Annotated in this window: 54 protein-coding genes (1 of these 54 only partly in view); 15 read left to right on the forward strand and 39 right to left on the reverse strand. The window is 70.9% G+C overall.

What is annotated here, in order from left to right:
- The 17 genes from nuoL to mqnC form a co-directional block, all read right to left on the reverse strand.
- Positions 1-1,494, reverse strand: the 5' portion of a protein-coding gene (gene nuoL / locus KBX46_RS12235) for an NADH-quinone oxidoreductase subunit L (RefSeq protein ID WP_088951136.1). The gene continues 432 nt to the left of window position 1, outside the view; 1,494 of the gene's 1,926 nt are visible here — the first part of the coding sequence; its start codon is at positions 1,492-1,494; the stop codon falls past the left edge of the window.
- A gap of 12 nt (positions 1,495-1,506) precedes the next feature.
- On the reverse strand, positions 1,507-1,824 hold the full coding sequence (gene nuoK / locus KBX46_RS12240) for an NADH-quinone oxidoreductase subunit NuoK (protein WP_088951135.1): 318 nt from the start codon (positions 1,822-1,824) through the stop codon (positions 1,507-1,509).
- A gap of 58 nt (positions 1,825-1,882) precedes the next feature.
- Positions 1,883-2,653, reverse strand: a complete 771-nt coding sequence (locus KBX46_RS12245; RefSeq protein ID WP_099849918.1) for an NADH-quinone oxidoreductase subunit J — start codon at positions 2,651-2,653, stop codon at positions 1,883-1,885.
- On the reverse strand, positions 2,650-3,291 hold the full coding sequence (nuoI, locus tag KBX46_RS12250; RefSeq protein ID WP_088951133.1) for an NADH-quinone oxidoreductase subunit NuoI: 642 nt from the start codon (positions 3,289-3,291) through the stop codon (positions 2,650-2,652). The genes KBX46_RS12245 and nuoI overlap by 4 nt, the downstream gene beginning before the upstream one ends.
- Before the next feature lies 1 nt (position 3,292).
- The gene (nuoH, locus tag KBX46_RS12255; protein WP_210792569.1) at positions 3,293-4,645 is read right to left on the reverse strand and encodes an NADH-quinone oxidoreductase subunit NuoH; all 1,353 of its coding nucleotides are present in this window, start codon (positions 4,643-4,645) and stop codon (positions 3,293-3,295) included.
- On the reverse strand, positions 4,642-7,149 hold the full coding sequence (locus KBX46_RS12260; RefSeq protein ID WP_210792570.1) for an NADH-quinone oxidoreductase subunit G: 2,508 nt from the start codon (positions 7,147-7,149) through the stop codon (positions 4,642-4,644). The genes nuoH and KBX46_RS12260 overlap by 4 nt, the downstream gene beginning before the upstream one ends.
- On the reverse strand, positions 7,149-8,465 hold the full coding sequence (nuoF, locus tag KBX46_RS12265; RefSeq protein ID WP_210792571.1) for an NADH-quinone oxidoreductase subunit NuoF: 1,317 nt from the start codon (positions 8,463-8,465) through the stop codon (positions 7,149-7,151). The genes KBX46_RS12260 and nuoF overlap by 1 nt, the downstream gene beginning before the upstream one ends.
- On the reverse strand, positions 8,462-9,685 hold the full coding sequence (gene nuoE, locus KBX46_RS12270; protein ID WP_210792572.1) for an NADH-quinone oxidoreductase subunit NuoE: 1,224 nt from the start codon (positions 9,683-9,685) through the stop codon (positions 8,462-8,464). The genes nuoF and nuoE overlap by 4 nt, the downstream gene beginning before the upstream one ends.
- Positions 9,682-11,007, reverse strand: coding sequence for an NADH-quinone oxidoreductase subunit D (locus KBX46_RS12275; protein WP_141907602.1), 1,326 nt, complete (start codon positions 11,005-11,007; stop codon positions 9,682-9,684). Before KBX46_RS12275 ends, nuoE begins: the two co-directional genes overlap by 4 nt.
- Complete coding sequence (locus tag KBX46_RS12280) at positions 11,004-11,741, reverse strand: NADH-quinone oxidoreductase subunit C (RefSeq protein WP_099849906.1); 738 nt, start codon at positions 11,739-11,741, stop codon at positions 11,004-11,006. Before KBX46_RS12280 ends, KBX46_RS12275 begins: the two co-directional genes overlap by 4 nt.
- Complete coding sequence (locus KBX46_RS12285) at positions 11,738-12,415, reverse strand: NADH-quinone oxidoreductase subunit B family protein (RefSeq protein ID WP_030486262.1); 678 nt, start codon at positions 12,413-12,415, stop codon at positions 11,738-11,740. Before KBX46_RS12285 ends, KBX46_RS12280 begins: the two co-directional genes overlap by 4 nt.
- A gap of 14 nt (positions 12,416-12,429) precedes the next feature.
- Positions 12,430-12,795, reverse strand: a complete 366-nt coding sequence (locus tag KBX46_RS12290) for an NADH-quinone oxidoreductase subunit A (protein ID WP_007454588.1) — start codon at positions 12,793-12,795, stop codon at positions 12,430-12,432.
- A gap of 135 nt (positions 12,796-12,930) precedes the next feature.
- A complete protein-coding gene (locus KBX46_RS12295) occupies positions 12,931-14,208 on the reverse strand; it encodes a geranylgeranyl reductase family protein (protein WP_088951125.1) in 1,278 nt (425 codons plus the stop codon).
- A 139-nt stretch (positions 14,209-14,347) separates the two neighbouring features.
- A complete protein-coding gene (locus KBX46_RS12300; RefSeq protein WP_088951124.1) occupies positions 14,348-14,572 on the reverse strand; it encodes a hypothetical protein in 225 nt (74 codons plus the stop codon).
- A gap of 87 nt (positions 14,573-14,659) precedes the next feature.
- Positions 14,660-15,370: a demethylmenaquinone methyltransferase gene (locus tag KBX46_RS12305; protein ID WP_088951123.1), complete on the reverse strand. Its 711-nt coding sequence runs from the start codon at positions 15,368-15,370 to the stop codon at positions 14,660-14,662.
- 165 nt (positions 15,371-15,535) lie between these two features.
- Positions 15,536-16,816 (reverse strand): cell wall anchor protein, encoded by a 1,281-nt coding sequence (locus KBX46_RS12310; RefSeq protein ID WP_210792573.1) that lies wholly within the window; start codon positions 16,814-16,816, stop codon positions 15,536-15,538.
- A gap of 420 nt (positions 16,817-17,236) precedes the next feature.
- Positions 17,237-18,427, reverse strand: a complete 1,191-nt coding sequence (gene mqnC, locus KBX46_RS12315) for a cyclic dehypoxanthinyl futalosine synthase (protein WP_088951121.1) — start codon at positions 18,425-18,427, stop codon at positions 17,237-17,239.
- Between the two features lie 172 nt (positions 18,428-18,599).
- Between mqnC and KBX46_RS12320 the strand changes: the two genes are divergently transcribed.
- On the forward strand, positions 18,600-19,625 hold the full coding sequence (locus KBX46_RS12320; protein ID WP_256440028.1) for an IS30 family transposase: 1,026 nt from the start codon (positions 18,600-18,602) through the stop codon (positions 19,623-19,625).
- Positions 19,626-19,687: 62 nt separating this feature from the next.
- Here the strand turns inward: KBX46_RS12320 and paaE are convergent, their stop codons facing one another.
- From paaE to paaA, 5 genes are read right to left on the reverse strand one after another with little or no spacing between them, the layout of a single operon-like run.
- Positions 19,688-20,797 carry a 1,2-phenylacetyl-CoA epoxidase subunit PaaE gene (gene paaE / locus KBX46_RS12325; protein ID WP_210792575.1) on the reverse strand — a complete coding sequence of 370 codons (1,110 nt, stop codon included), beginning with the start codon at positions 20,795-20,797 and terminating at the stop codon, positions 19,688-19,690.
- The gene (gene paaD / locus KBX46_RS12330; RefSeq protein ID WP_088951117.1) at positions 20,794-21,270 is read right to left on the reverse strand and encodes a 1,2-phenylacetyl-CoA epoxidase subunit PaaD; all 477 of its coding nucleotides are present in this window, start codon (positions 21,268-21,270) and stop codon (positions 20,794-20,796) included. Before paaD ends, paaE begins: the two co-directional genes overlap by 4 nt.
- Entirely contained in the window at positions 21,264-21,989 is a 726-nt protein-coding gene (paaC, locus tag KBX46_RS12335) for a 1,2-phenylacetyl-CoA epoxidase subunit PaaC (RefSeq protein WP_088951116.1), read from the reverse strand. Before paaC ends, paaD begins: the two co-directional genes overlap by 7 nt.
- Positions 21,986-22,270 carry a 1,2-phenylacetyl-CoA epoxidase subunit PaaB gene (gene paaB, locus KBX46_RS12340; protein WP_088951115.1) on the reverse strand — a complete coding sequence of 95 codons (285 nt, stop codon included), beginning with the start codon at positions 22,268-22,270 and terminating at the stop codon, positions 21,986-21,988. Before paaB ends, paaC begins: the two co-directional genes overlap by 4 nt.
- Positions 22,267-23,346 (reverse strand): 1,2-phenylacetyl-CoA epoxidase subunit PaaA, encoded by a 1,080-nt coding sequence (paaA, locus tag KBX46_RS12345; protein ID WP_088951114.1) that lies wholly within the window; start codon positions 23,344-23,346, stop codon positions 22,267-22,269. Before paaA ends, paaB begins: the two co-directional genes overlap by 4 nt.
- A 370-nt stretch (positions 23,347-23,716) precedes the next feature.
- On the opposite strand from paaA, the gene KBX46_RS12350 reads away from it, so the two are divergent.
- Entirely contained in the window at positions 23,717-24,709 is a 993-nt protein-coding gene (locus KBX46_RS12350; protein WP_210792576.1) for a hypothetical protein, read from the forward strand.
- Complete coding sequence (locus KBX46_RS12355; protein ID WP_210792577.1) at positions 24,709-25,671, forward strand: hypothetical protein; 963 nt, start codon at positions 24,709-24,711, stop codon at positions 25,669-25,671. Before KBX46_RS12350 ends, KBX46_RS12355 begins: the two co-directional genes overlap by 1 nt.
- A 69-nt stretch (positions 25,672-25,740) precedes the next feature.
- Here the strand turns inward: KBX46_RS12355 and KBX46_RS12360 are convergent, their stop codons facing one another.
- From KBX46_RS12360 to KBX46_RS12370, 3 genes are all read right to left on the reverse strand, one after another.
- The gene (locus tag KBX46_RS12360) at positions 25,741-26,592 is read right to left on the reverse strand and encodes a menaquinone biosynthetic enzyme MqnA/MqnD family protein (protein ID WP_088951111.1); all 852 of its coding nucleotides are present in this window, start codon (positions 26,590-26,592) and stop codon (positions 25,741-25,743) included.
- Positions 26,544-27,935 carry an MFS transporter gene (locus KBX46_RS12365; protein WP_210792578.1) on the reverse strand — a complete coding sequence of 464 codons (1,392 nt, stop codon included), beginning with the start codon at positions 27,933-27,935 and terminating at the stop codon, positions 26,544-26,546. Before KBX46_RS12365 ends, KBX46_RS12360 begins: the two co-directional genes overlap by 49 nt.
- Before the next feature lie 113 nt (positions 27,936-28,048).
- Positions 28,049-28,633, reverse strand: a complete 585-nt coding sequence (locus KBX46_RS12370; protein WP_088951109.1) for a helix-turn-helix transcriptional regulator — start codon at positions 28,631-28,633, stop codon at positions 28,049-28,051.
- Between the two features lie 169 nt (positions 28,634-28,802).
- Between KBX46_RS12370 and KBX46_RS12375 the strand changes: the two genes are divergently transcribed.
- Positions 28,803-30,053, forward strand: coding sequence for an HNH endonuclease signature motif containing protein (locus KBX46_RS12375; protein WP_210792579.1), 1,251 nt, complete (start codon positions 28,803-28,805; stop codon positions 30,051-30,053).
- A 306-nt stretch (positions 30,054-30,359) separates the two neighbouring features.
- On the forward strand, positions 30,360-32,534 hold the full coding sequence (locus tag KBX46_RS12385; RefSeq protein WP_247667366.1) for an AAA family ATPase: 2,175 nt from the start codon (positions 30,360-30,362) through the stop codon (positions 32,532-32,534).
- Here the strand turns inward: KBX46_RS12385 and KBX46_RS12390 are convergent.
- The 4 genes from KBX46_RS12390 to KBX46_RS12405 are packed head-to-tail and all read right to left on the reverse strand — an operon-like array spanning position 32,523 to position 34,806.
- Positions 32,523-33,134, reverse strand: coding sequence for a hypothetical protein (locus KBX46_RS12390; protein WP_088951106.1), 612 nt, complete (start codon positions 33,132-33,134; stop codon positions 32,523-32,525). The genes KBX46_RS12385 and KBX46_RS12390 overlap by 12 nt on opposite strands.
- A complete protein-coding gene (locus KBX46_RS12395) occupies positions 33,131-33,478 on the reverse strand; it encodes a YbaB/EbfC family nucleoid-associated protein (RefSeq protein WP_099849887.1) in 348 nt (115 codons plus the stop codon). Before KBX46_RS12395 ends, KBX46_RS12390 begins: the two co-directional genes overlap by 4 nt.
- A 9-nt stretch (positions 33,479-33,487) precedes the next feature.
- On the reverse strand, positions 33,488-34,414 hold the full coding sequence (locus KBX46_RS12400; protein ID WP_210792580.1) for a WXG100 family type VII secretion target: 927 nt from the start codon (positions 34,412-34,414) through the stop codon (positions 33,488-33,490).
- Positions 34,411-34,806: a WXG100 family type VII secretion target gene (locus tag KBX46_RS12405; protein ID WP_143743148.1), complete on the reverse strand. Its 396-nt coding sequence runs from the start codon at positions 34,804-34,806 to the stop codon at positions 34,411-34,413. Before KBX46_RS12405 ends, KBX46_RS12400 begins: the two co-directional genes overlap by 4 nt.
- Before the next feature lie 131 nt (positions 34,807-34,937).
- Here KBX46_RS12405 and KBX46_RS12410 point away from each other — a divergent pair, with 131 nt between their 5' ends.
- From KBX46_RS12410 to KBX46_RS12430, 5 genes are all read left to right on the forward strand, one after another.
- Entirely contained in the window at positions 34,938-35,564 is a 627-nt protein-coding gene (locus KBX46_RS12410; RefSeq protein ID WP_210792581.1) for a transporter, read from the forward strand.
- 8 nt (positions 35,565-35,572) lie between these two features.
- Positions 35,573-35,884, forward strand: coding sequence for a transcriptional regulator (locus KBX46_RS12415; protein WP_088951102.1), 312 nt, complete (start codon positions 35,573-35,575; stop codon positions 35,882-35,884).
- Positions 35,881-36,822 carry an ABC transporter ATP-binding protein gene (locus KBX46_RS12420; protein ID WP_210792582.1) on the forward strand — a complete coding sequence of 314 codons (942 nt, stop codon included), beginning with the start codon at positions 35,881-35,883 and terminating at the stop codon, positions 36,820-36,822. Before KBX46_RS12415 ends, KBX46_RS12420 begins: the two co-directional genes overlap by 4 nt.
- A gap of 10 nt (positions 36,823-36,832) precedes the next feature.
- Positions 36,833-37,570, forward strand: coding sequence for an ABC transporter permease (locus KBX46_RS12425; protein WP_088951100.1), 738 nt, complete (start codon positions 36,833-36,835; stop codon positions 37,568-37,570).
- 94 nt (positions 37,571-37,664) lie between these two features.
- Positions 37,665-38,429, forward strand: coding sequence for a VOC family protein (locus KBX46_RS12430; protein WP_088951099.1), 765 nt, complete (start codon positions 37,665-37,667; stop codon positions 38,427-38,429).
- Here KBX46_RS12430 and KBX46_RS12435 read toward each other — a convergent pair.
- The 4 genes from KBX46_RS12435 to KBX46_RS12450 form a co-directional block, all read right to left on the reverse strand.
- Positions 38,379-39,215 carry an ABC transporter ATP-binding protein gene (locus KBX46_RS12435; protein ID WP_141907586.1) on the reverse strand — a complete coding sequence of 279 codons (837 nt, stop codon included), beginning with the start codon at positions 39,213-39,215 and terminating at the stop codon, positions 38,379-38,381. The two genes, KBX46_RS12430 and KBX46_RS12435, sit on opposite strands and share 51 nt — an antisense overlap.
- 104 nt (positions 39,216-39,319) lie before the next feature.
- The gene (locus KBX46_RS12440) at positions 39,320-40,381 is read right to left on the reverse strand and encodes an iron ABC transporter permease (protein ID WP_172862255.1); all 1,062 of its coding nucleotides are present in this window, start codon (positions 40,379-40,381) and stop codon (positions 39,320-39,322) included.
- Positions 40,382-40,457: 76 nt separating this feature from the next.
- On the reverse strand, positions 40,458-41,387 hold the full coding sequence (locus tag KBX46_RS12445; protein WP_210792583.1) for an ABC transporter substrate-binding protein: 930 nt from the start codon (positions 41,385-41,387) through the stop codon (positions 40,458-40,460).
- A gap of 362 nt (positions 41,388-41,749) precedes the next feature.
- Positions 41,750-43,630 (reverse strand): M14 family metallopeptidase, encoded by a 1,881-nt coding sequence (locus KBX46_RS12450; RefSeq protein ID WP_088951095.1) that lies wholly within the window; start codon positions 43,628-43,630, stop codon positions 41,750-41,752.
- 211 nt (positions 43,631-43,841) lie between these two features.
- Here KBX46_RS12450 and KBX46_RS12455 point away from each other — a divergent pair, with 211 nt between their 5' ends.
- Entirely contained in the window at positions 43,842-45,179 is a 1,338-nt protein-coding gene (locus KBX46_RS12455) for a C39 family peptidase (protein WP_210792584.1), read from the forward strand.
- Positions 45,180-45,274: 95 nt separating this feature from the next.
- Here KBX46_RS12455 and KBX46_RS12460 read toward each other — a convergent pair whose 3' ends face one another.
- The 3 genes from KBX46_RS12460 to mqnE form a co-directional block, all read right to left on the reverse strand.
- Positions 45,275-45,577 carry a DUF4229 domain-containing protein gene (locus KBX46_RS12460; protein WP_210792585.1) on the reverse strand — a complete coding sequence of 101 codons (303 nt, stop codon included), beginning with the start codon at positions 45,575-45,577 and terminating at the stop codon, positions 45,275-45,277.
- Between the two features lie 73 nt (positions 45,578-45,650).
- On the reverse strand, positions 45,651-46,088 hold the full coding sequence (locus KBX46_RS12465) for a hypothetical protein (protein WP_210792586.1): 438 nt from the start codon (positions 46,086-46,088) through the stop codon (positions 45,651-45,653).
- Positions 46,089-46,111: 23 nt separating this feature from the next.
- A complete protein-coding gene (mqnE, locus tag KBX46_RS12470) occupies positions 46,112-47,281 on the reverse strand; it encodes an aminofutalosine synthase MqnE (RefSeq protein WP_088951092.1) in 1,170 nt (389 codons plus the stop codon).
- Positions 47,282-47,518: 237 nt separating this feature from the next.
- Here mqnE and KBX46_RS12475 point away from each other — a divergent pair, with 237 nt between their 5' ends.
- The 4 genes from KBX46_RS12475 (at position 47,519) to KBX46_RS12490 (ending at position 53,746) form a co-directional block, all read left to right on the forward strand.
- Positions 47,519-49,075 (forward strand): C40 family peptidase, encoded by a 1,557-nt coding sequence (locus tag KBX46_RS12475; RefSeq protein ID WP_210792587.1) that lies wholly within the window; start codon positions 47,519-47,521, stop codon positions 49,073-49,075.
- A 114-nt stretch (positions 49,076-49,189) separates the two neighbouring features.
- A complete protein-coding gene (locus KBX46_RS33010; protein ID WP_210792588.1) occupies positions 49,190-50,779 on the forward strand; it encodes a hypothetical protein in 1,590 nt (529 codons plus the stop codon).
- 197 nt (positions 50,780-50,976) lie between these two features.
- Positions 50,977-53,019, forward strand: a complete 2,043-nt coding sequence (locus KBX46_RS12485) for a DEAD/DEAH box helicase (RefSeq protein WP_210792589.1) — start codon at positions 50,977-50,979, stop codon at positions 53,017-53,019.
- A gap of 106 nt (positions 53,020-53,125) precedes the next feature.
- Entirely contained in the window at positions 53,126-53,746 is a 621-nt protein-coding gene (locus KBX46_RS12490) for a putative glycolipid-binding domain-containing protein (protein ID WP_210792627.1), read from the forward strand.
- A gap of 15 nt (positions 53,747-53,761) precedes the next feature.
- On the opposite strand, the gene KBX46_RS12495 is transcribed toward KBX46_RS12490, so the two are convergent.
- The 3 genes from KBX46_RS12495 to KBX46_RS12505 are packed head-to-tail and all read right to left on the reverse strand — an operon-like array spanning position 53,762 to position 56,225.
- Positions 53,762-54,853 carry a PLP-dependent cysteine synthase family protein gene (locus KBX46_RS12495; RefSeq protein ID WP_210792590.1) on the reverse strand — a complete coding sequence of 364 codons (1,092 nt, stop codon included), beginning with the start codon at positions 54,851-54,853 and terminating at the stop codon, positions 53,762-53,764.
- Between the two features lie 32 nt (positions 54,854-54,885).
- Positions 54,886-55,716: an SDR family oxidoreductase gene (locus tag KBX46_RS12500; protein WP_210792591.1), complete on the reverse strand. Its 831-nt coding sequence runs from the start codon at positions 55,714-55,716 to the stop codon at positions 54,886-54,888.
- A 50-nt stretch (positions 55,717-55,766) separates the two neighbouring features.
- Positions 55,767-56,225 carry an Lrp/AsnC family transcriptional regulator gene (locus KBX46_RS12505; protein ID WP_088951087.1) on the reverse strand — a complete coding sequence of 153 codons (459 nt, stop codon included), beginning with the start codon at positions 56,223-56,225 and terminating at the stop codon, positions 55,767-55,769.
- Between the last annotated feature and the right edge of the window lie 163 nt (positions 56,226-56,388).

Here is a 56,388-nt window from a genome sequence, read left to right on the forward strand (position 1 = left end):
GGCCGTCAGCCAGTCCGGAACGGACGTGGAGAGCAGGAAGCCGGCACCGACCGAGCCGACCGCCAGCAGGATCAGCGGGATCGTCATCAGCTTCGGCGACTCGTGCGGGTGCTCGATGTCCTCGGTCCACCGCTGCGGCCCGTGGAACGTGAGCACGAACAGCCGGGTCATGTAGAACGCGGTCAGTCCGGCACCGAGCAGCGCCGCACCGCCGAAGAGCCAGGCGGTCCAGTCCTCCCGCTCGAAGGCGGCCACGATGATCGGCTCCTTGGAGAAGAAGCCGGAGAACGGGAACATGCCGATGATGGCCAGCCAACCCATCATGAAGGTCAGCCAGGTGATCTTCATGTGCTTCGAGAGGCCACCGAAGCGGCGGATGTCGACCTGGTCCTTCATGCCGTGCATCACCGAGCCGGCGCCCAGGAACATGTTGGCCTTGAAGAAGCCGTGCGCCAGCAGGTGCACGATGGCCAGCGCGTACGCGCCACCGCCCAGGCCGACGCCGAGGAACATGTAGCCGATCTGGCTCACCGTCGACCAGGCGAGCACCCGCTTGATGTCGTCCTTGGCCGCGCCGATGATGCAGCCGATCAGCAGCGTGAGCGCGCCAACGCTGACCACCACGAGCTGGAGGGTCGAGTTGGCGGAGAAGATCGGATTGGACCGGGCGATCAGGTAGACGCCCGCGGTGACCATGGTGGCCGCGTGGATGAGCGCCGACACCGGGGTCGGGCCCTCCATCGCGTCCGGCAACCACGCCTGCAGCGGGAACTGACCGGACTTGCCGGCCGCACCGAGAAGCAGCAACAGGCCGAGGACCAGCACGGTGGTGCCGGTCAGCGCGCCAACGCCGTTGAACACCTCGTCGTACTGGGTGGTGCCCAGGGTGGCGAACATGATGAAGATGCCGATGGCCAGGCCGGCGTCGCCGACGCGGTTCATCAGGAACGCCTTCTTGCCGGCGGTGGCCGCGCTCGGCCGCTCGGTCCAGAAGGAGATCAGCAGGTACGACGCCAGACCGACGCCCTCCCAGCCGAAGTAGAGCATCACGTAGTTGTTGCCGAGCACCAGCAGCAGCATCGCCGCGACGAACAGGTTGAAGTACGCGAAGAACCGCCGACGACCCGCGTCGTGCGCCATGTACTCGACCGCGTACAGGTGGATCAGGAAGCCCACCCCGGTGATCAGCAGCACGAAGACCGCGGCCAGCGGGTCGAACAGCAGGCCGAAGTCGACGCGCAGGTCACCGACCGCGATGAAGTCCCAGAGGCTCAGCTCGACCGACTTGTTCTCCAGGCCACGCAGCTGGAAGAAGAAGGACAGGCCGAGCACGAAGGCGGCGCCGATGGCGGCAACACCCAACCAGTGCCCCCAGCGGTCGGCCCGCCGGCCGAGCAGCAGCAGGATGGCCGCGCTGAGCAGCGGGATCGCCACCAGCAGCCAGACGCCCCCGAGCAGCCCCGTGGCCTGGGCGTATTCCACAGTCTCTTCCACCGGTGGACCCCTCTAGTACTTGAGCAGGTTGGCGTCGTCGACACTCGCCGAGCGTCGCGTCCGGAAGATGGACATGATGATCGCGAGCCCGACCACGACCTCGGCCGCCGCCACCACCATCACGAAGAACGCCATGATCTGGCCGTTGAGGTCACCGTTGATCCGGCTGAAGGTGACCAGCGTCAGGTTGGCGGCGTTGAGCATCAGCTCCACGCACATGAACAGCACGATCGCGTTGCGCCGGATCAGCACCCCGGCGGCGCCGATGGTGAAGAGCACCGCGGCGAGGACGAGGTAGTAGGTCGGCTCGACCGAGAAGAACGTTCCCATTACTTGGTTTGCCTTCCGTTCGCGACTGCGGGGCTCCGCTCCGCTGCACTCCTCGCGCTCACCGGTCCGTGCCCTTCAGAGACGTCTCCTCGGCGGTCAGCTCGCGCTGCGGAAGGATCGCCGGGGTGCTGCGGTCGGTCAGGCGGCCGTCGGGCAGCCGGGCCGGGGTGGCCACCGAGGACGAGGTCGCGAAGACGCCGGGGCCCGGCTTCGGCCCGGGGTAGTTGCCCGGGGCGAAGCGTGCCTTCATGGTCGACACCTGGTCGACCTTGTCCTGCTTACGCCGCTCCACGTGGGCCAGCACCATGGCACCGACCGCCGCGGTGATCAGCAGCGCCGAGGTCAGCTCGAACGCGAAGACGTACTTGGTGAACAGCAGCCGGGCGATGCCTTGCACGTTCCCCTCGGCGTTGACCTGCTCCAGGCCGACAGTGTTGGTCTGGTCCAGCGCCTGGTACAGGCCGGTGCCGACCAGGCCGGCGAAGCCCAGGCCGAGCACGATCGCGGCGACGCGCTGGCCGCGCAGCGTCTCGATCAGGGAGTCCGTGGAGTCCCGACCGACCAGCATCAGCACGAAGAGGAACAGCATCATGATCGCGCCGGTGTAGACGATGATCTGCACCATGCCGATGAACGGACCGGCCTGGAGGACGTAGAACACGCCCAGACAGAGCATGGTCAGCACCAGCCACAGCGCCGAGTGCACGGCGTTGCGCGCGGCCACCATCCCGATCCCGCCGAGAAGCGCGAGCGGGGCGAGGATCCAGAAGGTGACCGCCTCGCCGGTGGAGACCGAACCCGCCGCGGCGAGCACCGTAGACGTGGTCATGCTTCCTCTCCCTTGCCGGCAGCCGCGCGCTGGGCGGCCTGCTCGGCGCCCGGGAACGTCACGCCGGGGTGCTCCTCGACCTGGTAGCGGCCGGGACCCATCGGGGACGTCTCCGCACCGGCGGAGGTGCCCGGGTTGTCCAGCGCGCCGACGTAGTAGTCCTTCTCGCTGTCACCCAGCCGCATCGGGTGCGGAGGCTGCTCCATGCCCTCCAGCAACGGCGCGAGCAACTGCTCCTTGGTGAAGATGAGGTCCTGCCGGTTGTCCCGGGCCAGCTCGTACTCGTTGCTCATGGTGAGCGAACGGGTCGGGCAGGCCTCGATGCACAGCCCGCAGAAGATGCAGCGGGCGTAGTTGATCTGGTAGATGCTGGCGTACCGCTCACCCGGCGAGAAGCGCTGCTCGTCGGTGTTGTCGCCACCCTCGACGTAGATCGCGTCCGCCGGGCAGGCCCAGGCGCACAGCTCGCAGCCGATGCACTTCTCCAGGCCGTCCGGGTGCCGGTTGAGGATGTGCCGCCCGTGGTAGCGCGGCGCCGACACCGGCGGCTTGAACGGGTAGTCGGTCGTGACGACCTTCCTGAACATGTGCGAGAAGGTGACACCGAATCCCTTGAACGTTCCGGTGATCGCGCCCACGTCACACCTCCCTGGAGTCCGAGCCGGCAACGATGTTGGCCGGCTCCCGCTCGGCGACCACGCGCGTGATGCGCGGGCTCGGTGGTACCTGAAGATCCATCGGTGGCAGCGGGAAGCTCCCGTACGGCCGGTTGTCGACCTGTTCCTGAGTTGTCGGCTTCGGCTGCGGCCGGCGGCTGGGCCAGAACAGCGTGGCGATCAGCAGCAGGCCGGCGGGGATGCCGACCGCGATGACCTTGCCGCGGGTGTCCCAGTCCTCGATGGAACGCAGGCCCGACAGGACCAGGATCCAGACCAGGTTGATCGGCAGCAGCACCTTCCAACCGAGGCGCATGAACTGGTCGTAGCGCAGCCGGGGCAGCGTGCCGCGCAGCCAGACGAAGACGAAGACCAGCGCGATCACCTTGCCGAAGAACCAGAGCATCGGCCACCAACCGGAGTTGGCGCCCTCCCAGATGGTGATCGGCCAGGGTGCCCGCCAACCGCCCAGGAACAGCGTGGTGGTGACCGCGGACATGGTCACCATCGCCACGTACTCGCTGAGCATGAAGAGCGCGAACTTCAGCGAGCTGTATTCCGTCATGAAGCCAGCGACCAGCTCGGACTCGGCCTCGGGCAGGTCGAACGGCGCCCGGTTGGTCTCACCCACCGTGGCGATGAAGAAGATGATGAAGCTGGGCAGCAGCAGGATGGCGTACCAGCCCGGCGCCGGGATCTCGGTGCCCATGATGGTCAGCCGCGTGGCGTCACCCTGAGCGGCGACGATCCCGCTGGTGCTCATCGTGCCGGCGGTCATGAAGACCGCCACGATGCTCAGGCCCATGGCGACCTCGTAGGAGATCATCTGGGCGGTCGACCGCAGACCACCGAGCAGCGGGTACGTCGAGCCGGAGGCCCAACCACCCAGCACGATGCCGTAGACGCCCATCGACGAGCAGGCGAGCAGCAGCAGCACCGCCACCGGCACGTCGGTGACCTGCAACGGCGTGTGGTGGCCGAAGATGCTCACCATCGGGCCGAAGGGCACCACCGACAGCGCGGTGACCGCACAGATCACCGAGATCGTCGGGGCGAAGAAGTAGACGACCTTGTCGGCCGCCTTCGGCAGGATGTCCTCCTTGAAGGCCATCTTCAGGCCGTCGGCGAGGGTCTGCAGCAGGCCGAACGGGCCGACCTGGTTGGGGCCGGGCCGCACCTGCATGTAGCCGACCACGCGCCGCTCGAACCAGACACCGAGCAGGGTGGCCAGCAGACCGAAGGCGAACGCGAAGACGATCTTGCCGAGAACCAGCCACCACGGATCCCGGCCGAAGTCGGCAAGCGTTGGATCCTGGGCCAGGATTGACGAAGTCACTGGTTACCCCCGGAGTTGAGGAGCGGACCCGGGAGCCCGGTCTCGTCGGCCGCCACGCGCCCGGCCGGAATGGCCGTGCTCGGTGCGGGAACGGAGATCCGGACGACAGTGCCGGACGTCGCCCCGAGGCTGCGTCGCACGGTCGAGCCGGGTGAGTTGGTCGGCAACCAGACCACGCCGTCCGGCATTTCGGTGAGCTCCGCCGGCAGGGTCAGTGCCCCCCGGTCGGTGCCGACCGTGACCGCGTCGCCGTCGGCGACACCGAGTGCCTCGGCGGTGCCCTTACCCAGCCGGACCACCGGCGGGCGGGCGGTGCCCGCGAGGTTCTCGTCGCCTTCGGTCAGGCTGCCGAGGTCCACCAGTTGGTGCCAGGTGGCCAGCACGGCCTCCCCGGCAGCCGGGTGCGGCACCCGGCCCGGCGCCACCGACGGTGCGGACGGCCGGGACGTACGCGTCGCCGGCAGCGTGCCCAGCTCACGACGCACGCTCGGCACATCCGCCGTGCCGAGCCGCACGTCGAGCAGCGCGGCCAGCGCGTCGAGCACCCGACCGTCGGTCATCGCGGCGGTGTTCAGAACGGCCTCGAACGGGCGCAGCCGACCCTCCCAGTCCAGGAAGCTGCCGGCCTTCTCGACCACCGGGGCGACCGGCAGCACCACGTTCGCCCGCCGGGTCACCGCGCTGGCGCGCAGCTCCAGGCTGACCAGGAACGGCACCGCGTCCAGGGCGGCCTCGGCCAGTCGCGGGTCGGCCAGGTCGGCTGGGTCGACGCCGCCGACGACCAGCGCGCCGAGCTGCCCGTTGGCCGCCGCAGTGAGGATGCCGTCGGTGTCCCGCCCGGCCTGGCTCGGGATCACCCCGGCCGGGATGTCCCACGCCTCACCCAGCTCGGCGCGGGCGGCCGGCTCGGTCACCAGCCGTCCACCGGGGAGCAGGTTGGGCAGGCAGCCCGCGTCGACAGCGCCGCGGTCACCCGCGCGCCGCGGCACCCACACCAGCTTCGCGCCGGTACGCCGCGCCACGTCCGCCGCTGCGGAGAGCCCGCCCGGCACAGTGGCCAGTCGCTCGCCGACGATCAGGATCGCGCCCGGTGCGCTCAGCGCCTCGGCGACCGTGGCGTGCTCGGCGAGCACGCTGGCCTCCTCGCCCGGCACGACCCGGGCCAGCTTGGCACCGAGCTTCTCCAGGCCACGGGTGGCGAACGGCGCCAGCGCGTACACCGTCAGGGTCTTCTTCAGGTACGCCTTGCGCAGCCGCAGGAAGAGGATCGGGCACTCCTCCTCCGGCTCCAGGCCGACCAGCACCACCGCCGGCGCGTTCTCCACGTCGGTGTAGGTGACGTCGGTGACCCCGGCGACCGAGCTGGCCAGGAAGTCGGCCTCCTCGCGGGAGACCGGCCGGGCCCGGAAGTCGATGTCGTTGGTGGTAAGGGCGACCCGGGCGAACTTCGCGTACGCGTACGCGTCCTCGACGGTCAGCCGGCCGCCGGTGAGCACCGCCGTGCCCTGCCCGCTCTCCCGAGCAGTGTGCAGGCCCTCGGCGGCCACGGTGAGCGCCTCGCTCCAGGACGCCTCGCGCAGCTCACCGGTGTGCTCGTCGCGGACCAGCGGGGTGGTCAACCGGTCGGCGGCCCGGGTGTACTGGAAACCCCACCGGCCCTTGTCGCAGTTCCACTCCTCGTTGACCTGCGGCTCGTCGCCGGCCAGCCGGCGCAGCACCTTGCCGCGCCGCCAGTCGGTGCGCTGCCCGCAGCCGGCCGAGCAGTGCTCGCAGACGCTCGGGCTCGACACCAGGTCGAACGGGCGGGCCCGGAAGCGGTACTGCGCACCGGTCAGCGCGCCAACCGGGCAGATCTGCACGGTGTTGCCGGAGAAGTAGGAGTTGAACGGGACGTCACCGGCGTCGCCCTCTTCGCCGTACGCGTCGTCCCGGTAGATGTTGATCTCCTCGGCGGACGACCGGCCCATCAGGTCGATGAACTTGTCGCCGGCGATCTCCTCGGAGAACCGGGTGCACCGCTGACAGAGCACGCACCGCTCGCGGTCCAGCAGCACCTGGCTGCTGATCGACATCGGCTTCTCGTACTCCCGCTTGTGCTCGTGGAAGCGCGAGTCGGTGCGGCCGGTGGACATCGCCTGGTTCTGGAGCGGGCACTCACCGCCCTTGTCACACATCGGGCAGTCCAGCGGGTGGTTGAGCAGCAGCAGCTCCATCACCCCCTCCTGCGCCTTCTTGGCCACCGGGGAGGTGATCTGCGTACGCACGACCATGCCGTCGGCGACGGTCTGGGTGCAGGAGGCCACCGGCTTGCGCTGGCCCTCCACCTCGACCAGGCACTGCCGGCACGCGCCGGCCGGGGCCAGCAGCGGGTGGTCGCAGAACCGGGGGATCTCGGTGCCCATCTGCTCGGCGACCCGGATCAGCAACGTCCCCTTGGGGGCGGTGACCTCGACGCCGTCGATGGTGAGCGTGACGGTCTCGGTCTGCTTGGCTACGTCGGTCATCAGTGCGCCCCTACCAGGGTCTTCTCCGACAGCTTGGGTGCGGTCCGACCCTCGATGTAGTCGAGGTAGTCCTGCTTGAAGTACTTCAGTGACGAGGTCACCGAGCTGGTCGCGCCGTCACCCAGGCCGCAGAACGAGCGGCCGAGGATGTTGTCGCAGGTGTCCAGCAGGGTGTCCAGGTCTTCGTGGGTGCCAAGACCTGCGAGGATCCGCCGGTAGACCCGAACCATCCAGTAGTTGCCCTCGCGGCACGGGGTGCACTTGCCGCACGACTCGTGGTGGTAGAACTCCAGCCACCGGTACGTCGCGTAGACCGGGCAGTCCTGGTCGGAGAAGATCTGGGTGGCCGTGGTGCCCAGGATCGAGCCGGCCGCCGCCACCCCCTCGAAGTCCAGTGGCACGTCCAGGTGCTCGGCGGCGAGCAGCGGGGTGGACGAGCCGCCCGGGGTCCAGAACCGCAGGTTGTGCCCCGGCTGCATGCCACCGGCGAGCTCCAGCAGCTCGCGCAGCGTGACACCCATCGAGCACTCGTACTGGCCCGGGTTGACGATCCGACCGGACAGCGAATAGATCATCGGCCCGGAGGACTTCTCGGTGCCCATGCTCTTCCACCAGTCGGCCCCGCCGAGCACGATCGGCGGCACGCTGGCGATGGTGCCGACGTTGTTCACCACCGTCGGGCTCGCGTACAGGCCGTGGGTGGCCGGGAACGGCGGGCGCAGCCGGGGCTGCCCCCGGAAGCCTTCCAGCGAGTCCAGCAGCGCCGTCTCCTCGCCGCAGATGTACGCCCCGGCGCCGGAGTGCACCACCAGCTCCAGGTCGTAGCCGCTGCGCAGGATGTTCCGGCCGAGGTAGCCCTTGTCGTACGCCTCCTGGACCGCGTTGCGCAGCCGACGCGCGGCGTGCACCGCCTCGCCCCGGATGTAGATGTAGGCGCGGTTGGCCCGGATCGCGTACGACGCGATGATCACGCCCTCGACCAGCGCGTGCGGGTCGTGGGTCATCAGCGGCAGGTCCTTGCAGGTGCCCGGCTCGCCCTCGTCGGCGTTGACCACCAGGTAGTGCGGCTTGCCGTCGCCCTGCGGGATGAAGCCCCACTTGAGACCGGTGGGGAAGCCGGCGCCACCCCGGCCGCGCAGCCCCGAGTCCTTGATCAGCTGGATCAGGTCGTCCGGGTGGGCCTTGAGCGCCTTGCGCAGTGCGGCGTAGCCGTCCAGTTGCTCGTACGTGCCGATACGCCAGGCGTCCGGCGACAGCCAGCGCTTGGTCAGCACCGGCGTCAGCTTGGCCACGGTCTCCGGGCGGGGAGTGGTCACTTCTGGGCCCCCGTTTCGTTCGCGTCCGCCGGTCCGGCGCCGTCGGCGTCCGTGCCAGCCTTCGCTTCGGTGAGGTTGCGCTCCTGCGCCCCGGCCTCGTCGCCGGCGGGCTTGCCGTCACCGGCCGGCGCGTTGGCCGCCACACCGGCGGCCTCGGCCGACCGTGCGTCGCCAGCCTCAGGCGCGGTGCCGGTGCCGTCCGTCGGGACCTTGGTGCCAGGGGCATCCGGCACCGCCGTGCCCGCGTCCGGCTGCCGGGTCTCGGCGGTACGCACCTGCGGCGACTTGTCGTCCGGTGCCTTGACGTCCCGGGTGGTGCTGCCACTGGCGTCTGCCGGCTTCGCCGGCCCGGTGGCCTCCGCCGGCTTCGCCGGCCCAGTGGCGTCTGCCGGCTTCGCCGGCTCGCCGACCCCGGCCGCCCCCGTCGGGGCGGACGCCCCGTCGCCGCCCTTGATCGGTGCCGCGCTGGCCTCGACGGGCGCCGGCTTGGCGGCCTCCGCCTTCGCCTTCGCCTCAGCGGCGGCCTTGTCGGCCTCGGCCTTGCTGCGGATCGGGGTGTTCGGGTCGAAGCCCGGCACCGAGACGCCGTGCTCCTGCGCCAACCGCAGCCCGCGCAGGGTGGGCTCACCCGGCCCACCGTCGGCGACCGCGCCCTCGCGCTCGTCGGCGAAACCGGCGAGCTGCACCGCCATTTCCTTGAGGGTGCAGAGCCGGGCACCGCGGGTCGGCATCGGCCGCCCGCCCGCCCGCAGCTCGTCGACGACACCGACCGCTGTGGACGCGTCCACGCCGTCGAAGAAGTCGTAGTTGACAGTCATCACCGGGCCGTAGTCGCACGCCGCCAGGCACTCGGCGTGCTCCAGCGTGATCGTGCCGTCGGCGGTCGTCTCGTCGTGCCCGACGCCCAGGTGCTCGGACAGGGTGTCGTAGACCTCCTGGCCACCGAGCACGTTGCACATGGTGTTGGTGCAGACGCTGACCAGGAAGTCACCGGTCGGCTTGCGCTTGTACATCGTGTAGAAGGTCGCGACCGCGCCGACCTGGGCCTTGTTCAGCCCCAGGACCTCGGCGCAGAACGTGACCCCGGCCGGGGAGACGTACCCCTCCTCGGCCTGCACCAGGTGCAGCAGCGGCAGCAACGCCGAGCGGGACCGGTCCGCCGGGTAGCGGGCGATGATCTCGCGCGCCCGCTCCCGGGTCTCGTCAGTGAAAACACTCATCGGTCACAACCACCCATCACCGGGTCCAACGAGGCACCGCCGGCGATCACGTCGGCGATCAGACCGCCCTCGGCCATCGCCGGGAGGGCCTGGAGGTTGACGAAGCTGGGCTCGCGGTAGTGCACCCGGTACGGCCGGGTGCCACCGTCGGAGACCGCGTGCACGCCCAACTCGCCCCGGGGAGCCTCGATCGCGACGTACACCTGGCCCGGCGGAACCCGGAAGCCCTCGGTCACCAGCTTGAAGTGGTGGATCAGCGACTCCATCGACTGACCCATGATCTTCGCGACGTGCTCCAGCGAGTTGCCCATGCCGTCCACGCCGATGGCCAGCTGCGCCGGCCAGGCGATCTTGCGGTCGGCGACCATCACCGGACCCGGGCGGAGCCGGTCCAGGGCCTGCTCGACCAGCTTCATCGACTCCCGGATCTCGGCGAGCCGGACCTGGTAGCGGCCCCACACGTCACCGTCGGGGTGGGTCGGCACGTCGAACTCGTAGTTCTCGTAACCGCAGTACGGCATGGTCTTGCGCAGGTCCCAGGCGAGACCGGCGGAGCGCAGCACCGGCCCGGTGATGCCGAGGGCCACGCAGCCGGTCACGTCCAGCACCGCGACGTTCTTCGTCCGCTCGGTCCAGATCGGCTGGCCGGAGAGCAGGTCCTCGTACTCCTTGAGCTTCTTCGGCATCATCTTGAGGAACTCGCGGATCTTGACGATCGCCTCGTCCGGCACGTCCTGCGCCACACCGCCCGGCCGGACGTACGCGTGGTTCATCCGCAGACCGGTGATGGTCTCGAAGATGTCGAGGATGTACTCCCGCTCGCGGAAGCCGTACAGCATGATCGAGATCGCGCCCAGCTCCATGCCGGTGGTGGCCAGCCAGACCAGGTGCGACGAGATCCGGTTGAGCTCCATCATCAGCACGCGGATGGTGGTGGCCCGCTCGGTGATGTCGTCGGTGATGCCGAGCAGCTTCTCGACGGCGAGGGCGTACGCCGTCTCGTTGAAGATCGGGGCGAGGTAGTCCATCCGGGTCACGAACGTCGAGCCCTGAACCCAGTTGCGGTATTCGAGGTTCTTCTCGATGCCGGTGTGCAGGTAGCCGACGACGGAACGGGCCTCGCGGACCGTCTCACCCTCCAGCTCCAGGATCAGCCGCAGCACCCCGTGCGTGGACGGGTGCTGCGGACCCATGTTGACGACGATCCGCTCGTCGTTGATCGGGTCGGTGCCCGAGACGATGGTGTCCCAGTCCCCACCGGTGACGGTGAAGACCCGACCCTCGTCGGTCTCGCGCTCGCTGGCGTAGTTCGACGTCGTCACTGGTACGACCTCCGCTCGTTCGGCGGCTGGATCTCCGCGCCCTTGTACTCGACGGGCACACCGCCGAGCGGGTAGTCCTTGCGCTGCGGGTGACCCTCCCAGTCGTCCGGCATGAGGATCCTGGTCAGGTTGGGGTGGCCGTCGAAGACGATGCCGAACATGTCGTACGCCTCGCGCTCCTGCCAGTCCGCCGTCGGGTAGATGGCGGTCACGCTGGGCAGGTGCGGGGCCTCGACGGAGACCGCGGCCTCCAGCCGGACCCGCCGGCGGTAGGTCATCGAGGTGAGCAGGTAGACCACGTGCAGCCGCCGCTCGTCAGCGCCCAGGTAGTCCGCGCCGGACACCGACGAGCACAGCTCGAAGCGCAGCGCCAGGTCGTCGCGCATCACCTGGCAGACCTCGGCGATCCGTTCCGGGCGGATGTGCAGCGTCAGCTCACCCCGGTCGACCACGACCTTCTCGATCGCGTCGCCGAAGGCCGGGTAGGCCTCCTCCAACGCGTCGCGGACCTCGTCGAAGTAGCTCCCGTACGGACGGGACGCCTCCTCGATGGGCTGGCGCTGGCGGACCAGGCCGCCGTAGCCGGACACATCGCCGGTGCCCTGGTTGCCGAACATCCCACGCCCGGCCGGGCTGGCCGGCGGGAACTCGGCGGGGGCACCACTGGTGGCGCCTGCCGGCACCACCGGCAGCGGTACGCCGCCGTCGTTGGGCTTGTCCGTGGGTGACGTCATTTGGGGCCTGCCTGCGGGTGGAGGTGGTTCTGAGCGTTCATCCAGTTCTCGATCCGCAGCTGCTCCTCGCGGCCCTCGCGGACCGCCCGGGTCCACTCGGCACGCCGGGCCTTGTCGCTGCGGTACGAGGAGGGCATGGAGCCGTAGGGCACGACCGGAACGTCGCCGCGCTCCTGGCGGGCAGCCAGCATCTTGCGGCCGTTCGGGCCCAGCGGCTCATACATGATCTTCTCGCGGAGCTTGAGGATCGCGTCGATGAGCATCTCCGGCCGGGGCGGGCAGCCCGGCAGGTACATGTCGACCGGCACCACGTGGTCGACGCCCTGCACGATCGCGTAGTTGTTGAACATGCCGCCGCTGCTGGCGCAGACGCCCATCGAGAGCACCCAGCGGGGCTCGGCCATCTGGTCGTAGATCTGGCGCAGAACCGGGGCCATCTTCTGACTCACCCGGCCGGCCACGATCATCAGGTCGGCCTGCCGGGGCGACGCCCGGAAGACCTCCATGCCCCAGCGGCCCATGTCGTAGTGCGGACCACCGGCTGCCATCATCTCGATGGCGCAGCAGGCCAGGCCGAAGGTAGCGCCCCACACGGACGACTTCCGGGACCAGTTGACCAGCTTCTCCACCGAGGTGAGCAGGACGCCGGCGGGAAGCTTCTCCTCGATGCCCATCTGACGTTCCTTCCTCAGTCCCAGTCCAGGCCGCCGCGCCGCCACACGTAGGCGTACGCAACGAAGACCGCGACGATGAACAGGACCATCTCCACGAAGCCGAAGATCGGCAGAGCGTCGAACGAGACCGCCCAGGGGTAGAGGAAGATGATCTCGATGTCGAAGACGATGAAGAGCATCGCCGTCAGGTAGAACTTGATCGGGAACCGGCCGCCGCCGACCGGCTGCGGGCTGGGCTCGATGCCGCACTCGTAAGCCTCGAGTTTGGCCTTGTTGTAGCGACGGGGACCCGCGAAGCGGGCGGCGCCGACGGAAAACAGCGAGAACGCCGCGGCGAGGGCGAACAGCCCGATGATCGGTGCGTAAGGCGAGAGCGACATCGTTTTCTCCTGCTCGTCCTTCCCTGCCCTCGGTGCTTGACGAAAATCACACTATTCACGTCCCTCGCAGTGGCAGTCGGCGGGGGTCGATCTTTGTCGGCGTCGGGGCTGTGACCAGCACCGATGCCGTCCTACTTATACGGCTGGAGCTGCCTTCGTCATCGCGTTGATGACCCGGTCCATCGCATCCCCGCCACGCGGGTCGGTCAGGTTGGCCAACAGCTTGAGGACGAAACGCATCAGCGTCGGGTGCGGCATGCCGTGTTTGGTGGCGATCCGCATGATCTCCGGGCGGCCGATCAGTTTCACGAAGATGCCGCCCAACCGGTAGTAACCGCCGAGTCGGGCCTTCAGCTCGTTCGGGTACGCCATCAGCGCCCGCTCCCGCTCCGGGCCGGCTGGCCGGGCGAGGGCCTGGACGATGGCCTCCGCGGCCAGTTCGCCGGACTCCATCGCGTACGCGATGCCTTCGCCGTTGAACGGGTTGACCATGCCGCCCGAGTCACCGACCAGCAGCACGCCACGGGTGTAGTGCGGCACCCGGTTGAAGCCCATCGGCAGCGCGGCGCCGAGGATCGGGCCGTCGGCGTTGGTCTCGTCGGTCATCCCCCAGTCCTCGGGGGTGTTGGCGAGCCAGTCGGTGAGCAGCCGGCGGTAGTTGGTCTTGCCGAACGCCGAGGACGAGTTGAGCACGCCGAGACCGACGTTGACCCGACCGTCACCCAGGCCGAAGATCCAGCCGTACCCGGGCAGCAGGTTGTCGCCGCTGTCCTTGCTGCGCAACTCCAGCCAGGACTCCAGGTAGTTGTCGTCGTGCTTGGCCGGCGAGCGGTAGTAGCGGCGGACGGCCACGCCGATCGGCCGGTCCTCCCGCTTGGCCAGCCCGAGCGCGAGCGGGAAGCGGCCGGAGACCCCGTCCGCCGCGACGACCAGCGGGGCGTGGAAGGTGGTCGGCTCCTTGCCCGGCCCGACCTCCGCCTCGACGCCGGTGACCCGGCCGTCGCCGTCGAGCACCGGGCCCAGCACGTTGACGTTGGTCCGCAGCTTGGCACCGGCGGCCACCGCCTGCCGTGCGAGCAGGTCGTCGAAGTCCAGTCTCGTACGCACCAGGCCGTAGTTGGGGAAGCTCGCCAGCTCCGGCCAGTCCAGTTCCAGGCGCACCCCGCCACCGATGACGCGCAGGCCGCGGTTGTGCAGCCAGCCCGCCTCGGGCGAGGTGTCCACACCCATCCGGATGAGCTGGCGGACGGCGCGCGGGGTCAACCCGTCGCCGCAGACCTTCTCCCGCGGGAACTCGGTCTTCTCCAACAACAGCACCCGTACGCCGTGCCGGGCCAGGTGGTACGCAGTAGCTGATCCACCGGGACCGGCGCCCACGACAATGACGTCGGCGTCGTGTTCCACCGGGGTCATTCGCGCCTCCTCCCGCACGCTCGTGAAATGCTTCACAAGCCAGACGGGACGAGTGTATGACCGGCGTCATACCAGCGCAGGATCAGGGGTACCTAACTCGCCGATGTGACAGTCCCCGACCGTCCACAGCAGTCAGGTGTCAGGCCGAGCTGGAGGCGTCCAGTCCCGCATCGACCCGGATTGTCTCCGGCAGATGCTCACGGAGCGCGCCGCCCGCCGCCCGGTCCAGTGCCGCCAACACCTCGGCGACCACCAGCCGAACCTCCACCGGGTCGGCTCCGGCCAACGCGCGCAACTGCGCGATGAGTTCGGCCGCGTCGTCGTCGGTGGCGGCCACCGGGTCCGCCGGGTCTGCTCCGGTCATGCGATCGAGCGTACGGGGCAAAGTGGACTAAAGACCGATATTAACGAAACCTGAATAATGTCCGTGCCGTCCCGTGTCGATCGCGGACTACTCGCGGATGCCCCGATGCAGGGCAACCACACCACCGGTCAGGTTGCGCCACGCCACTCGTCCCCACCCGGCCGCGGCGATCCGCCCGGCAAGCGCGGCCTGCGCCGGCCAGGCCCGGACCGACTCGGCGAGATAGACGTACGCCTCGGGGTTGCTCGACACCGCTCGGGCGACCACCGGCAGTGACCGCATCAGGTACGACAGGTAGACCGTCCGGAAGGCCGGGTTGACCGGGGTGCTGAACTCGCAGACCACAAGTCGCCCGCCCGGCCGGGTGACCCGGGCCAGCTCACGCAGGGCCGCGTCGGTGTCGTTGACGTTGCGCAGCGCGAAGGAGATGGTCACCGCGTCGAAGCTGGCGTCGGCGAACGGCAACCGCAGCGCGTCGCCGGCCAGCAGCGGCACCTCGGGGCGGGCCCGCTTGCCGGCGTACAGCATGCCCAACGACAGGTCGGCGCCCACCGCGTACGCCCCGGACTGCGCCAGCTCCCGCGTCGAGACGCCGGTGCCCGCGCCCACGTCCAGCACCCGCTCACCCGGCCGCAGCCCCAGCGCCGCCCGGGTGGAGCGACGCCACGAGCGATCCTGACCCAGCGAGATCACCGTGTTGGTCAGGTCGTAACGCTCCGCCACGCCGTCGAACATCGCGGCGACCTCGTGCGGCTGCTTGTCCAGACTGGCTCGCTGGCCCTGCGGGGTACGGCTCACCCCTCCACTCTGCCAGCCGGCCGACGAGCGCCGCCAGCTGGGTGCGGTGCCGTCGCACGGGTACGCGAAAGGGCGGGGTGGTCGCCCACCCCGCCCTCGCGTCGTGCCAGGTCCGCCGCCGTTGCGCCTCGTGTCGAAGCGCCTCGGGTCAGCGGCGCGGTGTCATCAGTCGGTCGACTTCTCGTCGCCCGGAGCGACCAGGACGACCTTGCGCCGACGGGAGAGCACCAGCAGCGCCCCGCCCACGAGCAGGATGATCGCGCCGATGCCGCCGATCAGGCCGACCTGCACACCGGTCACCGGCAACCCACCACCGCCGGCGCCACCGCCACCGGCGGCCGGCGACGTGGTCGTGCCGGGCGTCGTCGTGCCGCTCGGGCTCGGCGTGCCGTCCGGCGTCGGCGTGGCGGTGGGCGTCGGGGTCGCGGTGGGCGTCGGCGTGGGGGTCGGGGACGGCTGGGTGGTCAGGTCGACGAAGACGTCGAAGATCGCCTGGTTGTCACCCTCGTCGACCTCGGTGAAGGCCTTCCGCTGGGCGCTGGTCGCCGGCTCCGGCTCCTCCTCGGGCTGGCCCGTCGCCGCGTCCAGACCATGCGCGACCAGCTCACCAACGCGCAGCACCGGCTCGGTGACGTTCGTGCCGACCGTCACCTTGATGTCCGCCGTGTAGTACTCACCGGGCTTGATCACCGCGCCGTCGTCCTGGCAGAGCGCCTGGGCGACGCCGCCGAAGGTCTGCGCGACGCAGGTGTCCGGCAGGGTGGCGAAGGTGACCCCGGCCGGGAGCGTGAGCACGTAGGACAGGCCGGTGGCCTTGCGGCTGCCGTCGTTGTAGACCGCCCAGTCCAGTGGCACCGTCTCGCCGCGCCGGACCGGCCTGAGGTCGGGGTCGTCGCCCTGGACGCCGTTCACCACCACGTTCGCGTTGACGTCCTGCACCCAGCTGGTCAGGTCGTAGCCGGGCTTCGCGACGGTGATGTCGTGCTCGACCGTGTTGTCCTCGCGGTTGGGGTCGGCGGTGGCCGATTTGATGGTGACCACCAGCGTGCCGGCCTCACCGCGGCCACCGGTGGAGAAGAGCGGGATGCCGAAGTCTTCGCTGGTGCCGGCGGCCACGTCGCCGAGCTGGCAGGTGAAGGTCCTGCCCTTCACCTGGCAACCGTCGGGCACCAAGACCCCGACCCGGCCCTTGCGCAGGTTGCTGGTGTCCACGGTGTAGCTGACGCCCTTGGCGGCGACCGTGCTCCGGGTGTTGTCGACCAGGAACTTGAACGGCTTGGCCTTGGCCGCCTTGACGCCCTTGGCCAGCTCGTAGCTGAGCGGCACCAGCGCCAGGTCGGCCTGGTCGGCGGCCTGCGCCGGGGCGGCCACGGTGGCCAGGCCACCTGCCGCGAGCAGAGCCACAACGCCGGCGCGCGCCAGGGCCGAGCGGTGGAACGCTGTCATCAGTCCCCCGGGGGTAGGGAAGAAGAATGGTTGCGGAACGGAGCGGACGCTATCGAAGGTCGATCTCTTACGCCAGCTGGGGAGGGCGTTTTCATCCATCCGGCCCGAGCTGGGCAGACGGTACGGGCGGGATGGTCACCCATCCCGCCCGTACCGCCGTGCGTTATATGAACGACCCTCAGCGGGCCGATGGAGGACAGCCCACGGCCATCAGACCATCCGCCACCAGCACGGTCGCGCCGTTCTCGGCGGCCGACTGTGGCAACGGATACGAGGCGCGACGCTAGCCGTCGACGATCATCTCCACCACCCCCGCGACGAACAGCCTGACGCTGCGGCGACGGGGACCACCCGTACCGCCGACCCGACCAGGCGAGAGCATGAGCCTCGGTCAGCCGAACGGCCGGACGCCGATCCGCGTCAGTTGACCTCGACCAGCGGCAGGGATTTGCCCGCCCCGCCACCGGGCAGCGCGATCGAGGAGAAGTGTGAGACCACCCGCTCGTCGGTCGGGTCGTCGGCCGGCGTGTGGTGCACGGCGAGCCGGTTGTAGAGGGTGTCCCGCTGCGCGGGGATCCGGTCCGCCGAGCGGATCATGCCGATCAGCTCGTGCAGGTTGGAGCGGTGCCGGGCACCGGCGGAGGAGATGACGTTCTCCTCCAGCATGATCGAGCCGAGGTCGTCCACGCCCATGTGCAGCGAGAGCTGCCCGACGTCCTTGCCCGTGGTCAGCCAGGACGCCTGGAGGTGCGGCACGGTCTCGAAGAAGAGCCGGGCCACCGCGACCAGCCGCAGGTATTCCAGCGTGGTCGCCTGGGTGCGGCCCTTGAGGTGGTTGTTCTCCGGCTGGTACGTCCACGGAATGAAGGACCGGAAACCGCCGGTGCGGTCCTGCACGTCACGGATCATGCGCAGGTGCTCGATCCGCTCGGCGTGCGTCTCACCGGTGCCCATCATCATGGTGGCGGTCGACTCGATGCCCTGCCGGTGGGCCAGCTCCATGACCTCCAGCCAGCGCTCGCCCGACTCCTTGAGCGGCGCGATGGCCTTTCGCGGCCGCTCCGGCAGCATCTCCGCGCCGGCGCCGGCGATCGAGTCCAGACCGGCCGTCTTGATCCGGGCGATCGCCTCGTCCAGGCTCACACCGGAGACCTTCGCCATGTGCAGGATCTCGCTGGGGCCGATCGAGTGGATGACCAGCTGCGGGTATGCCTGCTTGACCGAGGAGAACAACTCCTCGTAGTACTCCACGCCATAGTCCGGGTGGTGCCCGCCCTGGAGCATCACCTGGGTCGCGCCCAGCTCGACCGCTTCGCCGCACCGGCGCAGGATCTCCTCGGTCGGGTGGGTCCACCCTTCCTTGTGCTTGGGAGCGCGGTAGAACGCGCAGAACTTGCACGCCGTCACGCAGACGTTCGTGTAGTTGATGTTGCGGTCGATCAGGTACGTGACGACGTTGTCCGGGTAGCGCCGCCGGCGCACCGCGTCCGCCGCCTCGCCCAACGCGTGGAAGGGCGCCTCGGTGTAGAGCAGCAGCGCCTCCTCGGGCGTGATCCGCCCGCCGTCCGCGCCACGCTGCAGGATGTCGTCGATCTCCCGGCTCACCGTCACACCCCGAGCCTACGTCGCCCGCCCAGCGCCCGGCATTCCGCTCCGCCTCCCGTGACGTGCACCCCAGCGTCTGAGAGCTGTCCGGAGGGCCAAGATCTTGGACAGTTTCCGTCAGCGCGGCGGGCTCAACTGGTGGTTGCAACACCCTTCCGTGATGTTCGTTGGGGTGGTTATGGCGTCGAGGTTGAGTCCGTTTGAGCGGGAGCAGATCGGGTTGGGTCGGGCTGCGAGTGAGTCGTTGCGGTCGATCGCGCGAAGGTTGGGGCGGTCGGTGTCGACGATCTCGCGGGAGGTGGGTCGGTTCGAGCGTTATGGGCAGCGGTATCAGCCGTTGATGGCGCAGTGGGCGTCGTTTCTGCGGCATAACCGCTGCGGGCGGGTGGCGCGGTTGGCTGTTGATGGGCCGTTGCGTCAGGTGGTGCTGGATATGCTGCGTCGGCGTCGTTCGCCGCAGCAGATCAGTGCCCGGCTGCGGGCGCAGTTCCCGGACATGCCGGAGATGTGGGTGTCGCACGAGACGATTTACCAGGCGATCTATCTGCAGGCGCGGGGCAACCTGCGCGCGGAGTTGACGCGGCAGGTGGCGTTGCGTTCGGGTCGGGCCGCTCGCCGCCGTCGGGCCGCGCCGGCCGGGGCGGTGCGCTCGGCTAGGCCCTGGGTGAACCTGCGTATCGCTGACCGGCCAGCTGAGGTCGCTGACCGGGCGGTGCCCGGGCACTGGGAAGGTGACCTGCTCGAAGGCGTCCGTCGGGGCGGGCGTGGTGGTTCCGCGATCGCCACGTTGGTGGAACGCGCTACCCGGTTCGTGATCCTGGTCGGGCTGCCTGAGGGCAAGGTCTCCGAGCACGTCGTGTCCCAACTGGCCGCCGCGATGACCTGGCTCCCGCAACGGTTACGGGCCTCGCTGACCTGGGACCAGGGCGTCGAGATGGCCCGGCACCGTGACTTCACCATCGCCACCGACTGCCCGGTCTACTTCTGCGACCCACACAGCCCCTGGCAACGCGGCAGCAACGAGAACACCAACGGACTGCTGCGCCAGTACTTCCCCAAAGGCAAATTCGACTTCACCACCATCGACCAGGCCGGCCTCGACCACGTCGCCGACGAACTCAACGACCGCCCCCGCATGACCCTGGGCTGGGCCACCCCAGGTGAGAAGATGACCCAGCTACTCGGTGTTGCAACCACCAGTTGAGCCCGCCCGCCGAACGGAAACTGTCCAAGATCTACGCAAGGCGACCCCGTCGTTCGGCGTCGTCATGCGTCGTAGTCGACAGTGAGCTTGTCGGTCGTCGGGCTGGACTGGCAGGTCAGGACGTAACCGGCGGCCAGCTCGTCGGGCTCCAGGGCGTAGTTGCGGGCCATCGTGACGGCACCGTCCACGACCTTCGCCTTGCAGGTCGAGCAGACACCACCCTTGCAGGCGTACGGCAGCTCGCCGCGAACCTTCAGCGCGGCGTCCAGCACCCGCTCCTCGCGACCCATCGTGAAGCTCGACGAGCGGCCGTCCAGCACGATGGTCACCTCGGCCCCGGCGCCCACCTGGTCGGTGGGCCGGCGGACCGGCTCCGGAGGCGCGTCGACGTGGAACAGTTCGGTACGCACCGCCGACTCGGGAAGCCCGCGCGCGGTCAGCACGTCCCGGACGTCGACCACCATGCCGTACGGGCCGCAGAGGAACCATTCCTCGACCAGGTCGCCCGGCACGATGCTGCCCAGCAACTGGCCCAGCCTCTCGGCGTCGATGCGCCCGGAGAGCAGTGGTGACTCGCCCTGCTCCCGGGACAGCACGTGCACCAGGTGCAGCCGGGTGGGATAGCGGTCCTTCAGGTCGGCCAGCTCCTCGGCGAACATCACAGTGTTCGCCGTGCGGTTGCCGTACACCAGGGTGAACGTGCTGGCCGGCTCGACGGCCAGGGCGGTCGCGACCAGCCCGAGCACCGGTGTGATGCCGGAGCCGGCGACGACCGCGCCGTAGTGGCGAACCCGGTCCGGCGCGAAGGCCGTCGTGAAGGTGCCCAGCGGCGGCAGCACCTCGACCGTGTCGCCGCCGCGCAGCGCCCCGCAGGCGAACGCCGAGAACGCGCCGCCGGGGATCTCCCGCACCCCGATCCGCAACCGGCCGCGCCGGGTCAGGTCGTCGGGAGTGGAGCAGATCGAATACGACCGGCGCACGTCCGAGCCGTCCTCAGCCACCCGCCGCACCGTGAGGTGCTGGCCCGCCCGGAACGCGAACGTGTCCCGCAACTCCTCCGGTACGGCGAACGTGACCGCCACGGAGTCGTCGGTGAGCCGGTCGACGGCCGCGACCGACAACGGGTGGAAGGCCGGCCGGCGACGGACCGGGCGGGTGATGGTGACAGTCACAGCGCCTTCAGGTGGTCGAAGGGTTCGGAGCAGGAACGGCAACGCCACAGCGCCTTGCACGCGGTGGAGCCGAACCGGCTGACCTGCTCGGTCTCCGGCGAACCGCACTGCGGGCAGCGGACCGCGAGGGTCAACGACACCACGCCGGCGGCCGGCACCGGGGCCGGCGGGGCGATCCCGGCGGCGGCCAGCTTGGCCCGCCCACCATCGGAGATCCAGTCGGTGCTCCACGGTGGGCTGAAGACCGTGCGCACCTCGGCGTCGGCGTGGCCCGCGACCGCGAGCGCGCGGCGGATGTCGGCCCGGATCACGTCCATCGCCGGGCAGCCGGTGTAGGTCGGGGTGATGGTGACGGTGACCCGACCACTGGCCGGATCCTCCTCGACCGCCCGCAGGATGCCCAGCTCGTCGATGGTGATCACCCGGATCTCCGGGTCCACCACCGACGCGGCCGCCTCCCTGGGGTTCACCACTGCGCTCCGGGGTGGGCGCGGTGCAGCACCTGCATCTCGGCGAGCAGGTAGGCCAGGTGCTCGGTGTGCACGCCGGTTCGTCCACCGGCCGGCGCCCAGCCGCTTCCCGGCAGGGTGAGCGTCGCCTCCGCCAGCACCGCGCCGACGGTCTCGTCGAACGCCGGCCGCAGGGTGGCCGGGTCGACCGGCGCCGCCGGGTCCGCGGCGAACAGCTCATGGGTGTACGGCCACACCTGGTCGACGGCGGCCTGCATGCGACGGTGCGACTCCTCGGTGCCGTCGCCGAGCCGCTTCACCCACAGCGCGCCGTGGTCGAGGTGGTACGCCGACTCCTTGCGCGCCTTCGCGCCGATCGCGGCCAACCGCTCGTCCGCGCAGCCGGCCAGTGCCGTGTACAGCGGCAACTGGTACGCCGCCAGGAAGAACAGCTTCGCCATCGTCACCGCGAAGTCGCCGTTGGGCAGCTCGACCAGGAGCGCATTACGGAACTCGCGGTCGTCGCGCAGGTACGCCAACGCGTCCTCGTCCCGGCCCGCGCTCTCCAGCTCGCCCGCGTACGACAGCAGCAGGCGGGCCGCGCCGAGCTGGTCGAGGGCGATGTTGGCCAGCGCCACGTCCTCTTCCATCTCCGGGGCGCGGGTGGTCCACTCGGCCAGACGCTGCGCGGCGATCAACGCGTCGTCGCCGAGGCCGAGGGCGAAGTCAAAGGGTCCGTTCACAGGTGGGCCACCCCGTCCGGCACCTCGTAGAACGTGGGGTGGCGGTAGACCTTGTCGGCGGCCGGGTCGAAGAAGGCGTCCTTCTCGTCCGGGCTGGACGCGGTGATCGCGCCGGCCGGCACCACCCAGATCGACACGCCCTCCTGGCGACGGGTGTAGAGGTCCCGGGCGTTGCGCAGGGCCAGCTCGGCGTCGGGGGCGTGCAGGCTGCCGACGTGGGTGTGCGACAGCCCGCGCCGCGCCCGCACGAAGACCTCCCACAGAGGCGAGTGATCCGTCATGCCGCTACCTTCTCCCGCTGTTCTGCCCGCTTCGCGGCGTACGCCGTGGCGGCCTCCCGTACCCATGCGCCGTCGGCGTGTGCGGCCCGGCGGTGGGCGATCCGTTCCCGGTTGCACGGCCCGTCGCCGGAGATGACCCGCATCAGCTCGTCGTAGTCCGGCTGGGTGTAGTCGTGAGCCTGCCGTTCCTCGTTCCAGCGCAGATCCGGATCGGGGATGCGCAGCCCGAGGATCTCGGCCTGCTGGACGCACATGTCGACGAAACGCTGCCGCAGGTCGTCGTTCGAGAAGCGCTTGATCTTCCAGGCCATCGACTGACCGGAGTGCGTGGAGTCGCCGTCCGGCGGGCCGAACATGGCCAGCGACGGGTACCACCAGCGGTCCACCGCGTCCTGAGCCATCGCCTGCTGCCCCGGGGTGCCGTGCGCCAGGGTGTGCAGGATCTCGTAGCCCTGCCGCTGGTGGAACGACTCCTCCTTGCAGACCCGGATCATCGCGCGGGCGTACGGGCCGTAGGAGCAGCGGCACAGCGGCACCTGGTTGACGATCGCCGCGCCGTCCACCAGCCAACCGATCGCGCCCACGTCGGCCCAGCTCAGGGTGGGGTAGTTGAAGATCGAGCTGTATTTCTGTCGCCCGTCGAGCAGCAGCCGGACCAGCTCGTCGCGGCTGATGCCGAGGGTCTCGGCGGCGGCGTAGAGGTAGAGGCCGTGGCCCGCCTCGTCCTGCACCTTGGCCAGCAGGATCGCCTTGCGCTTGAGTGACGGCGCCCGGCTGATCCAGTTGCCCTCCGGCTGCATGCCGATGATCTCGGAGTGGGCGTGCTGCGCGATCTGCCGGATCAGCGTCCGGCGGTACGCGTCGGGCATCCAGTCGCGTGGCTCGATCTTCTGCTCGGCGTCGACCACCTCGGCGAAGTACGCCGCCAGGTCCTCGTCCGGGGCTGGGCCGCCACGCCGTCCGCGCGCTGCCGCCGCGCGAAGCTCGGCCTCGGCGGCCTCGACCTCACCCAGCAGGCCGCTACCGGGGGCGTCGTCCGGGGTGCCGTTCGGGGCGGAGAAGTCGTTGCCATACATGACGCTAAGTGTTACAGCTTGCGCCACGTTGCACCAGGGGGTGTAACAGGAATCCGAGGATCCCATCCGTAACGGAATGAGCGCTTTGCGTCACCTGGATCGCCGGACGTCGCAGTGACTTGGGCCACGAAACAAAGGTGAATCCCCGCAAGAACCGCATACCGGTCCCATATCGCGTCTTTATGGCGACGTGCCTGGTGTCGGACTCTGGCGGGTCCGGCAACCGGACGTAGACTTTCCGCCGTCACACCGATCGGCTTCAAACGATCGCCGTACGACAGAGGCCACTTCCCCCGGCCTTGGCGATCAGCCGGTTTGTCCGGACAACAAGCCGGTCCCCCCGGCCCTGACACCTGGAGCTCACCCACTCATGCGATCTCGCGTGACCATGGTGCTCGCCATCACGGCGGTCCTGCTCGGCGGCGTCCTACTGGTCCCCGCCGCGTACGCCCGCCTCTCCGACGGCGACAGCAGCGGAGGCGGAGGCGGCGGTGCCGCCTCGACCGTCGCCGCGCCCGCGCCCACCCCGCCGCCGCCGCCCACGCTGGCGGCCGGACCCGTGTCGGTGAGCTTCCAGGGTGAGTTCTTCTCGTGGGCGCTGCTGGACCGGCAGACGGGCACGATCTCCGGATCGCCGAACATGACCGCGACCAGCTCCACCGAGTCGATGATCAAGGCGTGGATCGTCTCCGACTATCTGCGGCAGCTCAAGAACAAGGAGCCGTCCGCAGCGATGAAGGAGATGGCTCGAGTCGCCATCGTCGACAGCAACGACGGGGCTGCCAACAAGGTGCACGCTGCTGCTGGCGGCTCGTACAAGCCCTCCAACAGCAGCACGCCCGACGCGGTGATCCAACGGGCGATCACGATCTGCGGGCTGACCGACACCAAGCGCGGCAACGTCAAGCCGTACACCGGTTACTGGAGCTTCACCCGGATGTCCCCCCGCGACGCGGTCCGGCTCGGCGACTGCATCGCCGACGGCAAGGCCGCCGGGCCCAAGTGGACCAAATGGGTGCTGGACCAGATGAGCAAGGTCAAGGGCACCACCGCCAAGAAGGACCAGAGACCAGACTCCGGCGGTGGACGCTGGGGGATCATCGACGGTCTGCCCAAATCGATCACCGCGCAGGGCCCGGTCAGCATCAAGAACGGCTGGACCCCGATCAACTACGACGGCAACTGGCACGTCAACTGCCTCGCCGTCAACGACAAGTGGAGTCTCGCGGTGATGCTGCGCTACCCGCAGAAGAGCGGTCTGGACTACGGCGCGAAGGTCTGTGCCAGCGTGGCCACCCAGCTGGTCACCCCGCAGCCGGGTGCCGCGCTCAAGGTGCCGCAGCAACCGGTCGGGAAACTCTGATGGCCGGCAACCGTCGGGCCGCCCGGCGCGAGGGCGCTGACGCGTCCCCCCTTCGGCTGGTCGCGATCGCGGTCATCCTGATCGGCCTGGTGCTGGTGTCGCTGCGGCTGCTGCCCGGGTCGCCGTTCGAGTCGTCCGCCGCCGCCAAGTGGGGAAACGCCGGCACGACGACCAACGACCGGTCCACCGGCAAACCCACCGACCGCAGCGCCCGCCAGCCGGCCCCGCCGTCGCCAAGCCCCAGCCCCTCCCTGGCACCGCTGCCGTTCGCGGCCAAGGACCTCGACCTGGACATCGAGGGCTGGTATTCCTGGAGCGTGCTGGACCGTCGGACCGGGCAGATCATCGGCTCCAGGAACATGGGCGAGACCAGCACCACCGCCTCAATGATCAAGTCGTGGATCGTCGCCGACTACCTGCGTCGCGCGGCCGACGCCGGTCAGACCCCGAGCGACGCGAAGCTCGCCGACGCGACGCGGATCATCCGGGACAGCGACAACACCCGGGCCGAACAGTTCTACAACCAGGTCGGCCGGGACGCCTCGATCAAGCGGCTGATCTCCATGTGCAAGTTGACCGACAGCAGCGTCGCCCCCGACCGCGGTTGGAGCCGCACGGCTCTCTCCCCCCGGGACACCGCCCGCCTGGGCAACTGCATCGCCACCGGCACCGCTGCCGGGCCGAAGTGGACCAAGTGGCTGCTCAACGAGATGAAGCTCGTGCGCGGCGCCGGTGACTTCGGCATCCGCAAGGCGTTCCCGGCCGCCGAGCAGAAGCAGATCGCCATCAAGAACGGGTGGATCGACCGGACCAGGGAGCAGGAGATGCACATCAACTGCCTGGCCATCGGCGACACCTGGACGATGGGCGTGATGGTGAAGTACCCGATCGACAAGGGCTACGACTACGGCATGAAGAACTGCGAGAAGATCACCGAGGCGCTGCTCCGCCCCGGTGCCTGAGCCCCGCCGGCCCCGGCCGGCTGCTCAGCTGGCCCGCGCAGGCTGGCTGGCAGGGGCCGCGCCCGCCGCTCAGCCCGCGAAGAACTCCGGGCCGCCGTCCGGCAGTGCCGGGGCCTCGCCGATGGCGGTAGCCCGCCGGGCCCACTCCCGCAGCCCGGCGACCTGACGGTCACCGAGGGAGAAGTCCAGGGTCCGGAAGTACGTGGCCAGCGTCTCCGCGTCGAACGTCTCCCACCGGGCCGCCGCCTCGGCGACCTGGTCCAACTCGGCCAGGCAGAGGTCCCGCGAGCGCAGGAACGCCTCGTGCACCTCCTTGACCATGCCCGGATGGGCGGCGGCGAAGTCGCGGCGGACCGCCCAGACGGCGAAGACCATCGGCAGGCCGGTCCACTCCCGCCACGCCTGCCCGAGATCGGTGACGGTCAGGCCCCGCTGGGGCGCCTCGTAGTACGCCCGCAGCGCCACGTCACCAATCAGCACCGCGGCGTCGGCCTCCAGCAGCATCTGGGTCAGGTCCGGCGGGCAACGGAAGTAGTCGGGCCGCACGTTGTACTGCTCGGTGAGCAGCAGTTGAGCCAGCATGACCCCGGTCCGCGACGTCGAGCCGAGCGCCACCCGGGCGCCGTCCAGCTCGGCGAGGGGTCGGGTGGAGACCATATTGACCGAGAGCACCGGCCCGTCGCTGCCCACCGCCAGGTCCGGCAGGAGCAGAAGCTCGTCGGCGTGCTTCAGGTACTCCAACAGGGTGATCGGGCCGATGTCGAGGTCGCCGGCGACCAGCGCAGCGCTCAACCGGTCCGGTGAATCCTTGTGCAGGTCGACGTCGAGCAGGGCGCCGGAGCGCATCAGACCCCAGTAGATCGGCAGACAGTTCAGGAACTGGATGTGCCCGACCCGCGGGCGTGCGATGCGCTCAGCCATGACCCGACCGTATCCCCGGCCTCCGGCTCCGGCTCGGCGGGCCGGCCCGAAGTGGCCAACCCCGCATCCGTGCCAGCGGCCTGGGGATGTCGGAGGGCTTCGTCCGGCACCGGCCGTCGTACCGCCCGGGCGACGACCGGCACGAACGCCAACACCACCACGAGCCCGGCCGCGCCCGCTGCGGCGATCAGTGGTCGGGGCGGGACGACCGTGAGCAGCGCCCCACCGATCAGATAGCCGGCCATCGAGCCACCCTGCACCGCAGCGCCGTAGCTGGCGTACGCCCGGCCGCGCATCGCCTCCGGCACCCGGCGGCTGGTGAGCAGGTTGGCGAAGACGTTCTCGCCGCCGTTCGCCGCGCCGGCCACCAGCCAGAGCGGCACGAGCAGGGCGGCCGTCGGCACCGTCGCGGCGATCAGCACCAGCAGGCTGCACATGGCCAGCGTCACCAGCACCCCACGGATGAGCGCCCCGTCGTGGTCGAACCGGCGGGCGAGTCGGGCGGCAATCCAGCTGCCGGGCAGCATGCCGGCCATCCATGCCGCTCCCACCAGGCCGTACGTGGTCGCCGAACCGTGCAGCGTCTCCCGGATGAAGAAGACCTCGATCACGTTGATGCCGCCGATCGCCGCGATCACCACCGCGGTGCTGGCCACCATGACCAGCATCAGCGGGTCACGGCGCAGCCGCCAGCCCATCCCCGTACCGCTCGGGTCGGCCTGGTTCGCGGGGCGTCCCCCGCCCGCCGGCCCGGCCGCGGCGGGCCGCCGGCCGCCCCGCCGGGTCCGTAGGAGCAGGCCCGCGACCACCAGCGCCAGGTAGGTCACGGCATCGAGAAGCAGGGGTACGCGAGTGCCGAACTGCCCCACCAGCAGGCCGGCCAGCACCGGCCCGCCGAGCGCGCCGAGGGAGACGGCGTTCTGACTGATCGCGCTGGCCCGGGGCAGGTCGGCCGGGCGGACCATCGCCGGCAGCAGCGCCGCCAGGCAGGGCTGGGTCACCGCGAGCCCGCAGGCGAGCAGGGCGACGAGGCCCACGACCAGGACCGGGTGCTCGGCGACGGCGAGCAGCGTACAGATGACAGCCTGCGCCAGCCCGACGGTGACCAGCAGGGTGCGGCTGTCCACCCGGTCGGCGAGCCGTCCGGTGAGCGGGGCGAGCACCACCAGGGGCAGGGTGGCCGCGAGCAGCAGCCCCGACACGGCAAGCCCTCCGGCGCCGGAGCCCTGGAGCGCCAACGCGAGCGCGGTGGCGGCCAGGAAGTCGCCGCAGATCGTGGTGCCACGGGCGGTGGCGGCGAGCCAGACGTCCGGCCAGCGCGACGGCTCAGTTGTGAAGGACATACTTCGAAAATAATGCTTCACAACTGATCAGCACAACCCCCTGCCGCCGCCACGACGGCGAATGGCCGGTCGGCGATCAACCCCCTGCGGCTCGGCGCACCGCGACCATCCAGTCAGGCCAGCGGCACAGCCCGGTACTGCACGGCGACCATGCGGGCCCCCGCCGGAGGATCGGCCTGGCGCAGGCGAGCCCGGTACGGCTGCAGCATGGTCATGACCGCCTGGTTCACCTCGGCCAACTCCTCAGCGGTGAGCAGCAGCAATGTGTCGTTGAAAAGCGCGGCGTCGTACCACTCGGCGGGCTCATCCCCGGCGCGCCGCAGCCAGTCCCGGGTCCGCTCCATGGCCCGAACGGCATGCGCCTCCACCAGCGCCTGCTCGGCCGCGCGCGCCTCGGGCCCGGCATCGCGACCCGCCTCGACCCACACACTCACACTCGGCACTCGCCACAGCCGCTCGCGCGCGTCCCCGCGACTCGGCGCCTGCTCGACCAGGCCGAACTTCGCCAGCGCGCGCAGGTGGTAACTGGTCGCGCTCGGCGACAGGCCGACGATCTCCGCGCACTCGGTGGCGGTCCCACCGCTCTCCCGGCTACTCAGGTATTCCATGATCGCGATCCGAGCCGGATGAGCCATCGCCCGCATCACCTGCGGGTCACTGATCGTCATCCGACGCGAATCGGGGCTGGCCTCGGTCATGAGCCCATGATCCCGGGCGGTTCCCCGACCCGCCATCACCCCCGCAGTGAGCAGCACCCGACTTCTGCGAACACCCGGTTTGAGGCGTGGCCAGTTCACGCGACGTTCAGCGTCAACGCCACAGTCGAAGCGGACCGAAACTGTCGTACACCTGTTCTAGTCTCTGTCTATGTTGAGGGCGTTGGCGCAGGCGGGCGGCGCCGTCGACGACTGTGCCGGCACCTCGCTGTGGGCGCTCTCCGACGACGACCTGCTCGCGTGTCTCGACGCGACCCACGTGCTGGCGCAGCGGTTGGCTACCGTCCAGCTCGGCCTGGTGCGCGAGGTCGACTCTCGCGGCCTCGCGGTCGCCCAGGGTGCCTCGTCCACGTCCGTCTGGCTGCGAGAACGGCTGAGGCTTTCCAGTCGCTCCGCCCGCCAGTTGGTCCAGCTCGCCGCCGCCGTCGACGCCGCACCGCAGGCGGTGCGTGACGCACTGCTGAGCGGCGCGATGACCGTCGAGCAGGGTCGGGTGGTGGCAGAGACGATCGCGGCCCTGCCGCCCGAGGCCGGCCCTGAGGTGGCGGACAAAGCCACTCAACTGCTGGTCACCTGGGCCGACCGCTTCGATCCGACCATCCTCAGCCGGCTCGGGGAGCGCGTCCTCACGCACGTCGCACCGGATCTGGCCGACCAGGCCGAGCTGGCCGCCCTCGAAAAAGCCACCGAGCGGGCCGTGGCCCGTCGGCACGTCACGCTCTCCGAGCAGCAGGACGGGCAGGTACGCCTCAGCGGCAACCTCGACACCGAAACCGCGAGCCTGCTACGGGAGGCGATCGACAGGCTCTGCGCCCCGGCCGGTGAGCACGACGACCGCAGTCCCGGTCAGCGCCGAGCGGACGCGCTGGGCGAGGTCTGTCGTTTGGCGCTGCGCACCGGCCAGCTGCCCGACAACGGCGGCGACCGGCCGCAGCTCGTCGTGACCGTGTCGCTGGACGAGCTGGTCAACGGCGTACGCGCCGGCACCCTGGAGACCGGAACACCCCTCACGCCGGGCGCGATCCGCCGTCTCGCCTGCGATGCGGGCGTGCTGCCGGCGGTGCTGGGCGGCGACAGTCAGGTTCTGGACGTCGGGCGCCAGCGCCGGCTCTTCAACGGCCCGTTGCGCCGGGCACTCGTGCTGCGCGACGGCGGTTGCGCCTTTCCTGGTTGTGATCGGCCATCCCGATGGTGCGACGGTCACCACGTCCGGCACTGGGCAGACGGCGGAGCTACCGCGCTGGGCAATGCCGTGCTGCTCTGCGGCCACCACCACCGGCTCATCCACCGCGGCGACTGGCTGGTCCGCATCGCGCCCGACAGCCGGCCGGAATTCCTCCCGCCCAGCTGGCTCGACCCGCTACGCGCACCACGACGCAACCTCTACCACCGGCGCTGCTGACACCCGGCAGACGTGCCGTCGCCACCCGAGAACGGCATCAACCACCCGGCCGACCGCTGACGTCGGGGCAGCGTGTTGCTACCCGACGACACGCCCACTTTCGTGCGCCGCGCCCGGCGACACGCCCTCTCGTACGGATGGTCGCGTGGGTAATTCGGTGGAACGGACAGGCCGGGGAGCGTAGGGTTGCAGCCCGCTTGACGGCCGAGGTGATCTGCACCGGAACGGACGTCTTCGCGCCGGGCGGCCGGCCATCCGCCCCCGGACACGCGAGCGCGCAGCAGATGTGAACGATGGGACGTCAGCATGCCCGCACTTGACCTCGACACCCACCTCGACACGGATCTGGCCGCCGAACGCACGCACCTCGCAAACTCGCGGGCAGCGCTACGCCGGATGCGGGAGCGGGCCGAAGCCCTCTTCTCGACCGGTGACCAGGTTGCCGGCGACGCCTACGCGGCCGAGACGCTGGGTCGCACCCTGGCCCGCCGGGTGGCCGAGCTGGCGGACGACCCGACCACGCCGCTCTTCTTCGGTCGCCTCGACTTCACCGGAACCACGGACCACGAAACCATCGACAACGCGACCGCGGACAGCGGGACCACCAGCAGCGGGTCTACCGACGGCCGCCCGGCGCAGGGCGGCAGCGGCAGCGGCAGCGGCAGCGGCAGCGGCAGCGGCAGCGGTGATCATGAAGGCCGGCGGTACCACGTGGGGCGGCGGCACGTCACTGACGAGCTTGGCGAGCCGTTGGTGCTGGACTGGCGGGCACCGGTCTCCCGGTCGTTCTACCGGGCCAGCGCGCGGGATCCGCAGGGGGTGGCCGTCCGGCGGCGGTTCGGGTTCAGCAACGGCGTGCTGACCAGCTTCGAGGATGAGCGGTTGGATCGGGGCGAGGAACTCGGTACGACCAGCCGGATCCTCACCTCCGAGATCGAACGACCGCGCGTCGGGCCGATGCGGGACATCGTCGCGACCATTCAGCCGGAGCAGGACGAGCTGGTCCGGGCCGACCTGGCCGACTCGATCTGTGTGCAGGGAGCACCGGGGACCGGCAAGACGGCTGTCGGCCTGCACCGGGCCGCGTACCTGCTGTACCTGCATCGGGAGCGTCTGCGACGGGCCGGTGTGCTGATCGTCGGACCCAACCGGGCGTTCCTGTCGTACATCGCGGCAGTGCTTCCGGCGCTCGGCGAGGTCGAGGTCGAGCAGGCCACGGTGGAGGAGTTGATCTCCCGGGTGCCGGTTCGGGCGGTCGAGGCGCCGACGGTCGCCACGCTCAAGCACGACGTACGCATGGCGAGCGTGCTGCAACGCGCGGTGCAGGCACAGATCGGCACGCCCACCGAGTCGATCACCGTGTCGGACGGTTCGTTCCGGTGGCGGATCGGTCTGGAGCCGTTGCACCGGATCGTCGAGGAGACCCGCCGGGAGGGTCTGCCGTACGGCACCGGCCGGGAGCGCGTCCGGGCGCGGGTGGTGAGCCTGCTGCAACGGCAGGCCGAGGCCCGTCGGGCCGAGTCGCCCGGTGATGCCTGGCTGCGTCGGATGAGCCGCTGCCGCCCGGTGGTCGACTTCCTGGACGCGGTCTGGCCGGCACTCACCCCGGAAGGGCTGGTGCACAGCCTGCTCTCCGACCCGGATCGGCTGGCCGCGGCGGCGGACGGCCTGCTCAGCGATGCGGAGCAGGCGTTGCTCGTCTGGGCGAAGCCGGCTCGCACCCCCAAGGCGACCCGCTGGACCGCCGCCGACGCGGTGCTGATCGACGAGGCGACCGGACTGTTGGAACGACCCTCCGGGTTCGGGCACGTGGTGGTGGACGAGGCGCAGGACCTCTCCCCGATGCAGTGTCGGGCCATCGCCCGGCGCAGCGAGCACGGCTCGATCACCCTCCTCGGTGACCTGGCCCAGGGCACCGCGCCGTGGGCGGCCACGGACTGGAAGGAGTCCCTCGCCCACCTGGGCAAGCCGGACGCCGTGGTGGTCCCGCTGACGATCGGTTTCCGGGTGCCAGCCGCGGTGGTCGCGTTCGCGAACCTGCTCCTTCCGGCGCTCGCGGTGGACGTACCGCCGGCCGAGTCGCTACGGCACGACGGCGGCCTGGACGTGCGTACGGTGACCGATTTGACCTCGGCGACGGTGGCGGAGGTGCGCTCGGCGCTCGCGCACGACGGCTCGGTCGGTGTGATCGCCGCGGACGACGCGGTCGACGGGTTGCGCGCCGCACTGGCCGACGCCGGTGTCGCGACCGCGACCGCCGACGACGTGGCGTCCGCGGAGCGGGTCACCCTGGTGCCCGCGACGCTGGTCAAGGGCCTGGAGTACGACCATGTGGTGGTGGTCGAGCCGGCCGCGATCGTCGCGGCCGAACCGCGCGGGCTGCACCGGTTGTACGTGGTGCTCACCCGAGCGGTGTCCCGGCTGGCGGTGCTGCACCACGAGCCGCTGCCCGCGCCGCTCGTCGGTGGGTCAGCCGGCTGACAGGGCCGCCGCGATCTCCCGCAGGGGGCGGCCGGAGTCAGCCAGTGGCACGTGGAACGACAACCACGACCCGTCGGCAAAGTCGATCCGCAGCCGCTTCCAGTTCAACCGGTACCGGCCGACCCGGGCGGTCACGGCCGTGCGCGGCACCGACCCGAGCAGCTCGATGTCGGCCTGCGCCCGTTCGTCCGCCGCTGAGCTGGAGAGCAACCCGACCGGTGCTGTCGCGCCGACCAGCAACCGCTGGTCGGTGACCCCCAGCACGATGTCGCGGACGCCGGAACCCTTCGCCGTCACGGTCAGGGCGTGGTGCAGCAGGGAAGCCTGCGAACCTGGTTCGCCTCGACCTCCGACGCCGAAGAAGAGCCAGTCGACGGCGTCGTCCGCCCGACCGAAGGTGATGTTCGGCGACAGCACGTTGAGCAGGGCACCCAGGAAGCCCGGCCCACCCGGGGCGGGTGGCGCCGACGGCTGCGGGGGCGCCGCCGGGGTCAGCCCTCCCCCCGCTCGGACCCGGGCCACCGCACGCACCTGCTCTCCGGCCGCTAGCAGCCGGGTGATCCCCTCGACGTACCGCGCCTGACTGCCGTCGACCGTCATCGGCGCTCCTCGTGGTCGCCGGGCCGGCGCGGGCCGGCACCTGGCTCCCCGATGACCTCACCGACCAACTCCCGGACCTGGGCCGCAGCGGCCTCCTGCGCCCGGTTGGCGGCCGCGGTGAACTCCTCGGCCAGGCTGTAGGAGTCCAGTCGCATCGCCCGCGCGTTCAGCTCCGCAGAAACGATCTTCCCGTCGGCGGCGGCGGTGACGCGCACCAGGCCGGAGTCGCTCACCCCCTCGGCGCTGGTCTGCTCCAGCTCCGCCATCCGGTCGGCGAGCTGCCGCTGCCAACCGTCCAGGTTGCGGGCCAGCGCCTCGATGCGGTCCAGGGCGGGGAAGGTCATGGCTGCCTCTCAGTTCACGATGGAGTCGAAGACATTCTGCACACTCTTGGTGTACGGGCCCAGGTCATCGCTGTACGTGCCGTCCACGAGGTAATTGCGGTCCTTCTGCCCGTCGGAGATGTCGTGCAGGCCCACACCGGTGTCCAGCAGTGCGCCGCCGAAGCCGGGGACGTTGACCGGCGAGACCTGGTTGATGACGAACTTGCCGGGAAAGAGGGTCTTGAACTTCTCGATCTGGAAGGCACGCCCCTCCGGCGTCCAGCCACCCTTGGTAATCAGCTTGTACTGCTTTTTCCGCTTCTTGAGCTCCATGACGGTGTTGGCGTACTCGCGGAGCTGCCCGGCGACTTTGCCCAACCGAGTGGCGAGGCGGGTGAGCACCTCGGCGAACCGGGCGACGATCTTGACCATCCGACCCACGGTGGTGGCCAGCCGGGCCAGCACCCGGACCACAGTGGCTGCCAGCGAGACGCCGGCGCTCAGCGCCGCGGCCACCGCCGCAATGATCACCTCGGTGAGGAACCAGAGCAGGAACTCGAGGATCAGCTCGACCAGCAGGTTGAACGCGTCGACCGCCGCGTTGGCCGCCTCGACCAGCACGTCCTTGGTGCCGTCGAGCCCTCGGGCCAGCTCCTCGATCGCCTTTTCCACCGACTCCATCGAGGCGTGGAAGCTCTCTGCGGCGTCGCCCTTCCAGTTGCCGCGCAAGCGGGCCCGGTCGGCGATCTGGTCGCCTGCGATCTCCCGGACCGCCGCGCCGGTGTCCAGGCAGACCTGCGCCGCCCGCATCAGGTCGTCCGGTTCACCGGCGACCAGTTCCAGCAGTTGCTCGAACGGCCAGAGCACCGCGTTGGAGAGCGGCTTGAAGGGCTCCGGAGTGCCCGACACGATCTGCTCGAAGTAGGTCTTGTTGCGGTGCAACGCCTCCGTGCTCATGCGGGCACCGGCCCGCTCGGAGCGCCGGTGCCACCCGACCAGGGGCCGGGAGCGATGAGGTCGGGAGCTGGCGGGCGGCCGGGCACGAACATGTCGGTGTTGGCCACGTCGGTGCCGGTGTAGGCACCGGCGGTGTCGCTGACCCCCTCCGCGATGTCCGCCATCATTTCGGCTCCGTCGGCGAGCCCCTGGAGGCACGCCTCGAACTGCTCGGCGTACGCGGCGGCGAGGCCGAACGACGCCGGCATCACCCCGAACGCGTGCCGAGGCACGTGCCCGTCGCCAAATGAACGGTGCAGCTCGCGGAAGCGGGCCGCCCGGTCGTTGGACGTCTTGGCGAACGCCGCCAGCGCCTCCGGCTGGACCTCCAGGTCTCTGCTCGGGCTCGACACGGACCCTCCCCTGTGTCCTGTGCGACCGGTCAGCCGCCACGGTTCCCCACCATAGGCACTGCGCGCCGCTGTCGTAACCCGGACGCCGAGCGGGACACCGCGTTCGGACTTTGCATCGTAAAGTAGTTTGCGTGCACCTAGACGATGACCTTCCACCCGCCGACGCGGCAGCGGCCCTCCGGCTGATCCAGGACCAGCGTTCCGCGACGGCACGGCGCCTCGATCCCGACGCCCGCCTGGTCTACTGGCCCTGGGGAGTCGCCTGGCTGGTCGGCTTCGGGCTGTTCTTCCTGCGGTTCTCCCCCGACGACCGGGAGCTGCTCCGGCTGCCGAGCTGGCTGCCGCTGACCGTCCTCTTCGCGCTGCTCGTGGCAGCCGGAGTGATCCAGGCAGTGGTCAGCACACGGGCCTACGGCCAGGTGATCGGTGACTCCGCCCAGCGTGGGCGCTGGTATGGGTGCACGTGGGCCCTCGGCTCCGTGAGCATCTACGCGGGGCTCGGCCGGATCTCCGAGTACCTACCGGACGATCTGGCGGGCCTGGTCTGGTCGGCGACCGCCGTCGGGCTGACCGGCGCGCTGCACATGGCCGGTGGAGCGATCTGGCTGGATCGGGACCTTTTCCGGCTGGGCGTCTGGATCAGCGTGATCAACCTGGCCGGTGTGATCGCCGGGCCCGGCTGGCACGCGCTGGTCATTGCGGTGGCCGGCGGCGGCGGGATCCTGGTCGCTGGCGCGATCGCCCGACGGCGACAGTGACACCGCCGATGAGCGAACTGGACCCGGTCATCCACGCGCAGGCTCGGCTCCGGGTGGTCGCCAGCCTCTCCGCACTCGGCGACGGCGACCTGATCGCCTTCCCCCGGTTGCAGGAACTGCTCGCGATGACCGCCGGCAACCTCTCCGTGCACCTGCGCAAGCTCGAGGAGGCCGGCTACGTGGAGATCAGCAAGACCCACCGTGGACGCACCCCGGCAACCCTGGTCCGGCTCAGCCGGCGGGGCCGGCTGGCGTTCGAGGAGTACACCGAAGCGATCCGCACCCTGCTCGACCCCACCCCGTCGAAGGAGCAGTCATGACCCTCGCCCGCGCCGACCAGGCCAGTCGCCGGTACGGCGACGTCCTCGCCCTCGACCGTGTCGACCTGGAAGTCCGGGCCGGTGAGCTGGTCGGCCTGCTCGGCCCGAACGGCGCCGGCAAGAGCACACTGATGAACCTGCTGGTCGGCCTGCGCCGGCCCAGCTCGGGGCGGGTCGAGCTGTTCGGCGGCGACCCCCGCGACCCGGCGAACCGGCGGCAGATCGGGGTCACCCCGCAGGAGACCGGCCTGCCGGGCACACTGCGCGTCGGTGAGGTCGTCGACTTCGTCTCCGCGCACTACCCGGACCCGGTGCCCCGCGGTGAGTTGCTCGACCAGTTCGGCCTGGGCGACCTCGCCCGACGGCAGACCGGAGGCCTCTCCGGTGGGCAGCGTCGCCGGTTGGCGGTGGCGTTGGCATTCGTCGGCCGACCCCGGCTGGTGCTGCTCGACGAACCGACCACCGGTCTGGACGTCGCCGCCCGGCACACCCTGTGGGAGGCGATCCGCGCGTTCCACGCCGACGGCGGCACCGTGCTGTTGAGCAGCCACTACCTGGAGGAGGTGGAGGCGCTGGCGCACCGGGTGGTGGTGATCGGGCAGGGCCGGGTGCTCGCCGACGACACGGTGGACGCCGTGCGCGGCATCGTCGGCGTACGCCGGGTCAGCCTTGTCGCCGACCAACTGCCCGATCTGCCCGGCGTCGTCCGCACCGAACGGGTCGACGGCCGGCTGCACCTGCTCACCACCGACGCCGACGAGCTGGTCCGAGCGCTGGTCACGGCCGGAACGGCCTTCACCGACCTGGAGGTACGACCGACCTCGCTGGAGGAGGCGTTCCTCGCCATCACCAGCGGGGACGCGCCCGCCGGGGACCAGCCGGCCACCGAAGGCCGAGCCGCCACCGCCGCTGCCGGCGGCCAACCCACCACAGTCTGAGGAGGCCACCGTGCAGCTCGCCCTGGTTCACGCCCGCTACCAACTCCTGGAGATCATCCGGATTCCGGTGGCCGTCGTCGGCAGCGCCTTCTTTCCGGCCGCCGCCATGATCTTCTTCGTGGTGCCGTTCGCCGGCGACGACGCGGCCGGTGCCACCTTCGCCACCGCGTCGATGGTCACCTTCTCGGTGATGAGCGCCAACATCTTCCAGTACGGCGTCGGCGTCGCCGAGGACCGCGACCAGCCCTGGAACCCGTACACCCGGACCTTGCCGGCCGGGCCCGCGCCCAGGTTCGCGGGCCGGGTGCTGGCCGGCCTGGCGCTCACGTACCTCTCGCTGATCCCGGTCGTGGTGATCGGCGCGACGCTGACCGCGGCCCAGATCACCCCCGCGGCCCTACTGCTGACCATCGGCACCGTGGCCGTCATCTCGGTGCCGTTCACTCTGATGGGCCTCGCGATCGGCTACTCGCTGCCGAGCAAGGCGGCGATCGTCGTGGCGCAGGTCGTCTTCCTGCCGCTCGCGTTCGGCGGCGGCCTGCTCTCCGCGCCGGGTGAGGCACCCGGGTTCATCGAGACGATCGCGCCGTACCTGCCCACCCGGGGCGCGGCCGAGCTGATGTGGTCGGCGGTCGGCGAATACCGCGTCGAGCCGCTGGCGATGATCATGCTCGGCGTCTGGGTGGTGCTGCTCGCAGCGCTCGCCGGTTGGGCGTACCGACGGGACGAGGGTCGCCGGTTCAGCTGACGATTCGTCCGTTTCCGCCCCGGGCCGCGGCGGGACGGTGCCAGGATTCCGGCAGGGGGTCGCCGTGACCGCCCGGGCCGAGAGGGGTCTTGACGTGAGCACCGTCCCGCCGGGTACGCCCTGCTGGGCCGACCTGGCCACCCCGGACCTGACCGAGGCGCGACGCTTCTACCCGGAGTTGTTCGGCTGGACCGGCCGGGTGACACCGGAGCCCGAGGCGGGCGGCTACACGGTCTTCCTGCTCGACGGCAGGCCGGTGGCCGGGGCCGGGCCACCGGCGATCCCGGACCAGGTGCCGATCTGGTCGACGTACCTGGCCACCGACGACGCGGAACTGGTCGCCGGCCGGGTCGAGCGGGCCGGCGGGCAGGTCGTCGTGCCGCCGTTCGAGGTCTTCGACCGGGGCTGGATGGCGGTCTTCGCCGACCCGGCCGGCGCCACGTTCAGCGTCTGGCAGCCACTGGCCATGGCCGGGGCCGAAGTGTTCAACGTGCCGGGCGCGATGAGCTGGAACGAACTGGTCACCCCCGACCCCGAGGGCGCGAAGGTCTTCTACGAGCTGGTGTTCGGCTGGCAGCCGGACGACCAGGCGGTGGGCCCCATGACGTACACCGGCTGGCGGCTCGGGACGCAGATCGTCGCCGGGATGATGCCGCCGCTGGCCGACGACTTCCCGGCCGACCTGCCCGCGTACTGGACGGTGTACTTCGCGGTGACCGACGCGGACGCCGCCGCGGCCCGCGCCGCCGAGCTGGGCGGAACGATCCTGGTCCCGCCCCGGGACATCCCGGCGGGCCGGTTCGCAGCCCTACGCGACCCCCAGGGCGCCCTCTTCTCCGTCATCGACCTGGGCCCCTGACCCGGACGATCTGGCGCGAGGGCGGACCGGGACCACCAGCGGGCCGTGGGTGCCGGGGACGACCCGGACGCTGGCCCGGTAGTGGGTCGCCAACAGGTGCTCGGTCAGCACCTCGGACGGGGTTCCGGCGGCCACCACCTGACCGCTGGCGAGCATCACCATCCGGTCGGCGTACTCGCCGGCCAGGGAGAGGTCGTGCATCGTGGCGAGGACGGTCAGGCCGTGCTCGCGGCGCAACTGGTCGACCAGTTCCAGCACCTCCTGCTGGTGCCCGATGTCGAGTGCGCTGGTCGGCTCGTCGAGCAGCAGCAGCGTCGCGCCCTGGGCGAGCGCCCGGGCGAGGAACACCCGCTGCCGTTCGCCTCCGGAGAGGGTGGCCAGCTCACGGCGGTGGAAGCCGGTGAGGTCCAACCGGCCGAGCACCTCGTGCACGGCGTCGAGGTCGGCGGTCGACTCCCGGCCCAGCGTGGGGATGTACGGGGTGCGGCCGAGCAGCACGTAGTCCAGCACCGACATGCCGGGCGGCACCACCGGCGACTGTGCCACGGTGGCCACCACCCGGGCGCGGTCCCGGCGGCGCAGCGCGGTGCTCGCCGTACCGAACAGGGTGATCGCCCCCGGCGCGGGCAGCAGGCCGCCGACGGCGCGCAACAGGGTGGACTTGCCGGCGCCGTTCGGGCCGATCACGGTGACCCACTCGCCGACGGCGACGGTGAGGTCGACGCCGGTCAGGATCGGTGTGCCGCCGAGGTCGACGTGCAGCCCACGCACCTCGACGGCCGGCACACCGCCGTCGCCACCCCCAAACGAAAGACCCCCGGCCGAAGGACCCCCGGACGGAAGGCTGCCAGGCGGGCGACCGCCGGGCGGGCCGGCGGTGGGTTCGCGGCTCACGTGAGCACCCGTCGGGCGGTCCGCAGCACGATCACGAAGAACGGGCCACCCAGCAGGGCGGTCACCACTCCGATCGGCACCTCGGATGGAGCGGCGACGGTGCGGGCCACCACGTCGGTCAGTGCCAGGAACGCTCCGCCGAACAGCAGTGACAGCGGCAGGATCGCCCGGTAGCTCGACCCGGCGAGCAGCCGGACGGTGTGCGGCACGATGATGCCGACGAAGCCGATCAGGCCGGTCGCGGAGACCGCCGCAGCCGTGCCCAGGGAGGCTGCGGCGATCAACAGGTAGCGGGTGCGCTGCGGGTGCAGGCCCAGACTCCTCGCCTCGTCGTCACCGACCGCGAGGACGTCCAGCTCGCGGCGGTGCAGCAGCACCACCACAGTGGTCAGAGCGGCGTACGGCAGCACCAGCAGCACGTCGTGCCAGCCGGCGGTGGCCAGCCGGCCGAGCAGCCACGAATAGACCGGTTGGATGCTGTCGGAGTGTCGTTGCAGCAGGTACGTCTGCCCGGCGGAGAGGAACGCGGAGACCGCCACTCCGGCCAGGATCAGCATCGCCGGGGAGCCGCCGCGCCCGCCGGCCGCGCCGAGCACGTAGGTCATCGTGACGGCGAGCAGTGACCCGGCGAAAGCCGCCAACGGGATGGTCATCGGCAGCCCGGAGATCGCGCCCTGCCGGCCGGCGCCGCCCAGGGCGATCGCCGCGGTGACCGCAAGGCCGGCGCCAGCGGCCACGCCCAGGAGGTACGGATCGGCGAGCGGGTTGCGGAAGACGCCCTGGTAGCAGCCGCCAGCGAGGGCGAGCAGCCCGCCGACCAGGAGGCCCAGCACCACCCGGGGCAACCGCAGCTCGGTGACGATCGCGATCTCCCGCTCGGAGAGACCGCTGTCGAGGTGCACCCCCGGGATCAGGTTGAGCAGCTCGGCCGCGACGCTGCCCGCGGGCAGGCTGACCGGGCCGAGCGACACCCCGGCGACGAGCGCGACGAGCACCGCGAACACCCCGGCGACCAGCCACCGCTTGCGCAGCCCGGCGGGCCGGGCCCTTGACGGCAGCCCGGCGGGGCGCGGCGCGGACGGCGGTCCGGCGGACCGGGCCGCGGGAAGCGGCCCGGTCACCGACGGACGACGGTCACGCGGGCACCTTGGCGACCGCGTCGATGATGACCCGGAGCAGATCCACGACCCGCGGCCCCCAGCGGGAGGCGACGTCGTCGTCCAGTGCGATCACCTGGCTGTTCTTCACCGCGGTGAGCCCGGACCAGCCGCTGCGCGCCTTGACCGAGTCGGCGTTCTGCTGGCAGCACTTGGAGTCGGCCAGGAAGACGAAGTCCGGGTTGGCCTTGACGATGAACTCCTGGGACAGCTGCGGGTAGCCGGCGTTCTTACCGTCCGCGTCGGCGGGGTCGGCGATGTTGGTCAGACCGATCTGGCTGTAGAGCGTGCCGATGAAGGTCTTGCTGGTCGCGCTGTACAGCTCGGGGCCCAGCTCGTGGTAGTAGGTGAGCTTCTCTGCGCGCTGCGGCACGTCCTTGACCAGCTTGGCGATGTCGTCCTTCATCCGGCTGGCGACGTCGGTGGCCTGGTCGGCGTGCCCGGTCAGCGTGCCCAGCTCGGTGATCTGCCGGTACGTGTCGTCGAGGGTGGTGGCCGCCGGGGTCTGGTACACCGGGATCTTCAGCTTGCCGAGCTGCTCGACGATCTTGTTGCGGTCGTCGGAGAGCACCACCAGGTCGGGGTTCTTACCGGCGATCGCCTCGGCGTTCGGCTGGAAGGCGGAGATGTCGCTCTTGGGCACGTCGGCCGGATAGTTGGACTGGTCGTCGACGGCGGTCACCTGCGGGCCGGCACCGATCGCGAAGAGCATCTCGGTGGCGGTCGGCGACAGCGCGACGATCTTCTCGGGGCGCTTGTCGAGGGTGAGCGTGCCGACCGTGACCGGGTACGCGGCGGCCGCGGTGCCGGTGGTCGGCTTGTCGTCGGCCTTCTCGGCGCAGGCGCCGAGGGCCAGCGCGGCGACCGCGAGGGTCGCGGCGAAGAGCCGAGGGGTACGTCTGAACATGGGGCCTCCTGTCGGTCGAGGAGTGTGGTGCTTCGCCGACAGGACTTTCGTACGCCCGCCCACGAGGCGCCCTTCCTCGAGAGCGCGTTTCGCGACCGATCCGCAGGCGACCTGGCTCGTCCCCACCGTCGGGTGGGGCATCACAGTTGCGGGACAGCGCCGGGTTTCGCACCGGCTTCGCTGCGGACTGGTCGGTAAGACGGTAGCGCACCGCCGGGACGTGCCGGATCGATCACGCGCCGATCGCCGCGAGTCGATCCCCCGGAACCGTCACACGGTGACCGTCGGAGGGCGTATGTCCGAGTTGGTGGTGTTCGGAACGGGTGGTGGGGCCCCGCGGGGCGGAGCGGGGCCCCACCCGATCAGGAGGACGTGATGGTGACGTTGTCCACAGCCGCCTCTACCAGGCTGGCGCCGGAGGCGTCCGCCGCCTCAACGAGGATGCGGACCGACTGCCCGGCGTACGGGGTGAGGTTGAGGTTGGCCACAGCCCAGCTCCCGTTGCGGTTGGTCGCCGCGCCGGCCTGGGTGAGCAGCGCGGTGGTGCCGCCGTTGTGCACCACGCTCACCCGCAGGTAGTCCGCCGACGAGGCGTTCGAGCCGTGCGCCAGATACCAGGCCAGCGAGAGGCTCAGCGTGCCGGACGACGGCAGGGTCACCGCCGGGGACCTGGCACTGGTCACGCCGCCGTCGACGTCGTAGTCACCGGCCGCCGAACCGGCGAGCCGGCCGGTGACCAGGTCGTTGGATCCGGCGTACGGGGTGAGCTGCTTGGCGCCGGAGGACGTGGTCGCCTGGGCGGCGCCCCGCTCGAACGCGCCGAGGGTGGCGGTGTCGGTGCCGGACGGGTTGATGGTCCAGCCGGTGGCGGTCTCGAAGGTGTCCGACCAGACCGTGGTGCCGCCACCACCGCTGCCGCAGTACTGCGCCTGCTTGCCGATGGCCCGGTACGGGCAGTCGGCGTACTCGCTGAGCAGCAGCACCGCCTCCCGGTTGCGCGAGGTCTGCGCCGGAATGACCTCGTCGGGCGGGTAGAAGCCGCCGCCGCCGGACGAGCCCGGGTACATCTCGAAGGTGTACGCCCAGATGTTGTGGGTGGCCCACATCCAGTCGAGGCTGTCCCCGTCGGTGATGTAGAGGTCGCTGGACTGTTCCGGGGTGTAGTTGTTGGTGGCCGCCATCTGCTGGCCGATGGTGGCGAAGGTGTTGTACTGGTCCGCGTTCATGCCCGTCGCGGTGTTCGCCGTCGTGTAGCCGTAGGGCCAGAGCACCAGCTGCGAGTACGTGTGGAAGTCGATGTTGGCCTTGATCTGCTGCACGCCACCGACCACCCGACCGTTGACGAAGTTGCGCAGCGCCTGCGTCTCGGGTGCGGAGAACGCCGACGGCCCCCGGTAGGTCTCCGACGAGGTGGTGCCGGACGAGCCGCCGCAGCAACCCCAGTTGTAGGACCAGTTGCGGTTCAGGTCGGTGCCGACGTTGGACGAACCACTGTTGGGCTGCCGGTTCTTGCGCCAGGACCGGTACGACCCGGTGGCGATGTCGTACTCGCTGCCGTCCGGGTTGACCGTCGGCACGATCCAGATCTCCCGGCCGTTGACGATGTTGGTGATCCGGGAGTCGGAGCCGTAGCTGTCGGTGAACAGGTTGAGCAGGTAGATCGCCATCTCGACGGTCAGGTGCTCACGGGCGTGCTGTTGGGAGTTGAACAGGATCTCGGGCTCGTTCTCGTCGGTGCCGACGTTGTCGGAGATCTTCACCGCCATCAGGTCGCGGCCCTCGTACGACGAACCGATGCTGATCTTGCGGGCGATCGCCGGATGGTCGGCGACGACCTGGTTCACGACGGCGGTCAGTTCCGCGTAGTCGTGGTAGTTGGAGTCGGCGGGCGGGAAGGCCATCGTGCCGATCTCGCCGGCGCCGCGCTCGGCGTTGGGCGGCGGGGCCAGCGGTTCCAGCCGGAAGCCGAGCTTGCCGATCTCGGCGGCCTCACCCGCGGTGGCCGAGATGTGCAGGACTCCGTGTTCGGAGTAGTCGATGGCGGCTCCGGTGCGGGCCACCGCGTTGCGGTCGGCGAGGGTCCGGGGGCCGAGCACCCGGTAGCTGGCGGCGGCCGGCTCGGTGGACCGGTCCGGTGCGGGTCGGGCGGCGACCGGACCGGCGGCGACGGTGACGATGCCCAGCCCGGTGACGACGGCGAGCACCAGGACGCGGCGGAGAGGGATGGGCGTGCGGAGGGCCATCAACTACCTCCTTGATGGGCGGGAGATCCCGCTCGGTGAAGCACACTTCACCACCTGTCACATGGTCATATCAATATCCTTCGCTGCCTTGTCCATCCCGAGCCGATCATCCCGGCGGCAATGATTTTCCACTCAGGAACATCTGGCGAAACTTCCCTCCAAGCGGGAAACTGACCAGCGACGATGCCCCTCTCGACACCGCGGAGCACCCATGGCCAGATCCCGCCTGCACGCGGCCGCCCTCGCCGGCGTCACCGCGCTCACCCTGCTCGCCACCAGCGCGCCAGCGACGGCGGCCCGCCCGCCCGCCGCCACCCACGACGAGCAGATCACCTTCCAGGACTGGTCCGGGCCCGCCGACTGGCACCGGGGCAGCCGGTCCGGCACCCGCGTGGTGCCCGGCGCCCGAGCGGGCCTCACCCTGGCCCGTCCGGCCGGCACCACCGAGTACGCCGACCCGCACACCGGCACCACCCGCACCTGGGAGTACGGCACCTGGACCTCACCGGTGACCCGGGTCGGGTTCGACGCCAGCGAGCTGATCGCCTCCTGGAACGCGGAAACCCCCGCCGGCACCTGGATCCAGGTGGAGATGCAGGGCAGCTACAGCAGCGGCGACCAGACCCCGTGGTACGTCATGGGTCGCTGGGCGTCCGGCGACACCGACATCAAGCGGACCAGCGTCAACCGGCAGGGTGACCCCTGGTCGACGATCTGGACCGACACCTTCAGCATCGACGACGCCACCGCCGGGGTGCTGCTGCGGTCGTACCAGCTGCGGCTGACCCTCTACCGGGCACCCGGGCAGACCGCCGCACCGGTGGTGCGGATGCTCGGCGCGATGAGTTCCACAGTGCCGGACCGGTTCACAGTGACCCCGAGCGCCGGGCACATCGCCTGGGGCGTCGAGCTGCCGGTGCCGCGCTACTCGCAGAACGTGCACTCCGGGCACTACCCCGAGTACGACGGCGGCGGCGAGGCCTGGTGCTCACCCACCTCCACCGAGATGGTCGTCGAGTACTGGGGTCGCAAGCCCTCGGAGGCCGACACCTCCTGGGTGGACCCGACCTACCCCGACCCGACGGTCAACCACGCGGCCCGGATGACCTACGACTACGCGTACGACGGCGCCGGCAACTGGCCGTTCAACACCGCGTACGCGGCCAGCTTCCCGGGGCTGGAGGGCCGGGTGACCCGACTGCACTCGCTGGACGAGCTGGAGCGTTTCATCGCCGCCGGCATCCCCGTCGTGACCAGCCAGTCCTTCCTCGCAAGTGAGCTGGACGGGGCGAACTACGGCACCTCCGGGCACCTGTTCGTGGTGGTCGGCTTCACCGCCGCCGGCGACGTGATCGTCAACGACCCCGCCTCGTCCAGCAACGACGTGGTGCGCAACGTCTACAAGCGCGCGCAGTTCGAGCAGATCTGGCTGCGGACCAAGCGCACCAACGCCAGCGGCGGCGTCTCCGGCGGCTCCGGCGGCATCGCGTACCTGATCAAGCCCACCTCGAAGCCCTGGCCCAAGGTCCCCGGCTCCACCAACTGGTAACCACCCCACCCCACCCCACCCCAGGGCCAGGGGCGCGCCGTTGATCATGAAGTTATTGCTCCGACACGCCGAGCGATCGGGCAATAACTTCATGGTCAACGCGGAGCGTCTGGGCCTTCGGCCGGGCGGGTGGGGTTGGGGTTCGAGTTCGGGTTGTCTTCGCCGGCCAGGGCGCTGCGGAGGCGCTCCTTCTCGGTGCGCCTGCGCTCGGCGGCGGTGCCCATCTCCTCGGCCATCTCGTCCCGCCAACCGCGCAGCAGGAAGAAGGAGAGCGCGGCGGAGAAGGCCAGCGCCAACATCAGCTTCAGGAACACGTTCATGTCGATCAGCCAGAGGCCCGCCAGCACGGCGACGAACAGCCCGATCCGGCCCAGCGTGTACTTGAGCGCGGCGCTCACCCGTACCACTCCGTTCTCTCCGTCGCCCGCCGATGTCGGCGGGAGGGTCGATCCGCCCGGCGGGCGGTCGCGGTCAGCCGGTTCGGCGGGCCAGCCAGCGGACGCCCGGGAACCAGAGGGCCGCGTACGCCACGGTGAACGCCGCCGCCGCCAACGCGCCGGAGAGCAACGGTGGCAACCCGGAGCCCAGACCGGCGATCAGCAGCCCGACGAACACCCCGGCGGCGGCGGCGACCAGCGCCGCCACCACCCGGGCAGCGCCGAACTCCCAGGCCCGGAAGTCGTCCCAGAACAGCCACGCCGGCAGGATCACCGCCAGCCAGCCGTTGGTGTGCCCGAAATCACCGGCGCCGATCGAGGCGAACGCCCAGTCGAACAACACCAACGCCAGCACGCCGATGACCAAGCCGGCGAGGCACACCCCGAGCAGATCGCCGAGGGTACGGATGCGCCCCTCGGCGTCCCGGCGGGGAAACCCACTCTGCTGCTCAGGTTCGCGTTGCTCGGTCATCGACTGCGAGGGTACGTGGTGGCTCAGGCCCAGACCTGCTGCGGCTCGGCGCGCCGCTCGGCCAGCGACGGGGCCTTGTCGTACTCCCGGACCACGTTGTAGCGGGTGTCCCGCTCGACCGGCTGGAACCCGGCGTCCCAGATCAGGTGCAGCAGGTCCTCGCGGTGCATCGTGTTCGGGGTGCCGTACGAGTCGGCATCGTGCGTGATCTTGTATTCGACGACGGAGCCGTCCAGGTCGTCCACGCCGAAGTTCAGCGAGAGCTGGGCCACCGACAGCCCGTGCATCACCCAGAAGTTCTTGACGTGCGGCACGTTGTCGAAGAGCAGCCGGGAGACGGCGAACGTCTTCAGCGACTCGGCCGGCGAGGCCATCGTGGTGCGCGCCTGGATCCGGTTACGGATCTTGCCGTCCGCCGAGTCCACGAAGTCGTGCTGGTAGCGCAGCGGGATGAAGACCGCGAAGCCCCCGGTCTCGTCCTGGAGCTCACGCAGCCGCAGCACGTGGTCGACCCGGTGCCGGGGCTCCTCGATGTGGCCGTACAACATCGTCGCCGGGGTCTTCATGCCCTTGCGGTGCGCCAGGGCGTGGATGCGCGACCAGTCTTCCCAGTGGCAGGCGTGGTCGACGATGTGCTGCCGGACCTCCCAGTCGAAGATCTCCGCGCCACCGCCGGTCAGCGACTCCAGGCCGGCGTCCATCAGCTCGTCGAGGATCTCGTCGGCGCTCAGACCGCTGATCTTCTCGAACCACTGCACCTCGGTCGCCGTGAAGCACTTGAGCTTGACGTTCGGCAGCGCCGCCTTCAGCTCGCGCAACACCTTGGGGTAGTAGCGCCAGGGCAGGGTCGGGTGCAGGCCGTTGACGATGTGCAGCTCGGTGAGCTGCTCATCCTCCATCTCCTTGGCCTTGCGGACCGCCTCGTCGATGCGCATCGTGTATGCGTCCTTCTCGCCCGGCTTGCGCTGGAACGAGCAGTACGCACAGGACGCCGAGCAGACGTTGGTCAGGTTGAGGTGCCGGTTGACGTTGAACATCACCCGGTCACCGTTGAGCTCGGTGCGCTTGTGGTGCGCCAACCGGCCCAGCCACGTCAGGTCGTCGCTGTCGTAGAGGGCGACCCCGTCCTCCCGGGTCAGCCGCTCACCGGCGTACACCTTCGCTTCGAGCTCACGCTTGAGTCCGGCGTCCATGGCACGTCCCTTCCACCTGCGGTCCTCGTCGAGCGTACGTCGGGACGCCGACAGCCACGGCGGCACGGTCGCCGGCAGCGATCCACTTCACCAGACTCTCAGCCTCCTGTAACCCGGAGATGCATCGACATCACTGCCGTCGTGCGGTAAGACAGAACGGGGCGGAACCACACACTGGTACCGTCCCGACCGCCGCGCCCACCAAGCGCGGTGACGGGCTGCGGGACGGGGAGCGGAATGGTCGACAGCGGGCGCGGGCGACGGCAGCGACGACGGAACCCGGTGATCTCGCCGGTGCTGCGTCCGAAGCTCTGGGCCGCCCTGCTCGGCGCGATCGCCGCAGCCGTGCTGTCCACCCCCGCGTACGCCGAGCCCGGATTGCCGACCACCGTGCCGGACACCGGTTCCCGCCCCGCGGTGACCGGTGCGCTTCAACTGCCCGGTGGCGCTCCCGTCGCCGGTGTCCCGGTCCCGCCGGTGGTCAACGTGGGCACGGGTCCGCTGGCCGCCGCCATCTCCGCCGGCGAGGCCCAGGTCGGCGCGCTCGGCGAGACGCTGTTGCTGACCAAGCAGAAACGCGTCGACGCCAAGGCGCAGCTCGACGCGGCCGGCAAGACACTGGCAACCGCGCAGGACGCCCTGCTCCGGGCCCAGCAGGCGGCCGACGCGGCCGCCGCCGACGCCGTAAAGGCAGCTGCCGCGCTGCCGGACAGCGACCTCGCCCAGGACATCCGCGAGCTGAACCGCCTCCAGCAGATCACCCGGGGCCAGAAGGTCGACGGCGGCACCACCGGCGTGGCCGGGGAGCTGTCCCGGGCCCGCAGCAACGAGCAGCTCGCCTACCAGGCGCACGCCGCCGCCAAGACCCGCGTCGACTCCGTCGAGGCGGAGTTCACCGCCGGCGAGGCGTCGCTCCGCACGGCCGAGGCGAGCCTGCTCAAGTTGCGCCGCGACAACGCCACACAGCTGATCGAGATCGAGCGCCAGCAGGAGGCCGCCGAGCAGCAGATCGGCGCCGGCTACGTCTCCAACCAGAACATCAGCGGCATGGCCGCCCATCCGCGGGCACTTGCCGCGGTCCGGTACGCGCTCGCCCAGCTCGGCGACCCGTACAAGTGGTCCGAGGAGGGGCCGAACCAGTTCGACTGCTCGGGTCTGATGTGGGCGGCGTACCGGTCTCCCGGCGCCGACTACTTCGACCTGCCCCGGGTCTCCCGCGACCAGTACGCCGCCACCCGCGCCCGGACGGTGCCGCAGAGCGCGCTGCTCCCCGGCGACCTGCTCTTCTTCGCCTCCGGCAGCAGTTGGACGACGATCCACCACGTCGGCATGTACATCGGCAACGGCAAGATGGTGCAGGCGCCCACCACCGGCGACGTCGTCAAGATCTCGGTCGTCAGCTGGTCCCGCCTGTACGCGGCGACCCGGGTCATCGGCGCGGTGCCGGGACCGATCGTGTCGATCCCGACCCCGCCGGTCACAACGCCCAGCAAGCCGCCCGTGAAGCCGACGCCCACCGTGAAGCCGACGCCCACCCCGACGAAGTCGGCCACCCCGACGCCGACGGGTTCGGCCACGCCGAAGCCGACCGGCAGCGCGACGCCCACGCCGACGCCCACGCCGACCAAGACCACCTCGCCGAGCTCGCCAGCCACCCCGAGCAACACGCCGTCGACCCTGCCCCCGCCACCGACCAACGCCCCGAGCAGCTCGCCACCGGCGACCACCCCGAAGGCCACCACGAGCGCGTCGGGCGGCGACAGCCCGTCGGGCAGCCCCAGCACCGCTGGTTGATCCGCCACGACCGGCTCCGGCTGTCCGGTCGGGGCGATCTGTGGCACCGTGACAACCAGGCACATCCGACTCGACGTCACGAGTCCGGGTGCGAGCATGGCGCGGAGGGCGTAGATGGCCGAGCAGAAAGATCCGGCGGAGACTGTCGACCCTGTGGTCGACCAAGCCGACCCGCCAGGCCTCGGCACCGGCGACCCGGTGTCTCCCACCGAGGCCGCCCCGGTCGGCCCTCCCGCTGACCCGGCTGCCAGCGACTTGGCCCCGGCCGCCACCGGCACCGCCTCGGCCGCCAGCGACACAGCGCGGACCGCCACCGGCACGGCCTCGGCCACCACTGACGACACCCCGTCCCCCCGTGACGACTCAGCCGACGCCGATGCCGCGCCCGCCGACGCCGACGCGGCCAACACCACGCCCGCCGGCAGCGGCGTCGACACGGACGATCCCGCCGTCGGCCCCGGGCAGGCGGCGCCCGCAGACGCCCGCCCGGACCAACCCGCCGCACCGGTACGGGCGAGGGCCAGCGTCACCACCGCCGGGGCTCTCCGCAGTGACCTGCCGGTCAGCGCCCCGGTCACCGCCACCACCTACCGTGCGACCGGCTCGGCCAGTCCGGCTGACGTGTCGTTGCCCGGGCAGCGGAACGACTCGACCGCGCCGGCCCGGGCCAGCGCCACGGTTCCCGGCAGCAGCCGGGCCACGGCCGGTGCCATCGGCACCCTGGCCTCCCGGGGGAGCACGCCCACCGTCTACGGAGCCGGGCCGGTGAACCCCGAGCCGCCCGAGCCGGCGCAGCCACCGGAGCCGGCCCAGCCACCGGAGCCGTCACCCACGCCTCCCGGCCCCGGGCCGACCCAACCGTCACCGCCCGAGCCGGAGCCCGCGCCGGATCCGGGGCCGTACCCGCCCGGCCCGATGCCGACGCCAGGGCCCCGACCCACGCCGCCGCCCGGTCCGGTTCCGCCCGTCCCGGGTCCACCCGTGCCGCCGCCCTCGCCGGTGCCGCCCATGCCGGGCCCGCCCTCGCCGCCCATCCCGGGCCCGCCCGTGCCGCCGCCCGGTCCGCCGGTGCCCGCGCCGCCGGGTCCGCCGGGCCCGATGCCGGCGCCGCCGTTTCCGCCTCCGCCGGCGATGACCGACACGCCCGGCGTACGAGCGAGCGCATCGGTTTCCGCACCACCGGCCGGATGGCAGTCCACCGCCCAGGCGGCCCGCCCCGCAGCGAGCGGCGGCTGGGCCGAGGCACCCGTCTCCGCACCGCCGGTGGTGCCCGCGCCAGCGCTGCCGAGCTGGCCGCCGTCCAGCGTCGGCACTCCCCCGTCGACGGGCAGCGCCGGCGGAAACTCCCGGTTCACCGGAGGGACCGCCGGCCCTTCGTTCAGCTCCGGACAGGGCACGACCGGTGCTCGTGGTGGGCGACACAGCGGCGACACCGACCTGGCCGGAACCGTCTACGGCAGCGGCGACGGGCCGGGTTTCGCCACGATCGCGATGCCCGCCAACGCGGTGGAGAATTCCGGCTCGCTGACCGGGCACATCCTGGCCCAGGGCTGGGCCGACACGCCGTCCGAGCGGCGCAGCAACGCCAAGGTCATGATTGTCCTGGCCGCCGCTCTGGGGCTGTTGGTCGCGATCAGTGTCATGATCGTCCTGCTTGCCGGCGACGCCCTGGACGGTCTGGTCGGCGGCGCGCTCAACGGGTGAGTCATCGGGCGGGCGTGATGGTGAGTCCGCCCACTACCGCCGGACAACCGACTGGCGGGTTCGCCGGACCGCCGTACACTGGCATAGATCACTGACCCGGCGCGCGTGGTGTGCGCCCATGGGCGGTCTTGCGGGCGATCCGGCGGCACAGCCGCGGCAGGCCATCGCGAAGATGCGCCCCGCTCGAAAGGCATTTGTTGACCACCTCTGCTGACCCCAGCACCGTTACGTCCGTTTTCCACTCAACCCCGGCGACCGACACCGCCTCGGAGCCGCTCGACGCCGCTCTGAGCGAGGCCGGCACCGCGGCGGCGACCGCCGCACAGCCGGCCGAGTCCGCGCCGGCCGAGTCCGCCGCACCGGTCGACTTCGCCTCCCTCGGCCTGCCCGAGCCGCTGGTCCGCGCGCTGGCACAGCAGGGCATCACCAGCCCGTTCGAGATCCAGCGGGCCACCGTGCCGGACGCGCTCGCCGGCCGTGACGTGCTGGGCCGTGGGCAGACCGGTTCGGGCAAGACGCTCGCCTTCGGTCTGCCGCTGATCGCCCGGCTGGCCACCCGCAACCGGGCCCGGCCGATGCGCCCCCGCGCGCTCATCCTGGTTCCGACCCGGGAGTTGGCCATGCAGGTCAACGACGCCCTGTTGCCGCTGGGCAAGGCCGTCGGCATCTTCCTCAAGACCGCTGTCGGCGGCGTTCCGTACGACCGTCAGATCGACGCGCTGCGGCGCGGCGTGGAGATCATCGTGGCCACCCCCGGCCGGCTCGGCGACCTGATCGAGCGGGGCATCTGCCAGCTCGACGACGTCGAGGTCACGGTGCTCGACGAGGCCGACCAGATGGCCGACATGGGCTTCCTCCCCGAGGTGACCCAACTGCTGGCGAAGACGCCCGCGAACGGTCAGCGGCTACTCTTCTCGGCGACCCTGGACGGCGACGTCGACGCGTTGGTCCGGCGGTTCATGACCGACCCGGTGACCCACTCCACCGCGCCGTCGACCGCCTCGGTGTCCACCATGGACCACCACATGCTGTTGATCCCGCCGCACGAGAAGTTCCCGGTGGCGGCCTCGATCGCCGCTCGGGACGGTCGGACCATGGTCTTCGCCCGCACCCAGCTCGGCGTGGACCGGCTGGTCGAGCAGCTCGCGGCGGTCGGCGTACGCGCCGGTGGGCTGCACGGCGGCAAGACCCAGCGGATGCGCACCAAGACGCTGGCCGAGTTCCGTGAGGGCCGGATGAACGTGCTGGTCGCCACGGACGTGGCGGCTCGGGGCATCCACGTCGACGGTGTCACCCTGGTGCTGCACGTCGACCCGCCGAAGGACCCCAAGGACTACCTGCACCGCGCAGGGCGCACCGCGCGGGCCGGCGAGTCCGGCGCGGTCGCCACGTTGGTGCTGCCCAAGCAGCGCCGCACCACCCTGGCGATGATGGAGAAGGCCGGCGTCGCGCCGGCCGAGACCCGGGTCCGGGTCGGCGACCAGGCGTTGGCCGAGCTGGTCGGCGCCCGGGAGCCCAGCGGCGTCCCGGTTCGCCTCGAGGCGGAGCCCCGGGGCTACGGCGATCGCTCCGGCGGCTCGCGTCGGTTCGACGACCGTTCCGGCGGTCCGCGCCGGTTCGGTGACCGCACGGGCGGCGAGCGCCGCTACGGCGATCGGCCCACCGGCGAGCGTCGCTACGGCGACCGGCCCCAGGGCGACCGCCCGACCGGTGAGCGTCGCTTCGGGGACCGGCCGCAGGGTGACCGCCAGTACGGCGACCGCCCGACCGGTGAGCGTCGCTACAGCGACCGGCCGCAGGGTGACCGCCAGTACGGCGACCGGCCCCAGGGCGAGCGCCGCTTCGGCGACCGGCCGCAGGGTGACCGCCAGCACAGCGACCGGCAGCACAGCGACCGCCCCCAGGGCGAGCGACGTTACGGCGACCGGCCCACCGGCGATCGGGGCTTCGGCGACCGGCCGACCGGCGAGCGGCGTTACGCCGACCGGGACACCCGGGGTTACGGCGACCGGCCGCAGGGCGAGCGCCGGTTCGGTGACCGCCCGCAGTTCGGCGACCGGGACGGCCGGAGCGACCGGCCGACCGGTGACCGGCGCTTCGGCGACCGCGACACTCGGGGTGGTTTCCGCCCGGACAGCCGTGTTCGGGACGACCGTCCCCGCGACGACCGGCCCCGTGAGGACCGTCCGCGTGACGACCGGCGCGGGTTCGGCGGGCGACCGGCAGCGCGTACCCACTGATCCACTGATCCACCGAACGCCGTCGCGGAGCCCAGGCTTCGCGGCGGCGTTCGCGCATGCCCTGCCGATGTCCTCCTGGTCGCGTAACGTCCGGCTCATGCCGACCATGCCGAAGACGATCTTCTGGTCCCGGACGGACACCGCCGGCAGCGAGCAGGTGCTGCTCGACGACGGTCGGGGGTTGACGGCTCGGGGCACCCTGCTCGCCGTGGACCCGATCCCCTGGACCGCCCGTTACCAGCTGACGACCGCGCCGGACTGGACCACCACCCGGGTCGAGGTCGAGGCCGAAGGGCTGGGCTGGCTGCGCAGGGTGAAGCTGGAGCGAGCCGCGGACCGGTGGCGGGTGACCACGGCCGAGCAGGGCGACCTGGACGCGGCGCTGGTCGCGGCCGGACATCGGCGGGCCGGCCTGCCGGGCACCGACGACCCGGACCGGCTGGCCGACGCGCTCGACGTCGACCTGAGCGGCTCACCGCTGTTCAACTCCCTGCCGGTCCACCGGCTGGGGTTGGCCGCCGAGCCGGCCGACGTGGCCCACCGGATCACGGTTGCCTGGGTGCTGTTGCCCGGTCTGGAGGTGGTGGCGGCGGAGCAGATCTACAGCGGGCTCGGGCCGGGCCGGGTGCGCTTCGCCAGCGGCACCTTCACCGCCGACATCGATCTGGACGACAGCGGCTTCGTGGTGCGCTACCCCGGGCTGGCCGAGCGGATCGACCCGCGCTGACCGCGCCCGCGTGACTCAGGCGGGCCAGGTGCCGCTGGTCAGGAAGCGTTCGATCGTGGCCAGGTACGGCGTCAGGTCGAGGCCCTGGGCGGCCACCCAGTCGTCGGCGTAGTACGTGTCGGCGTAGCGGTCGCCCGGGTCGCAGATCAGGGTGACCACCGAGCCGGTCCGGCCCTCGGCGAGCATCGCGGCGATCAGGCCGAAGGCACCCCACAGGTTGGTGCCGGTGGAGCCGCCCACCCGGCGGCCGAGCACCGCCGAGCCGGCACGCATGGCTGCCAGTGACGCCGCGTCCGGCACCTGGACCATCCGGTCCACCACCGAGGGCAGGAACGACGCCTCCACGGCGGGACGGCCGATCCCCTCGATCCGGGAGCCCTTCCCGGTGCGCACCGACCAGTCGGCGGCCAGCCAGGCCGGGTAGAACGCCGAGTTCTCCGGATCGACCACGCAGAGCTTGGTGGCGAGCCGGCGGTACCGGGCGTACCGGCCGATGGTCGCGCTGGTGCCCCCGGTGCCGGCGCCCACCACGACCCAGGTGGGGATCGGGTGCCGCTCCAACTCCAACTGGGCGTAGATCGACTCGGCGATGTTGTTGTTTCCCCGCCAGTCGGTGGCCCGCTCGGCGTAGGTGAACTGGTCCATGAAGTGCCCGCCGGAGTCCTCGGCCAGCCACCGAGCCTCGACCACCACGCTCGCGGGGTCGTCCACCAGATGGCACCGGCCGCCCTGGAACTCGATCTGCGCGATCTTCTCGGGCGAGGTGGAGGCCGGCATCACCGCGATGAACGGCAGTCCGAGCATCCGGGCGAAGTACGCCTCGGAGACCGCCGTGGAGCCCGAGGACGCTTCAACGATCGTGGTCTGCGGCCCGATCCAGCCGTTGCAGAGGCCGTAGAGGAACAGTGAGCGGGCCAACCGGTGCTTCAGCGAGCCGGTGGGGTGGGACGACTCGTCCTTGAGGTAGAGATCGACCCCCCAGGCGCGGGGCAGCGGGAACGGCAACAGGTGGGTGTCGGCCGAGCGGTTCGCGTCCGCCTCGACGGCGGCGATCGCCTCCGTCACCCAGGTCCGGCTGGCATCGTCGCAGCGGTCGAGATGAGTCACGCTCGGAAACGTAGCAAGCAGGCCAGCGGTGGTCAGCGCCGGTCCGGCGGCGTGCTCCGACGGTGTTGGCGGCGCTGACCTGCGCGGCCGGCCGCCTGGACGATCGGGGTCAGTGCGACGGCCACCCCCGGTAGGACGTCCAGCAGGCGCACCTGCGCTCCCCGCCAGCGGGGCAGGCTGACCACCGGGCGGGGTCGGCGGGCCAAGCGGACCGCCCGGGCGGCCACCTGTTGCGCGGTCAGCATCGACCCGGTGAACGAGGCCACCGCCCCCGGGTCGTCCAGCCGGTCGTGCAGCATCGGGGTCCAGATGCCGTCCGGGCAGAGGCAGGAGACGTGCACCCGCCGGTATCCGGCGATCCGCAGGTCGGACAGGGTGCCGAGGCTGAACGCCAGCAGGGCGTGCTTGCTGGCCGCGTACACCGTCTCGCCGGGCGCGGCGATCAGCCCGGCCAGCGAGACGACGTTGAGCACGTGGCCGTGACCTTGCCCGCGCATCACGGCCAGCGCGGCGAGGGTGCCGTTCATGGCGCCGAGGGCGTTGACGTCGAACACCCGCTGACGGGTCGGACCGTCGTGCTCCCACGACGGCCCGGTGACCAGGATTCCGGCGTTGTTGACCCAGAGGGCGAGTTCGCCCCGGCCCGCCGCGGTCGCGGCGACAGCGGCGCAGGCGGCCTCGTCCCGGACGTCCAGGGCCGCCGACCAGCCGCCGAGGGGTGCCGCGGCGGCGGCGACCGCCGCCGGGTCGAGGTCGGTGAGCAGCACCGACCAGCCGTCGGCGTGCAGCGCGGTGGCGATGGCCCGGCCGAGGCCCCCGGCAGCGCCGGTCACCACGGCCACAGGACGTACCGGCGGGGTCATCGGCGCACGCTACCGCCGGCAGGCCGGGCGACACCAGGGGTACGCGGCGGTCAGGCCGTGGGCGGGCCGACCGGCTGCGGGCGGTTCTCCCACTTCGTGGAGAGGGCGATGGCGGTGCGGGTGGAGGCGACCCCGGGGGTGCGGTTCAGCCGCACGATCAACTGCTCCAACTCGGCGATCGTGCCGACCCGCGCCTTGAGCAGGAAGGACTCCACGCCGGCCATGAAGTAGCAGGACTCGATCTCGGGCAGCACCCGCAGCGACTCGAGCATGTCGTCGCTGTCGGCGCCGGAGTCCTCGACGATGCCGATCAGCGCGGTGACGCCCAGCCCGATCGACTCCGGGGCCACGTCCGCCCGGTAGCCCCGGACCACGCCGCTGCTCTCCAGCTTGCCGACCCGTTCGTGCACGGCCGGGGCCGAGAGGCCCACCTGTCGGGCCAACTCGGCGTACGAGAGGCGAGCGTTGCCGCGCAGCAGGTCGACGAGGTTCAGGTCGATGGCGTCCACAGAGAGTGACCCTAACCGCTGAGGCATAACGCGAGGCGTTCGGCATCCGTTGGACTGAGCGGTGAGTCACTGTTCGCAAACCGCCGGTCAAGGCAGAGGTAGCACCAGTACCATTACTAACTCCCCACTCAGTGCATTTTTCGCGTTTGGGCGGACAGGCCAT

The organism is Micromonospora sp. C81, assembly GCF_018070425.1.
GTDB classification, from domain to species: domain Bacteria; phylum Actinomycetota; class Actinomycetes; order Mycobacteriales; family Micromonosporaceae; genus Micromonospora; species Micromonospora zamorensis.

Coding starts and splice junctions, on each gene's coding strand:
- KBX46_RS33010 (WP_210792588.1), top strand. CDS start 49,190: ATGGCCGAGCAGAAAGATCCGGCGGAGACTGTCGACCCTGTGGTCGAC.
- KBX46_RS12365 (WP_210792578.1), bottom strand. CDS start 27,935: ATGTCCTTCACAACTGAGCCGTCGCGCTGGCCGGACGTCTGGCTCGCC.
- KBX46_RS12490 (WP_210792627.1), top strand. CDS start 53,126: ATGCCGAAGACGATCTTCTGGTCCCGGACGGACACCGCCGGCAGCGAG.
- KBX46_RS12360 (WP_088951111.1), bottom strand. CDS start 26,592: ATGGCTGAGCGCATCGCACGCCCGCGGGTCGGGCACATCCAGTTCCTG.
- KBX46_RS12445 (WP_210792583.1), bottom strand. CDS start 41,387: ATGTTCAGACGTACCCCTCGGCTCTTCGCCGCGACCCTCGCGGTCGCC.
- KBX46_RS12295 (WP_088951125.1), bottom strand. CDS start 14,208: ATGACCCCGGTGGAACACGACGCCGACGTCATTGTCGTGGGCGCCGGT.
- KBX46_RS12375 (WP_210792579.1), top strand. CDS start 28,803: ATGTTGAGGGCGTTGGCGCAGGCGGGCGGCGCCGTCGACGACTGTGCC.
- KBX46_RS12415 (WP_088951102.1), top strand. CDS start 35,573: ATGAGCGAACTGGACCCGGTCATCCACGCGCAGGCTCGGCTCCGGGTG.
- KBX46_RS12300 (WP_088951124.1), bottom strand. CDS start 14,572: ATGACCGGAGCAGACCCGGCGGACCCGGTGGCCGCCACCGACGACGAC.
- KBX46_RS12350 (WP_210792576.1), top strand. CDS start 23,717: ATGCGATCTCGCGTGACCATGGTGCTCGCCATCACGGCGGTCCTGCTC.
- KBX46_RS12395 (WP_099849887.1), bottom strand. CDS start 33,478: ATGACCTTCCCCGCCCTGGACCGCATCGAGGCGCTGGCCCGCAACCTG.
- KBX46_RS12390 (WP_088951106.1), bottom strand. CDS start 33,134: ATGACGGTCGACGGCAGTCAGGCGCGGTACGTCGAGGGGATCACCCGG.
- KBX46_RS12475 (WP_210792587.1), top strand. CDS start 47,519: ATGGTCGACAGCGGGCGCGGGCGACGGCAGCGACGACGGAACCCGGTG.
- mqnE (WP_088951092.1), bottom strand. CDS start 47,281: ATGGACGCCGGACTCAAGCGTGAGCTCGAAGCGAAGGTGTACGCCGGT.
- KBX46_RS12280 (WP_099849906.1), bottom strand. CDS start 11,741: ATGACGTCACCCACGGACAAGCCCAACGACGGCGGCGTACCGCTGCCG.
- KBX46_RS12420 (WP_210792582.1), top strand. CDS start 35,881: ATGACCCTCGCCCGCGCCGACCAGGCCAGTCGCCGGTACGGCGACGTC.
- KBX46_RS12455 (WP_210792584.1), top strand. CDS start 43,842: ATGGCCAGATCCCGCCTGCACGCGGCCGCCCTCGCCGGCGTCACCGCG.
- paaA (WP_088951114.1), bottom strand. CDS start 23,346: ATGTATGGCAACGACTTCTCCGCCCCGAACGGCACCCCGGACGACGCC.
- KBX46_RS12245 (WP_099849918.1), bottom strand. CDS start 2,653: ATGACCACGTCTACGGTGCTCGCCGCGGCGGGTTCGGTCTCCACCGGC.
- KBX46_RS12285 (WP_030486262.1), bottom strand. CDS start 12,415: ATGGGCATCGAGGAGAAGCTTCCCGCCGGCGTCCTGCTCACCTCGGTG.
- KBX46_RS12465 (WP_210792586.1), bottom strand. CDS start 46,088: ATGACCGAGCAACGCGAACCTGAGCAGCAGAGTGGGTTTCCCCGCCGG.
- KBX46_RS12355 (WP_210792577.1), top strand. CDS start 24,709: ATGGCCGGCAACCGTCGGGCCGCCCGGCGCGAGGGCGCTGACGCGTCC.
- KBX46_RS12450 (WP_088951095.1), bottom strand. CDS start 43,630: ATGGCCCTCCGCACGCCCATCCCTCTCCGCCGCGTCCTGGTGCTCGCC.
- KBX46_RS12500 (WP_210792591.1), bottom strand. CDS start 55,716: ATGACCCCGCCGGTACGTCCTGTGGCCGTGGTGACCGGCGCTGCCGGG.
- KBX46_RS12260 (WP_210792570.1), bottom strand. CDS start 7,149: ATGACCGACGTAGCCAAGCAGACCGAGACCGTCACGCTCACCATCGAC.
- KBX46_RS12320 (WP_256440028.1), top strand. CDS start 18,600: ATGGCGTCGAGGTTGAGTCCGTTTGAGCGGGAGCAGATCGGGTTGGGT.
- nuoE (WP_210792572.1), bottom strand. CDS start 9,685: ATGAGTGTTTTCACTGACGAGACCCGGGAGCGGGCGCGCGAGATCATC.
- KBX46_RS12310 (WP_210792573.1), bottom strand. CDS start 16,816: ATGACAGCGTTCCACCGCTCGGCCCTGGCGCGCGCCGGCGTTGTGGCT.
- paaB (WP_088951115.1), bottom strand. CDS start 22,270: ATGACGGATCACTCGCCTCTGTGGGAGGTCTTCGTGCGGGCGCGGCGC.
- KBX46_RS12370 (WP_088951109.1), bottom strand. CDS start 28,633: ATGACCGAGGCCAGCCCCGATTCGCGTCGGATGACGATCAGTGACCCG.
- KBX46_RS12400 (WP_210792580.1), bottom strand. CDS start 34,414: ATGAGCACGGAGGCGTTGCACCGCAACAAGACCTACTTCGAGCAGATC.
- KBX46_RS12290 (WP_007454588.1), bottom strand. CDS start 12,795: ATGTCGCTCTCGCCTTACGCACCGATCATCGGGCTGTTCGCCCTCGCC.
- nuoK (WP_088951135.1), bottom strand. CDS start 1,824: ATGGGAACGTTCTTCTCGGTCGAGCCGACCTACTACCTCGTCCTCGCC.
- KBX46_RS12385 (WP_247667366.1), top strand. CDS start 30,360: ATGCCCGCACTTGACCTCGACACCCACCTCGACACGGATCTGGCCGCC.